The sequence below is a fragment of the Catenulispora sp. MAP12-49 genome, assembly GCF_041262705.1.
Lineage (GTDB): Bacteria > Actinomycetota > Actinomycetes > Streptomycetales > Catenulisporaceae > Catenulispora.
The window spans coordinates 57,672-109,158 of record NZ_JBGCCP010000033.1 but is presented as its reverse complement, the minus strand read 5'-3'; the positions used below and the strand labels follow the sequence as shown (position 1 = coordinate 109,158).

Below are 51,487 nucleotides of genomic sequence, written 5' to 3'. Positions count from 1 at the left end.
TGTCGAGGTCGGTATTCACACACAGACAACGACACCCTTCGCCATGCCGTCACGCAGGCCCACGACCAGCCCAGCCTTCGGACTCAATCATCTAGCGCAGCTCGACCAGTCTCCGGCGAAGCGCGTCCGCATTGCGATCGTGGAAGGGCTCGAGCAACGTCAGGGCCTCGTCGCTAGCTCTGGCAGCCTCCGGAGGACTGGATAGCTCCGCGTAGGCCTCGCTCAAAAAGCACAGAGTCTTCGCCAGCTCGTAGGGGTCGCCATCACGGCGGCGCATCACTTCCGCATCCCGGTGAAAGGCAAGGCCTTCGGAGCCGTTTCCAAGAAGGCGGAGCACCTGTCCCATGCCGTCGAAGCAATCGGCCTCGCCTCGCACGCGTTCGACGGACTGTATCGCCAGACAGGACTCGTATTGGGCCAGCGCCTCTTCCAAACGCCCCTGCCGCAGCCGCAGCCCGGCATGGGCCAAGAGCGTTTGGTGGCGCATGTTGCCGCTCAGATTGCGATAGGCCCCGAGCCACTGCTCGGCTTGGTCATACAGCCCGAGTTCAGTGCACGTTCTGATCAGCCGAACCGAGTTCGCCACGGCTGGGTGCGAATCATCGGCCGGCCCTGGAGGCGCCGCCGGCGGCAGACTCTCGGCAATCCGCAAGGCCTCCTCGGGCGCACCCATGTCCAGGTGACACTCGGCGAGGTTGCCAACAATGAACTGCCGCATCGTAGGTGTTCCGTCCGGCCCAAGAGCGTCCAGCGCATGATGAAGGCTCGCCAGGGCTTCCGGGAACTCGCGAAGTAGCAGGTGAGCCACCGCCGCCCGGTTGGCCGCCAGGGTGGTCCCCTGCCGATCGCCGATGGCCTCGAACAGCGCAAAGGCCGCGGAGTGTTGTTCGAGAGCGTGCCGGTAGTCTCGAATGCCCTTCAGGGCCGCCCCTAACGTGTTACGCACCGCTGCCTCGGCGGCTGGGTCCGCCAAACGCGCCACCGCGATCAGGCCGAGTTCGGCGGCTTCCAACCAGTATTCGTAGTCCCGTTCAGCATCGAACAGCGGCTCTGCGGAAACAGGCAATCGCCAAGAGACTTCGTCGAAGCCTTGTGCCGAGGCGATCCTGACGATCGCCATGACGGTGTCCTTCTCCATCTCGTACCAGGCGATCGCTTGCTGCCTCTTGGACCCGATCCGCGAAGCCGCGCTTGCCACTGCATCCACATAGAAATCGGCGAGCCGGCGCAGAGCCGCCTGCCTGGCTTCCGCCGTCTCTTGCTGTTCCGCGGCGTGAACGGCGAAGGCGCGAAGCAGATCGTGGAACTGGAAACGCCCCGACGCGGTCCGCTCGATCAGATGCGACCCGGTCAGCACGTCCAGATACTCGCCCGCCTGAAGTGGTGACGCGTCCGCCAGCACTGCCGCCGAGTCCTGGTCGAAATCAACACCCGGATGCAGCCCGAAGAAGCGGAAGGCGCGCGCGGCCGAGTCTGGCAGGTGTCGGTACGACCAAGCGAAGACCGACTCAGCAGGCTGCTGCGCGCCCGAGGTTTCCGGCATGTCTGTCACCTCGTCCGTCGTAAGGAGTAGCGCCTGATGACGCAGACCGTCGATCACGGCTCGCAGCGGCGTGGAAGGCCGGTCGATGGCCCGCTCGGCCGCGATGCGCAGTGCCAGCGGCAAGCCGGCACACAAGGCCACGAGTTCGGCGATCGCCGAACCGTCGGCATCCCTCTGGTCGCGCATCGCACAACTCAACAAGGCAGCCGACTCATCTGCGTCGAACAGACCGAGATCGATACGGGTACCGCCGATGAACCTGGACAGCGACGGAAGCCTGCCGCGGCTCGTGATGAGCACCAACGATTCACCGCTGCCAGGCAGCAGGACCCGGGCCTGGCCGGCAGTCCCCACGTTATCGAGGACGATGAGCAAAGCGCGGTCAGCAGCCAGCGAGCGGAAGAGCTCAGCTCGTTCTTCCAAGTCATGCGGGATGTCGTTCGCCGGTATTCCCAATGCACGGATGAAGCGGTTCAAGGCCGTGGTCGGCGGCATCGGGTCCGCAGGTGAATATCCGCGGAGATCGATGAAGAGTTGACCGTCTGGATAGCGGGCGCGGACTTCGTGGGCGAAACGAAGTGCCAACGAGGTCTTCCCCGCACCGCCCGCACCAACGATGAGCGCCATCTGCGGCCCGCCACTCGGCTTTGCCCGATCACCGGCCACCAAGGCTCGTAACCGTTCAAGCTCGGGCTCGCGTCCAACGAACAGTGGCATAGTGCCCGGGAGCTGGCGCGGGGGTGTATGCGACGTTGCGCGAGGGATATCCAAACTGGTCTGGTAGTGGAAGTGGACTCCCCCACGGACATCGCGAGCCTGAACGACGTCGTGCGCCGTGCCGGACATCGTTGAAGACGAACGGAACGAGCCGTCGGGGGCGTCAGGGCCGCCGAACGGAGTTGTCGTCATCGTGGCCACCTCGCAAGAGACTTCCCCCGGATACGGGGCATTTCAGCACGCGGTGGCGCGGCCCGCCCACGACGAGCCGCGCCACGCTGAATTCGGACTTCAGATGGGCATCTCGAATTCGCCGTTGAACGCGCCGAGCAGGAACGCTTCCCACTCACCCCGGTTGAACACCAACACCGGCCCCTGCCGATCGTGGCTGTTGCGAACGTGCGCGCTGCCACCGCCGAACCAGACCTCCACGCAATCCTTGTCATTGGCGCAGAAGCTGCTCTTGGACCACTGCCCGCATCCGTTTGAGCCCATGGCTCCTCCTCCCCGAAAAGTTCGGCGTCAGGGGTCAGCGACCGTTCCCGACGCCGCCTACTCGTGAGGGATTCCATCGCGGCACTTCAGACTTCTTGCCGTCGGCTTGACGAAATGCTTGCATCCACGGATTCGCGGGTCTGGCAACGCTGAACGCTTCATCGGCGTCACCGGATCAGCGTGGTCGCCGACGCGGCCCGGTGCAGGCCGAGCTGCAAGTACAAGGCTTTGGCCCGCGCCATATGCTGGTGGCTGGCGATGGGGTCCTCCGGTGCCAGCAACTCGCCGATGGCCCGTAGAGCATGAGCCTGCTCCAACGGGGCCTGCGCCGACTCGGCCTCTGCGAGCGCCGTCGTGTAGGAGTCCAGGGCGGCCGTTCGGTCACCACCGCGCTGGTGCAGGATCCCGGCGGCCAGATGCCACGTGGGCGCTCTGCAACGGATCCTCACTTTCCTCTGCCAGGTGAAGAGCCCGGCTCAATTGGCGTGACGCGATGGCGCGGTTGCCGAGATCGGCATGGGTTACGACTGCCTCGACCAGGGTCTCGGCTTCGTTCCGGGGGTCTGCGCCCAAACGCGACAAGGCCAGAGCCTCCCGGAACGAAGCCAGGGCCAGGTCGGCTTGACCACGACGGCGATGGACCACGCCGATGTTGGTGGCCAGCACGGCCAGGCACTGGGGATCGCCGGACTCGGCGGCCAAGGGCTGAGCCTGATGGAAGTAGGCCATCGCGACATCGCACTCGTCGGCGATCAGGTGCATCTTCCCGAGATTGATGAGGACGTCGCAGCGCAGTTCCGCATCGCCGAGCGCGCTCGCGGCGCCGAGTACCCGCTGCATACATCCGAAGGCAGCTTCCAGTTGCCCCAGTTCGAACAGGAGGATGCCGAGATGGCTCTCCGCGGTCGCACGCCGCTCCGTAGCGCCCAGACCACCGAACATTTCAGCGGCAACGCGAAAGTCCTCTACCGCTTCAGTACGGCGACCGGCCAGCCAGTGGATGCGCCCAGAGTGCAGTGTCGCCTCGGCCTGGCCATACGGGTGTTTGTTCACGGTCCAGACGGTGACGGCGGCGGTGGCGTGGGTCAGGGCCTCTTCGAGTTCTCCGGCGCGGGCATAGAACGCCGCGAGATCCGTGTGTATCCGCGCGGCTGTCGCGAAGTCCTCGCACGAGTCGGTGCTCGCCGATTTCAGGCCGGGAACATCGGTCGCGGCTCTGCGCAGTAGCTCGATCGCCTCACGCCAGTGACCGCGCCTATCGAGGTGGCCGGCAAGGATGTGCAACAGCGGAGTCGTCGGCCCACGCCAGCCATGCGCCGCAGCGAAGTCAAGCATCGCTGTCAGGTTCTCCGATTCCAGGTCCAACCATGCACGAACGGTTTTACGACTTTCCACGTCGATGGTGGCCGCCGCAGGATCCGCGGGTTCTGCGATCGGCTGTGCTGGAGAAGTATTGTGCCTGGTCGGTTCGGAGGGGTAGAGCGTCCGGCTGGCACGCTCGGCGGTGTGCAGGTAGAACGAGAACGCTCGGCGGACAGCATCCTCGACATCGTCAAGGGTCTGCTCATGCCAGGCACGATCGAGGGCGAACTCTCGCATCAAATCGTGCAGACGGTAGCGATGCCGTGTGGTCTCCTCGATCAGATGGTGCTCCACCAGAGCATCCAGCGCCAGGTCAGTACCGGTGGCGTCGGATTTGGCAAGCGCCGCAGCAGCGGCCAGGCCGATGTCGGGGCCCGGGTGCCCGGCCAAACGACACAGCAGGGTTCGCAGCTGAGTCGAAAGAGAGTAGAACGACAAGGCAATGGCGGTATCCACCGGTCCAGTGATCTGGTCGTCGGCCGACCGGTGCCCCGGGGCGTCCAGGCGCGCGACAAGATCACCCAGCTCCCATTTGGGACGCTTGCGCAGGTGTGCCGCAGACACAGCAATCGCCAGTGGAAGGCCGCCGCAGCGTGCTGTGAAGCGTCTGAGTGCTTCGGTGTCGGCCTCCGCGTCAAAGGTGCGTTCGGTGATATCAGCGAGCAGGAGCTGCGCAGCATCGTCGGGCAGCGTACTCAAGGAGCGCTGCCGCAGCCCTGACAAAGTGCCCAGTTGTCGACGCGAGGTCAGCAGGACCGCAGCGCCGGGCGCGGTGGGCAGCAGACACTCGACCTGTTCCAGGCTCTGTACGTCATCAAGAAGCAGGAGCAGACGCTTGCCGGAGATGCGACGGCGCCAGAGAGCGGAGAGAGCATCGACCGACTCCGCGCGACGGACGTCCTGGACCGGAGCCCCGATTTCATCGAGAAGCTGACGCAACGCCTCTAGCGGGCCTATCGGGCTTTGGTGCGGATGATGACTGCGGAAGTTGATCTGGATTCGGCCGTCAGGGCAGTCGTCGCGGAGAAGGCGCGCCACACGCACAGCAAATGACGTCTTGCCGATTCCCGGCATACCATCGATGGCGTAGATCGCAGGTCCGCTCGATCCGGGTCCGAGATCGGCGCGGACCGCAGCCAGCACGTCGGCCAGCTCGTTTTCGCGGCCGACAAGGTAGCGAGGACCGCGATCGAGATTGTCGGGCGGCTTTTCCACCTGGTCTGCAGGGGTGCCGGAGCCGGCCTGCGATTCCCCCGCGGGACCGTTCGTGCCACTGCGGCGCGCCGGCCGCGAAGCTATCTCACCTTTCAAAATCCTTTGATGAAGGAACTGCAGCTCAGGGCTCGGCTCGGCACCGAGCTCCCTCCGCAATCGCTTCCGGGCTTCGCGGAACGTCGACAGAGCATCAGCCAAACGCCCCGCCTGTGCGAGCGCACGCATCAGCATGCCGACCGCGGACTGGTCGACTCCCCCGATCGCGGTGAGCGCCGCCAGCTCGCTGACAAGTTCATCGGGGTCGCTGCCGAGCGTCAACTCAAGATCGATGCGGGTCAGGACGGCGGAGCGCCGGCGCTCCCAAAGAGCACGCCTGGTCCCGTCCGCCCACTGGCCGACGAGCCCGGCCAAGGGCTCTCCTCCCCACAGAGCCTCCGCCTGACGGAACAAGGAAACCGCCGCCCCGGGATCCGAGACGGCGGTAGACCGGGCACGGGTGACCGCTTGATCGAAGCGTCGCGCGTCGACGAGCTCGGCAGGGACGTCGAGCAGATAGCCGCCGGAACGGTTGGCACGGATCAATCCCACAGTGTCGCCCGCCTCCCGCAATTTTGTGCGAAGACGCGAGATGTACACCTGGAGGGTTTCGCGTTCCTTGATCGGCGGACTGCCGTCCCACAAGCGGTCGGCGATACTGACTGCCGAGACCGCCAGGCCGGAAGCAAGCAGGAGGATGGCTAACACGTGTTGGGCTTTTGAGGCACCGACAGGGATGCAGCGATCTTCATCCCAGATCTCGACAGGGCCTAGCACGCGGAAATACACCTCTGTTCCCCCTAACACTACGCGGAGTATGTATTTCGCCCCTTTTACTCATACACCGCCACAGAGGAAGTCTCCAGATCCTATGAGGGATTCAGTGCACGAAGCTGGACGACACAGTCGAGTTCGCGAGTCCGCCGAAGAAGAGCCAGCAGACGCGGGTGTCGGTGGCCGAGCTCCCACCGCAGGACGGTCGCATCGGCGACCGCGAGGCTTTCAACGAGCTCAAGCCGAGCCATCGACAACCTATTGCGAATCTCGGCGAGTGCCCTGAACAGACGTCGCGCCTGCCTCACTTCCCGTACCTGATCATCTCGGTCACGGATTAGGTCAGCGAGTGGTAATCGCCCTCCGCGTTGCAGATCGCGGTGCGGAGGTTGAACACGCCGCCCACCGGCTGGCCTGTGGCACGCTAAAGTCAGAGCATAGACAAGATCGACGCGGTCGGGTCCGCCGCTTTACCCGAGTACACGCCGCAGTCGCCACCCCGTTTGAATGCCCCAGTTTCGTACGCCCAAGGAAGCGTACAGTCGCTCAATCATGAGTTAGTCAAAGTCCGAGCGCATACCGGTCAGACGTCGCTACTGTTGGCACGTTCAAACCCGCAAGCGATTCGAGAGGCCTGACTTGCTCTACCACGCTATAGGCGCCGCCTGCGCCGCCTGGCTGCCGTTCTGGGTCTGGCACCCGTAGACGGACCGGGGCGGCTGCGTGTTCGACGACAGTGCGCCCCGACCAGCACCGCCGACGACCGCAGAAGGTGGTACGCGTGGAAATCAGTGCACCCGGTGGGATTCGAACCCACATGCCCGTGAAGGGCGCCGGCTTCTCAGACCGGGCTGTCAACCAGTTGCAGCACGGGTGCTCGGTGCTTCCGGTGGGAGTCGAACCCACACTGACGACGCGCTGAACGCCGTGCCTCTGCCTGTTGGGCTACGGAAGCTTGGTTGGTCGGTGGTGCTTGGTGCTTCCGGGCCGGGGGCGTGAGAAGGGCCGCCCGCCCGGAGGTTTCCCTTCCGGCGGGCGGCCCTGGGACCGTCACCTGGTGACGGTCAGGCCGAGATCTCCTCCGGAAGGCTTGCAAGGTACAGGGACCGGAGGACGCACAGACGGGTCGCTTCGACGGTCATGTCCTTGCTCCTTCCTTTCCGATCTCGGCTTCGGAACCGCTTGGTGGGCAATAGTTTGCCGGGTTCGCAGGGGGCCGACAACCGATTTATCGAAAGTGGGTTCGGTGGGTTCGGTGGGGTTCAGGGGCGGGTGCGGCCGGTGCGCTTGACCGAGGCGAGGATCGGGGTCACCTCGAGGCTGCGGAGGTCGTCGAGGGCGCCGACGGTCGTGGTCAGGAAGGTGTAGAGGGCGTCGAGGTTCTCGGCGGCGACGGCGACCAGGAGGTTGGCGCTGCCGGTGGTCGCGGCGGTGAAGCGGACCTGCGGGTGGCGGCTGAGGGTGGTGCCCGCTTGTTCCAGGGCGGCGGGGCCGGTGGCGATCCACAGCAGGGCCTCGGTGGCGATGCCGAGTTGGGCCAGGTCCACCTCGCACGCCAGGCGCAGCATATGGGCCGCCAGCAGGGTCTCCAGGCGGCGGCGCACGGTGGATGCCGACGTGTCCAGCGCCGCGGCCAACTCGCTGTAGCCCGCGCGCGCGTCGGCGGCGAGGTGGTCGATGAGGGCTTCGTCGAAGGGCTGGATCGTCGGCGCGGCAATGGGATCGTGCGTGAAGGTGGCCAGCGTCTCGAACTCCTGCGTGCTCAGCAGTCCCCCGCTCCAGGCGAAGCCCGCGGGGAACACCTTCATCAGGTCGTAGGCCTCCCACGACAGCACGTCAGCGGTGGCCGGCAAGTCGCGCAGCAGCAATGTGTTGCGCGCCTCGGCGCCGTCGAGAAACAGGACACTGCTGATCTCGGTGCCGCCGCCAAGGATGTCGACCCAGACCGTGTCCGGCCGCCGGGCCAGTCCCGCGGCGATCGCCTTGATGCGCTTCGGGCGACACCGGATGCGCAGCACCATCGGGACGATCCGGGGGAAGCGCGCGGGGTTCCGCACCGCCGTGGGCCGCAGCGTGCCGTCATGCAGCAGCGGGGCCGCACGGCGCACGATCGTGCGCTCGGACAGGTCCAGCACCTCGGCGACGGTCCGCCACGAAGCACGCGGCGAGGCCATCAGCACGGCGGCGATCCGCCGGTCGGTCTCGTTCAACAACGGGAGGTACCTCCGAGCGTGTCTCTGATCCGCCAGATCGGGCTGGGTGATGTCCTATATCTAGCAGAGTGGAGCGATGATTCGTCTGTTTCCGTCGGTCGGCGATACACCAAGGGTGTCCATTCAGCGCAAGGAAGCATTCAGCGCAAGGAAGCAAGGAAGGTGACATCGATGACCACGATGAACCGCCCCGTCGTCCCGACCGAGTCGGGCGCCGTCCAGGGCATCGTCGAGGACGGAGTCGCGGCGTTCCGCGGCATCCCCTACGCGGCCTCCCCGGTCGGAGATCAGCGCTTCGCCGCCCCGCAGCGGCACCCGCAGTGGGACGGCACCCGCGACGCGTCCCGCTCCGGCCCGTCGGTGCCGCAGAGCGCGTCCCGCCTGGAAGCCGTGATGGGAGCACGCACTCCCGACTGGAACGAGGACGGCTGCCTGAATCTCAATGTATGGACTCCGCAGTTGGACGAAGTGCGAAAGAACGAGCGCTTGTCGCCGGTCCTGCTCTGGTTCCACGGCGGCGGCTTCACCAGCGGATCCGGCGGCTGGGACTGGTACGACGGCCGCGACCTGGCCGCCGCCGGCGACATCGTCGTGGTCACCGCCAACTACCGACTCGGCCCGCTGGGATACCTGTACCTGCCCGAACTCGGCGTGGAGAACCTGGGCGTTCAGGACCAGATCGCGGCGCTGGAGTGGATCGAGCGCAACATCGCCTCCTTCGGCGGGGATCCCGCGCGGATCACGGTCGGCGGGCAGTCGGCCGGCGCCTTCTCCAGCTTCTACCTCGCCGCCTCCCCGGTCACCGGTCCGCGGATCCAGCGCGTCATCATGCAGTCCAGCCCGTTCGGCCTGCCGCCGCAGGACCCTGATGTGGCGGCCGAGCACGCGCGGCAGTTCGTCGACATCCTCGGCCTGACCGGCGGCCTGGATCTGCTCGAAGCGCTCCGACGAGTTCCGGCGGAGAAAATGCTGAGCGCATATGGGCAACTCGCCGGGGAGTTGGCTCGGCCCGGAAATGTCTCCCCGCCGATGTATCCCGTGCTCGGCGCCCCCGGCATCCCGGCGGCGTGGCAGCAGGCGCTCGCCGCCGGACGTCTGGACGGCAACCAGGTGCTGACCGGCACCACCAAGGACGAGATGACCGCGTTCCTCGCCTTCAACCCGGCCGGCGTCGCACCGAGCGCCGAGCTCATCGAGACCGAAACAGAGCTCGTATTCCGCGACGGGACGCTCGCCGTCGCCGACCACCAAGCCGCCGCGGGCTATGCCACCTACGTCTACCAGTTCGACTACGCCCCTGCCGACGACCCGGCGCACCTCGGCGCCACGCACTGCGCCGAACTCCCCTTCTTCTTCACCACGATCGACGCTTACCCCGGCTCCCCCATGCTCGGCGAGCCGACCGCCGCGGCACGCGATCTGGCCGGCACGTTCTCCCACGCGGCCGCGTCCTTCGTCGCCGGCGGCCGGCCGGACGCGGACGGCTGGGAGCCGTACCGGTCCGGCGACTCGGAGAGCATCCGCCACTTCGGCTGACCGAGTTAACCGAGTTAACCGAGTTAACCGAGTTCATTGACGCGCCCGGTCTCCCGCGCAACACTGACCCGGCAGGTTTCATAAACCTGGCATCAGTTCATGTATGTGAAAATCCTCCATCACATGGAACGGGAGCCTTTGGTGAAACGCAGCCCTTCGATGAAACGCAGCCGCACCATCGCAGCCCTCATACTCGTCGCGGGCCTGCTGACGCCGTCCGCCGCAGCCGCGGTGCACCCGGCCGATCAGGCCCCCGCGAACCGCTCGTTCCACGTCCCGGCGACCGTGGTCCTGGACGGCTACCGCCTGGCGCTCACCCGCGAACTCGTGCGCGCCGGCGTGCCGTCCTTGCGCGCGCCGCTGGCGGAACTGCGTACGCAGGCCGACGCCGACCTCACCGCCGGACCCTGGTCGGTGATGGACAAGCCGGAGCTGCCGCCGAGCAACGACAAGCACGACTACCTGAGTCAGGCCCCTTACTGGTGGCCCACGCAGCCGGCCACCGCCGCCAACCCGTGGGGCTGCCCGTACATGCAGAAGGACGGGGTGCGCAACCCCGCGATCGACGACATCACCGACCACGCCGAGCGCGGCGAGATGTTCAACGCCGTGTACGACCTCACCCTGGCCTGGTACTACACCGGCGACGCCGCCTACGCGCAGCGTGCGGCGCTGGACCTGCGCACCTGGTTCGTCGCCCCGGCCACGCGCATGAACCCGAGCCTGGACTACACCCAGTTCATCCCGTGCCTGGTCAGCGGCCGGGGCATCGGCATCATCGACTTCTCCCAGCAGTTCACTGACATCCTCGACGCCGTCGCGCTGCTGAACACCGGCGCGCCGGGCTGGTCGGCGTCCGACGACGCCGGCATGACCAGCTGGAACAAGCAGTTCCTGGCCTGGCTGCAGACCAGCAAGAACGCCTCCGACGAGGCCGCGGCGACCAACAACCACGGCTCGTTCTTCGACATGCAGGAGGCCGCGCTGGCGCTGGCCACCGGGCAGCCGGCGCTGGCCCGCTCGATCGTCGTCACCGCGGAGACCAAGCGGCTGGACGACCAGATCGGCGCCGACGGCGGGCTGCCGCAGGAGCTCTCCCGCACCCGCAGCTACCACTACTCGACCTTCGACCTGGTGGCGCTGACCCGGCTGGCGATGATCGGCCGGCACGTCGGCGTCGACTTGTGGCACTACACCACGCCCAGCGGCGGAACCCTGTTCAAGGCGGTGGACTTCGTCGTCCCGGCCGCGACCGGCCAGGCGGCCTGGACGTATCCGGAACTCCAGTTCCAGGCCTTCGCCGCCGACGACGACATCCACGCCGCGGCCGATGCCGGGGACCGGACGGCGCGCGCCGCCGTCGGGCACCTGCAGACGCCGCCGGGTGGCGACCTGTGGCTGCTGCGTCCGGCTCCTGAGCAGTTGGATCCGATCAGCGGGTCGTGACGGGAAGTCATCGCGGGAAGTTCAGTCCAGGAAATCGGTGAGCGCGCCCAGCAGGGCCCCGGGCTGGTCCAGCGGAATGATGTGTCCGCACTCTGCGATGGTGTGTCCGGTCACGTCGTCGGCGACCTGCTTCAGCTGGTGGTACAGCGCCGGGCCGACCGGCTGTGCGCCGATCGCGAGCACCGGCGTGGTCAGTCGGCCGCCGGTGGTCGCGGCCTGGATCTGGCGCGCCGTCTCGGGCATCGCGCGGTAGTGCTCGAAGGCACAGCGCAGTGACTCGGTGCCGGTGTACGCGGCGACGAACGCGTCGCGTACACCGGCCGGGACGCCGCGTCCCCGGGTCCCGGCCGCGAGGAACCAGTCCACGTACTCGCGCTCGTGGCCGGACAGGACCGTCTCGGCCAGGCCCGGAACAGCGTGGAAGCCGAACCACCACGGGGCGCCGGCGGACAGGAAGTCCTCGGCTCCGGGCAGGCGGCCGAGGATCGCCTCCATCAGCACCGTCCGGTGCACCAGGTCCGGTCGGCGCAGGGCAAGCAGGAAGGCCGGGGCGGCGCTGGCGTCGATGCCGACGACCGCGGCGGAGTCCACGTTCAGGGCGGCCAGGAGTTGTTCGGCGTCGCGGGCGAGGTTCTCGGCGTCGTAGCCGTCGGCGGCGCGGGTGCTGTCTCCCAGGCCGCGCAGGTCCGGGGCGATGACGCGGTGGTGTTCGGACAGCGGGCCGATGACCTGGCTCCACAGGCGCCAGGTGTGCGGGAAGCCGTGCAGCATCAGCAGGGCGGGGCCGGTTCCGCGGACGGCTGCGTTCACCTCGATCCCGTTGACCGGTATGCGGAGCAGCTGCGGTTCCTCGGACGGGGATGGGGACGCGGTCGGTGACATGGTTCCTCCCAGGTGGTTACCATTGGATACCTGGTAACCGTATGAGAGCGGCGGAGGCGGGCCAAGACGGCACTTCTCCGTCAGGTGGTGAGGTGGAAGTGACCGCCCTGGCCGAGGACGCGCGCGGCGACTTGTTCGATCCGGCGTGCCCGACCCGCGAGCTGTTGGACCGGCTCGGCTCGAAGTGGACGTCGATGGCGGTGAAGGTGCTCGCCGAGGCCTCGCCGGGCGAGGTGCGGTTCGCCGAGCTGCGGCGCCGGATGCCCGGCGTGTCGCAGAAGATGCTGTCCACGACGCTTCAGGGGCTGGTCCGGGACGCGCTCGTGCGCCGGCGCGTCGAGCCGACCGTGCCGCCGAAGGTGCACTACAGCCTGACCGGGCTCGGTCTGTCGCTGGAGGAGCCGCTGGCCGCGCTGCGGGCGTGGGCCGAGGCCCATATGGCGGAAATCGACCGGGCCAACCGCGCCGCGGCAGCCGAACAGGTGACAAACGCCGGGGATTCCGCTGATCTGTAGCGGGTCGTAGTCCGCGGCCATAGCCTGGACGGTGTGGAGTCCCCAGCGAACCCGCAGCCGGGGGCTATGGCCCCGGACGTCGGCGTCATCGGCACCCGCGAGCTGACGAAGGTCTACCGGGACACGGATTTCGCCGCCGTCGACCGCCTGGACCTGGACGTGCGGCCGGGTGAGATCTTCGGCCTGCTCGGCCCGAACGGCGCCGGCAAGACGACGACGGTCGGCATGCTGACCACGCGGGTCGTGCCGACCTCGGGCCGGGCGTTCGTCGGCGAGGTGGACGTGGTGGCCCGGCCGGCGCTGGCCAAGCAGCTGATCGGCGTGGTCTCGCAGCAGAACACGCTGGACCGGCAGCTGACCGTCTGGGAGAACCTGTACGTGCACGGGCTGCTGTTCGGCATCCCGCGCGCCGAGTCGCGCCGTACCGCCGACCGGCTGCTGGAGCAGTTCCACCTGGCCAAGTGGGCCAAGGCCTCGGTGTTCGCACTGTCCGGCGGCATGGCGCAGCGCCTGATGGTGGCCCGCGCGATCTTCCACCGGCCGGCGGTGCTGTTCCTGGACGAGCCGACCGCCGGTCTGGATCCGCAGAGCCGGCTGGCGCTGTGGGAGATCCTCGGCGAGCTGAACGCCGACGGCCAGACCATCTTGCTGACCACGCACTACATGGAAGAGGCCGACCGGCTGTGCGAGCGGGTGGCCATCATGGACCACGGCCGGATCCTGGCCCTGGGCACGCCGGCCGAGCTCAAACACGGCGTGGACGCGGACACCGTCGTGACGGTCAAGGCGCGGGGGGATCTCGACGTTCTCGGCAACGTGCTGCAGAAGGAGGTCGCCGGGGTCACGCGGGTGCGGGCGTCCGGCGACAGCCTGGAACTCCACCTGCGCGGCGCCGACGGCGCGCTGGCGCGGATCATCACGGCCGCCGAGGACGCCGGCTACGACGTGGCCGACCTGTCGGTGGCCGAGCCGAGCCTGGAGAACGTGTTCATCGGGCTGACCGGTAAGGAGCTGAGGGACTGATGACCGCGCGAACCGACGCCCCGCGCGGTACGGGGCAGCAGATCGGCTCCCGTCCGACGCGTTCGGCGGCCGCCGCGGCGCGGACGGCGCTGGGCGCGCTGATCCTGCGGGACCTGATGGTGCTGAAGAAGAACTTCGGCGAGTTCGTGGCGCGGACGCTGGTGCAGCCGTTCCTGCTGGTGTTCGTGTTCTTATACGTTTTCCCGACGATCGGCCAGGGCATCGGCGGCGGAGGCGGGACGCACAGCGAGTCGGAGTTCGCCACGGTGCTCGTGCCGGGCGTGGTCGGCATCTCCATCATGTTCCAGGGCATCCAGGCGGTGGCGCTGCAACTGGCCTCGGAGTTCGGCTACACGCGCGAGATCGAGGACCGGGTGCAGGCACCGTGCCCGATCTGGCTGGTGGCGCAGGCCAAGGTGTTCTCCGGCGCGGTGCAGGGCATGATCTCGGCCCTACTGGTGTTCCCGATCGCCGCGGTGGTGCACGCCAAGGGGGTGCAGGCCGACCTGTCGTTCCACTGGTGGATCCTGCTGACGATCATCCCGTTGGCCTGTGTGGCCATGACCTCGCTCGGGCTGCTGCTGGGGACGACGTTCGAGGCGCGCAACATCGGACTGATGTTCGGCTTCGTGGTGCTGCCGCTGACGTTCCTGGGCGGGACGTACTACGAGTGGACGCGGCTGGCGCCGGTGAAGGTCGGCGGCTTCCCGTGGCTGCAGACGCTGGTGCTCGTCAACCCTCTGATCTACATCAACGAGGGGATGCGCGCGGCGCTGACCGACGCGCCGCACATGCATCTGTATGTGGTGTATCCGGTGCTGATCGGGTTCTTGCTGTTGTTCCTGGGGCTGGGGCAGCGGAACTTCCGGCGGCGGGTGTTGTCCTAGCCTGCCGAGGCCGGTTCGGACGCGGCCGGCGTCACAGGGACGTGCTCGGGTCGCGTCCGCAGCGCACCGGCCAGCAGGGCCAGCGCCGCGGCCGCCACGGTGATCAGTGCGAAGGCCGCCGGGTAGCCCGCGGCGCCGGCGGTCCAGCCGATGGCGGCCGGGGCGATGAGGCCGGACATGTAGGTGATGGTGGCGACGCCGGCGACGCTCTCGCCGAGCGAGGTGCCCTTGCGGCCCGCGGCACTGAAGACCAGGGGGACGTTCATCGCGATGCCGGTGCCTATCAGCGCCAGGCCGAGCATGCAGGGCAGCGGGGAGCGGAACGCCACGACCAGGATGCCGCCGCACGCGGCCACGATGCCGCCGATGCGGACCACCGTCACCGGGCCGAGGCGGCGGACCACGGTGTCGCCGAACAGGCGGGTGGCGGTCATGCTCAGCATGAACAGCGTGTAGGCGGCGGCCGCGACGGTGGGGCCCGCGCCCACGGCCTTGGTGACGTAGACGCCTGACCAGCTCGTCGTCGCGCCCTCGGCGAAGGTGCCGCAGAAGCCCGCGATGCCGATGCCGAGGATGGCGCGGGTGGGGAGGGCGAAGCGGCGCGGCGCGGGTTCGGCGGCGCCGGTGGTGGGGGCGTCCGTGCCGAGACCGCGTCCGGCGTATGCGGCCAGGACGAGCAGTACGGCGGCGGTGGCGAGCAGACGCACGCGCGGGTCCAGGTGCGCTTGGGCGGCGACGATCCCGACGCCGCCTGCGATGAGGCTGCCGAGGCACCACATCCCGTGCAGGCCGGACATGACCGGTCGGCCCGAACTCCGCTCCAGCGCCACGCCCTGCGCGTTCATCATCACGTCGCTGCTGCCGGCGGCCATGCCGAGCAGCAGATAAGCCGGGAACAGCAGGGCCGAGCCGCCGGCCAGGACCGGGGCCGGCAGCAGCGCGCACCACAGGAGGATCAGCAGCCGGGTGGCGCGGCGGGCGCCGATGCGGTGCGCGACGCGGTTGGCGGTCGGCATCGCGACGAAGGAGCCGATCGGGGCACAGAACAGGACCAGGCCCAGGGCGGTGGGGCTGAGGCGGTCGTGCGACTGGATCCAGGGCAGGGAGGTGGCCAGGGTGCCGGCGACGGTGCCGTGGATCAGGAAGATCAGGGTGATGGCGCGGTGGCGGGTGCGGTGGTCGGAGTGGTGATCCGGGCGGTGATCGGGCTGGGCGTCCAGGCTGGGCGATGTCAGAAGCTGGGTCACGGCAGAGAAACTATCAGGGACCCTTCCTGATGGAAAGTGAATTAATCAGGGTCCCTGCCTGATTACGATGGGCGCATGAAAACCGCGACCCCGGCCACCGCCCGCGCGATCAACGACCGGCTGGCGCTCGACCTGCTGATCGAGCACGGCCCGCTGACCGCGCCGCGGCTGCGGGAGCTGACCGGGCTGTCCCGTCCCACCGTCGCCGACCTGGTGGAACGGCTCACCGCGGCCGGGCTGGTGGAGTTCGTCGGCGAGGCCGAGCAGACCCGGCGCGGGCCGAACGCGCGGCTCTACCGGCTGGTCGCCGAGCGGGCCCACGTGGTCGGGGTGGACCTGCGGCGCACCGGGTTCACGGCGGCCGTGGCCGATCTGTCGGGGCAGACCACCGGCACCGCGACCCGGCGCTTCGACCCGGCCGACGGCGAGCCGGACCTGGTCGCGATGCTCACCGAGGCGATCCGGCAGGCCGCCGACGGCCGCGTCCCGCACATCGTGGTGATCGGCGCGCCCGGCCTGGTCCGGCCGTACTCGGGCGAGCCGGCCGGCCGGAACGAAGTACCCGGCTGGCGGCCGGACCTGCCGGGCGAGCTGGCGCGGGTACTGGGCGTCAGGGTCCTGCTGGAGAACGAGGTGAACCTCGCCGCCGTCGCCGAACACCGGCTCGGCGCGGCGTCGGGCCGCCCGGACTTCGTGCTGCTGTGGCTGGACGAGGGCGTCGGCGGCGCGGTCGTCCTGGACGGCCGACTGCGCCGCGGCTCCTCGGGCGGCGCGGGCGAACTCGGCTGGCTGGAGGTCGACGGCGTCGGCTTCTGCGACACGGTCAGCCCCGAGGTCCGCGCCACGATCGCCCCGGAGGAACTCGCCGAGCGGATCGCGAAGGGCGCCTTCGCCGCCGTCTCCGTCCTCGACCCCGGACTCCTGGTACTCGGCGGCAGCGCCGGCCGCGCCGCCGGGGAGCCGCTGGCGACGCTGGTCGAGGAACGCCTCGCGGCCAAGTCGCCGATCGAGACCGAGGTGCGGGCCAGCACGGTCCAGGGCGACGCGGTCCTGCACGGGGCCGTGCTGACCGGGCTCGATCTCACGCGGGATGAGGTGTTCGGGGGCTGAGTCACCTACCCACCCAGGGCTGTGCTCTTTCGTCGCCTCAGCCGCGATCGGGCGATCTCCGAGCTGGCACACTACATCGGTGGCGACCGAAGCGCCCCAGTGCCCTTCCGATCTCGACGCGGCGTACCCGAAGACCTCAGGTCCTGTGCAAGCGGGCGCGGGCAAGTCGCTTGTGCCCGGACATCCCGCTGTCGGCGCCTACTGCGACTATGTGTCCACGGTGACAGGGCCCATGAAATCGTCGACCTCCCTGGCTGCCCGCCAAGCCTGACCGGCGAGCACCTGATCTTGGTGTTCCGTTACGCGTCCGGCCCTGATGTGACCGTCTCTTTGGAGCTCCGCGGATGCCCGGGGGTGAGCAATGGCGCCGTGAGCGGCATGTTCGCTCCGGCCGGCCAGACGCCGTCGGCGTTGGCGGCATTGGGCGTCGACCCAGGGGTCACGGGCTAAGCCCAGGCCCCGATCAGCGCCAGAATCCGCTCCCGGTTCCGCAGCCCCTCCGGCGTCGCCGACTCCGGATCCACGAGCATCCAGCCGTGGCCGTCCGCGACGAAGGGCTCGAAGTCGAAGAGCTGCTGCCGGTAGCGCCTCTCGCCGTCCGGCAGGTCGCGGAGGTGGGCCAGCGGCTCCCACGACAGCGGTTCGCCGGCCAGGCGCCAGCATGCGGCGTGCAGGGCCATGCGGTCGTCGCCCTCGCCGTCCATCAGGTCCGCGCTGAACAGCGGACTGGCCGGGTTCTCCAGGTCGCCGTCGTGGACCAGGCCCGCGACGGTCGGGGTGATGAGGGCGTCGGGGTCGGTGCGCAGGCCCAGGGCGTCGCGGAGCCAGGTGTGTTCGGGGCCGAAGGCGATGATGGGGGCGCAGGCGTCGGCGCCGTCGCCGCGCCAGATGTGGAACATGTTCGCGGTCTCGGCCGGGACGTAGTGGTCCTGCTGGACCGGTAGGCCGCAGATCTGGCAGTACGTTGCGAAGACAGCCATCTTTCACCCCCACGGAGCGGCCGCGCCGCGCAGCCTAGTGGGCAGGAGGGTATCGGACGCCGAACCACTGCTCGGCGCCGTACTCCTCGAAGCGGTCCACCTCGGCGAAGCCGAGCTTCGTGGCCAGGCGGCGGGAGGGGATGTTCGCTTCCTGCGTGCACAGGACCACCGGCTCGCCGGGACGGACGCGCGCGACCCAGTCCAGGACCGCCGTGCACGCCTCGGCGGCGTAGCCCTGGCCCCAGACGTGCGGCAGGAACATGTAGCCCAGTTCGGTCTCGTTCGCCTCGGGGCGGACGTGGCCGGGGTGCACGGCGGCGCGGCGGTCGAGGGTGATCAGGCCGATCATCGTGCCGTCGCGCTCGATGACGAAGAAGCCGAAGCGCCGGCCGGGGATCTCCGGTGCGGTGCGTTCCAGGTCCTCGCGCGATTGGGCGCCTCCGACGTAGGTCCCGACTTCCGGCGAGGCGAACAGGTCGATGATCGTCGCGCGGTCGCGGGCCTCGGTCTGGCGCAGGACGAGCCGCTCGGTCCTGATCGGGCTGGGCGGCCAGGGGTTCGGAGCGGGGTCGGTCATGAAGGGCCAATTTATCGCATAAGACGCGCTGAATCAGCTCGCGGATCCGAACGCCCCCGACCGCCCCGCCCCGGCCCACCCCTCAGGCGTGCGCCATCTCCTCGCGCACCGCCGCGGCGAACGCGTCGATGTCGGCCTCGGTGGTGTCGAACGAGCACATCCAGCGCACCTCGCCGGTGTGCTCGTTCCAGGTGTAGAAGCGGAAGCGCTTCTGCAGGCGCTCGGTGACCTCGCGCGGCAGGATCGCGAACACCGCGTTCGCCTGCACCTGCTGGGTGATCTCCACGCCCGGCACGTCGCGTACGGCGTCGGCCAGGCGCTGGGCCATCGCGTTGGCGTGCGAGGCGTTGCGGTGCCACAGGTCGCCGGAGAGCAGGGCGTCGAACTGGGCCGAGATGAAGCGCATCTTGGAGGCCAGCTGCATCGACATCTTGCGCAGGTACATCACGCCGTGGGCGGCGTCGGGGTTCAGGACCACGACGCACTCCCCCGCCAGCAGGCCGTTCTTGGTGCCGCCGAAGCTCAGCACGTCCACGCCGGCGTCGGTGGTGAACTCGCGGAAGGGGCGGCCCAGGGTGGCGGCGGCGTTGCCCAGGCGGGAGCCGTCCAGGAACACCTTCATGCCGTGCTGGTGCGCGTGGTCGCAGATCGCCTTGATCTCCTCGGGGGTGTAGCAGGTCCCGAGTTCGGTGGACTGGGTGATCGCGACGACCAGCGGCTGCGCGCGGTGCTGGTCGCCCCAGCCCCAGGCGTGGGTGTCGATGAGCTCCGCGGTGAGCTTGCCGTCGGGGGTGGCGACGGTCAGCAGCTTCAGGCCGCCGATCTTCTCCGGGGCGCCGCACTCGTCGACGTTGATGTGCGCGGTGGCCGCGGCGATCACCGAGCCCCAGCGCTCGATCATCGCGTCCATCGCCACCACGTTGGCGCCGGTGCCGTTGAACACCGGGAACGCCTCGGCGCGCGGCCCGAAGTGGCCCTTGAAGACCTCCTGCAGGTGCTCGGTGTAGGCGTCCTCGCCGTAGGAGATCTGGTGGCCGCCGTTGGCCACGGCGATCGCCTCCAGGATCTCGGGGTGGATCCCGGCGTAGTTGTCGCTGGCGAAGCCCCGGTACTCGGGGTCGTGGCGGCGGGTGATGGTCACGGTGTTCCTTCGGGACTTCGTGGACGGATCAGGCTTCGTGGACGGATCGGGGTCGGGACGGCTCAGGGCGCCAGGCGCACGCGGGTCCCGTTCACCTCGGCGGCCGGGAGCCCGAACAGCTTCACGATCTCGGCGGCCAGGTCGTCCACGTGCGTGTAGCCGGGGAACTTGCCCTCCGGCTTGGCCTCCTTCATGGCGTCGGTCAGCAGCGCCTTGACGACCAGCACGACCGCGGCGGCGTTGTCGCCGTCCTTCTTGAAGCCGTCGGCCAGGGCCAGCGTCCAGGCCTCGGCGGCGGCCTTGGCCGCGCCGTAGGCGGCGTTGCCCGCGGTCGGTGCGGAGGCGGCGGTCGCCGAGATCAGCACGAAGCGGCCGTCGCCGGAGGCGTCCAGGGCCTGGTGGAAGGCCAGCGAGGTGTTCTGCGTGGTCTGGATCAGCAGCTTGTGCAGCAGCGCCCAGTCCTCCAGCTTTGTTTCGCCGAAGGTCTTCGAACCGCGCCAGCCGCCGACCAGGTGGATCACGCCGTCCACCCGGCCGTGCTCCTTCAGCAGGTCCTCGGCGAAGGCCTTGGTGGCGTCCGCGTCGAGCAGGTCCACCGCGGCGGCCACGGCCCGGCCCGGCTCGACGGCCAGGGCGGCGCCGCGCTCGGCGTTCTCGGTGGTGGTGTCGACGCCGATCACGGTCGCGCCGGACGCGGTCAGCGCGCGGATGACCGCCCCGCCGGCCCCGCCGCCGGCGCCGGCCACCACGACCACGGACTCGGTGTTCAGGCTCATTGCTGGAAGTCTCCTCATCGATATCGACGGTGCGGCGATACGCGGGTCAGGATATTGCGGCCCGGCCGCCTCAGCCGGTGACGCCCCGAGTCGCCTCGATGACCGGCTTCAGCTTCTTGTTCAGGGCCTCGTAGAACATCGACAGCGGGAACTCGTCCGGCAGCACCGCGTCCACCAGGCCCTTGGGCGGGCCGTCCAGCGGCAGCGCGGACGGGCCCTTGGCCCAGACCGAGTTCGGGTTCGGCGCGACGTAGCCGGCGACCAGCTGGTAGGCGGCCATCCAGTGCGCGGGCTTGGGCCGGTCGATGCCGTCCCGGTACAGCGTCTCCACCTCGGTGGCCAGCTCGATCACCGCGTCGGCGATGCGGGACCAGTCCACGGCCAGCCGGTTGTCGGTCCAGTTGATCAGACCGTGCCGGTGCAGGTACGCGAACAGCAGCTGGCCGCCCAGGCCGTCGTAGTTGCGGACCCGGCCGCCGGTGATCGGGAAGCGGAACAGGCGGTCGAACAGGATCGTGTACTGGACCAGGCGCGCGTGCGAGGCGCCGGCGCCGCCCTCGCGCTCCATGCCCACCGCGGCCCGGAAGGTGGTCAGGTCGCAGCGCAGCTCTTCCAGCGAGTACAGGAAGTAGGGCATCCGCTGCTTGATCATGAAGGGGTCGAACGGCAGGTCGCCGTGGCTGTGCGTGCGGTCGTGGACCAGGTCCCAGAGCACGAACACCTCCTGCGTCAGCCGCTGGTCCTCCAGCAGCCGCGCGGCGTCCGGCGGCAGCGACATCTTCAGGGTCGCCGCGGCGGCCGAGGTGACCATGCGGAAGCGCGCGGCCTCCCGGTCCTGCATGATCGCGCCCCAGGTGAACACCGGCGTCTCGCGGACGGCGACGGTCTCGGGGAACAGCACCGCGCTGTTGGTGTCGTAGCCGGCGGTGAAGGCGTCGGCGGCGACGAACTCGATCGGCACGAACTGCGGGTTCGGGTACTTGTCCCGCTCCAGCTCGGCGATCCAGTCCGGCCACACGGTGCGGATGATCAGCGCCTCGAAGTTGCGGTCCAGGTTGCCGTTCTGGGTGTACATCGGGAACACCACGAGGTGCTCGCGGCCGTCCTCGCGCTGGGCAGCGGGGTGGAAGGCGTTCAGCGAGTCCAGGAAGTCCGGCACCCCGAAGCCGTCCTCGGCCCAGCGGCGCAGGTCCTTGCCGAACGCGTCGAGGTAGTCGACGTCGTGCGGGAAGTCCGGCGCCAGGGCCTGCACGGCGGCGCCGATGCGCTCGGCCAGGGCTTCGGCCTTCGGGCGGTCGTTGCCCTCGGTCTCGAAGTCGATCGAGCCGTCCTTGGACTGCAGCGGCCGCAGCTCCTCGATGGCCGCCAACAGATCGCCGAACGCGGCCGAGGAGGCGACCGGGTGCGGCTCGGCGTCCGCGCCCGCGTGCTTGGGCCGGCGCGAGGCCCAGGTGACGGCGTTGATCCAGAGCGCGCGGTGGTCGTAGTCGGCGATCGAGTCGTCGCCGAACATGTCGGAGTCGGCGAACACCGCGACCCGGCCCTTGCCGAAGCGCACGCCCACGGCCAGCGGCCGGTCGGCCGGGTCGGCGGTGGGCGAGGAGTTCAGCAGCGGGATGATGTCCGCGCCCTCGGCGGTGAACAGGGTCCCGGAGCGGTAGAAGCAGGCCTCGGCGACGCCGGCCAGCACGTCCTCGGGCTCCAGGCGGCTCTCTGGCAGCGCGGCGCGCTCGGCCAGCACCCAGCGGGCGTTGCCCTGGTGGCGGCGGGTGGCGTCCTGCACGGTGAAGTGGTCCATGCCCACGCCGAAGCGGCCCAGCAGCGCGGCCAGGTTGGAGCCGTTGTCCTGCTCGGAGTCGGCCAGCAGCACCAGACCGCCGCCGGCGGCCACGTAGGCCTGGAGCACGTCCAGCTCGGCCGGGGTGAGGACCGGGGTCCCGACGCCCGTGGTGCGCTCGCGCGCCGGATCGGCCGGGTGCGCGATCACCAGCACGTCGGAGCCGGACAGCGACTCGGGGGTGAACGCCCCGTCCAGGTGCGCGGCGACGCTGTAGCCGCGCACGCGCAGCAGGTCGGCGGCATGCGTGTAGCCGGCGTCGGCCGGGTTCACCGGGTTCATGGCCAGGGCTCGGGCCGGATCGATGGTCCAGGCCTCGCTATGAGCCTCGTCGAACAGGACTCGCAGGATTCCCGTGTGCTGCCGCATGTGTCACCTCGCCGGGGTCGGGATGACGGAACGCATGATCCGATCATCAGACGTGTTGTGGAAGAACTTACGTACGGCCAGTCTAACGAAGAAAATCCTTCGGACTCAATCCTTGATCGCAGGAGTTACTTGCGCGTGATCTGGGTAAAGGGGTGCACCGATGCTCGGGGCGCGTCTGCCGGCCGCTGGTCATCGGCGATGTGCGAAGGGGTTCGCGCACACCAGCGCGCCCCGGGTCTCTCGGGGGAGACCCGGGGCGCGCGCATGTGAGCTGTGAGCAGGCGATCAGCCCTCGATCAGTCCTCCACGACGGTCAGCACGATCTTGCCGGAGGCCCGGTTCGTCTCCCCCAGCTCGTGCGCCTTGGCCGCCTCGGCCATCGGCAGCTCCGCCTCGATCACCGGACGCAGCCGGCCCTCGGCCACCAGCGCGGCGATCGCGGTCATGCCGCCGAGGTCCGGCTCGACCAGCATGAAGTCGGCCACGATGTCGCGCTCGGCGGCGCGCGCCTTCATCTCGGCGTTGACGTCGTAGCTCAGGGCCACGAACGTGCCGCCGGGGTTCATGGTGCGCAGGGAGCGGTCGTAGTAGTCCCCGCCGATGGCGTCGATGACGACGTCGACGCCGGTGACGGTCTCGGCGAAGTCCACCTCGCGGTAGTCGATCACCTCGTCGGCGCCGAGCCCGCGCAGGAAGTCGTGCTTGGCGGCGCTGGCGGTGCCGACGACCTGGGCGCCCAGGGCCTTGGCGATCTGCACCGCGAGGTGGCCGACGCCGCCGGCCGCGGCGTGGATCAGGACCTTCTGGCCGGGGCGGACCTTCGCGAAGTCGTGCAGGGCCTGGTAGGCGGTGAGCGAGGCCAGCGGGAGGGCGGCGGCCTGGACGTGGGTCAGGCCCGCGGGCTTGGCGGCGAACTGGCGGGACGGCGCGGCGACGTACTCGCTGTAGCCGCCGGGGAAGCCCGGGAACAGGGGCATGCCGAAGACCTCGTCGCCGGGCTGGAACCGGGTCACGCCGCGGCCGACCGACTCCACCACGCCGGAGACGTCCCAACCCAGGATCGGGCCCTGGTCGGTGACGTCGCTCCGGCCGGCCCAGCCGCCGCCGGCACGGGTCTTCCAGTCGGCCGGGTTGATGGCCGCGGCGTGCACCCGGACCAGGATCTCGGTGCCTCCGGGCTGGGGCTTGGGGACCCGGGTCTCCTTCAGGACGCTCGCCGGGCCGGGCTCGGTGGCGACGATCGCTCGCATAGTCGTGTCTTCGTTCATGACTCCACGGTCGCGGACCGGACCGGGTGCTCGACAGTGGCCCGATGGCCAACATGTGAAAGAATCGGGCCATGGCTCAGCTCACCGGTCCCTGCCGCACCGACCGCACGACACCGCTCGACGCCGACCCGGAGCGTCCCGAGCGTCCCGAGCGTCCGCGGCACCGCGTCGTGGTCCTGGCGCTCGACGGCGTGATCCCCTTCGACCTGGGCATCCCGGCACGGCTGTTCGGCGCGGCGCCGGGGCCGGACCTGGAGCCCCTGTACGAGGTCGTGACCTGCGGGATCACCGCCGGCCCGGTCACCACCACCGAGGACTACTCGCTGTACGTCGAGCACGGCGCCGAGGCGCTGGCCACCGCGGACACGGTGATCGTGCCGCCGGCCTACCCGATCGTGGAGGAGCTCGCCGACGGCGCTCCCCCGGCGCCGGAACTGGCCGAGGCGCTGGCCCGGATCCGACCCGGCGCCCGCAAGGTGGCGCTGTGCACCGGCGCGTATGTCTTCGCCGCCGCCGGCATGCTCGAGGGCCGCAAGGTCACCACGCACTGGCACCAGGCCGACCGGATGGAGGAGCTGTTCCCCACGCTGTCCGTGGACCCGAACGTGCTGTTCATCGACGACGGCGACATCCTCACCTCCGCGGGCGTGGCCGCCGCCATCGACCTGTGCCTGCACATCATCCGCACCGACCACGGCAGCTCGGTGGCCAACGCCGCGGCGCGCGCCTGCGTGGTCCCGCCCTCGCGCGACGGCGGGCAGGCGCAGTACATCGAGCGCCCGGTCCCCGCGCCGGCGGCCACCGGGACCGGTCCGGCGCGCGCCTGGGCGTTGGAGCGGCTGCACGAGCCGTTGACGCTGCAGGACATGGCGGGTCAAGCGCGGATGAGTATCAGGACGTTCACTCGGCAGTTCCGGACCGAGACCGGGCAGAGCCCCGGGCAGTGGCTCACGTCGCAGCGGGTGGATCTGGCGCGGCACCTGCTGGAGGCCACGGACCTGCCGATCGACCGGGTCGCGGAGAAGGCGGGGTTCGGGACGGCGACGTCGATGCGGCAGCATCTGCGGGCCTCAGTGGGCGTGTCGCCGCAGGCGTATCGGCGGACGTTCGCGCGGGCCTGAAAGGCGGCCTGAAAACCCGCTCGCGCCCCGGCGATCTTCGCGGCAGGCTTCGGGCATGGTGACTGCCGAATTCGTGCCCGGCCTGGAGTTGTCGCGGCGGTTCTACGTCGAGGCGGTGCTGCCGATCCTGGAAGCCGAACTGCCCGGTCTGCCCCATGCGGCGGCCCGCCTGGGCCCCGGGTCGGAGGTGCTGGGGTTCGACACGGCGCGCTCGACGGATCACGATTGGGGGCCGCGGCTGCAGCTGTTCCTGGCGGCCGATGACGTGGCGCGGCATCGCGAGCGGCTGGCGTCAGCCTTCGAATATCAGCTTCCGAGGATGTTTCTCGGCTACCCGACGCACTTGCTCGACGTCGTGGGCGTCGACGACTGGCTCACCGGGGCGCTGGGGTTCACTCCGTCCAGTGGAGTCACGACCACCGACTGGCTGGCCACGCCGACGCAGCGGCTGCTGGAGGTCACGGCGGGGGCGGTGTTCCATGACGGGCTCGGGCAGCTGACGGCCGATCGCGAGCGGCTGGCGTGGTATCCGCGCGATGTGTGGCTGTACGTATTGGCGTGCCAGTGGAAGCGCATCTCGCAGGAGGAGGCTTTCGTCGGGCGCTGCGGGGAGGTCGGGGACGAGCTCGGGTCGGCGGTGGTGTGCGCACGGCTGGTCCGGGACGTGATGCGGCTGGTGATGGTGATGGAGCGGCGGTATCCGCCGTACAGCAAGTGGCTGGGGTCGGCGTTCGCGCGGTGCGATGCGGCCGAGGCACTCACGCCGCACATGACCGCCGCGCTGGCTGCCACGGACTGGAAGGCGCGCGAGCGGCATCTGGGGCAGGTCTATGAGCTTGTCGCCGAGCAGCACAACCGGCTTGGGCTCACCGAGCGACTCGATCCGGGTACGCGGTTGTTCTTCGAGCGGCCCTTCCAGGTCATCGGGGCGGACCGGTTTGTGCGTGCACTGATGGAGCAGGTCGCCGACAGGAATGTTCGAGCCCTGCCACCGACCGGGGCGATCGATCAGTTCGTCGACAGTACCGACTTCCTCGGCAATGGCGCGCGGGCTTTAGCTGTTGCCGTCGAAGTCGGGGTTCATGAAGGTGCCTAAGATGTTCCCCTGCACGGTGAAACTCGGGATGACGCCGCCAACCACCTTCTCGTCGGTCCATACGTCGATCGTGACCGGCATTCCGTCGGCCAGGGCGGCGTCGAAGGACAGGAAATGCGAGCCTGCGACCTCCGCGCGCTCACGCCAGCCGACCTCGGACGCGTGCTGACGGTAGGCCGCCAGCAGGGCGGTCTCGGTGATCGGGCCGTCGAACTGCGCTTCCTGTTCGCCGGGGTTCGCCTCGCCGAATTCGCAGGTTCCCGGTCCCGAGTCGGTCGTTTTCGAGGTCACGGGCGCGGAGACGAGGTTGTAGAGGTCTGTGGCGGCCTTCGCCTGAGCGGGCGAACATTTCGCGCCGGCGGTCGCGTTGATCCACACGAATCCGACCACCGGACCCGCGAACAACACAGCGAGCACCGCGGCGAGTACTCCCCCGCGCATCTCGCCCGGGCGTCTCCCGGTCTGCACCGGCTGTAGCGGCTGTACCGGCCCCGATGTCATGAGATCGAGTGTGGCGCGCGTCTGACACGGGTTGGGAACGCTATGGAGTCGAAGGACTCACGAAATTCCCAGGCCCCTGACTCGGGCCTTGCTCCGCCGCACCGCGTCCGTGCCATGAATCCCAGAGCCCTGCGTAAGCTCCGCCGGTCGCCACCAGATCCTCGTGGCTCCCGAGCTCGGCGATCACGCCGTCCTCGACCACCGCGACGCGATCGGCATCATGCGCCGTGTGCAGCCGGTGCGCGATCGCGATGACCGTGCGGCCTTCGAGCACCGCGGCCAGTGAACGCTCCAGGTGCCGGGCCGCGCGCGGGTCGATCAGCGAGGTCGCCTCGTCAAGCACCAGGGTGTGCGGATCGGCCAGGACCAGGCGGGCCAGTGCCAGCTGCTGCGCCTGGGCCGGGGACAGCGTGTGGCCCTCGGCGCCGATCGCCGTCCGCATCCCCTGGGGCAGGGCTTCGACCCAGCTCAGCGCGTCGACGGCGGACAGGGCGTCGCGGACCTGCTCCTCGGAGGCCTGCGGACGCGGCAGGACCACGTTCTCGCGCACCGTTCCGTTGAAGACGTGGTGTTCCTGGTTCACCAGGGCCACCTGGCCGCGCAGGTCGCCCAGCGGGAGCTCCACCAGCGGGACGCCGCCGACCGCGACCGAGCCGACGGTGGGGCCGTGGATGCCGGCCAGGAGGCGGCCCAGGGTGGACTTGCCGGCGCCGGAGGGGCCGACCATGGCCAGGCGTTCGCCGGCGCGCAGGGACAGGTCCACGCCGTGCAGGACCTCGCGGCCGGGGATGTAGGAGTAGCGGACGTCGGTGGCGCGCAGGTCCTCGCCGTCGGGCTGTTCGCCGGAGGCCCGGCGGTCGGCCGGGACGCCGGCCACGCCGAGCAGGCGGGCCAGCGAGGCGCCGCCGACCTGGAGCTGGTCGGCCCAGGCGAGCATGTCGTCGATCGGGCCCATGATCTGCTGCATGTAGAGGGTGGCCGCCGTCACCTGGCCGAGGGTGAACCAGCCGTGCACGTAGCCCAGGCCGCCGAACAGCAGGGTCAGGGCGACCGGGACGATGTAGCAGGACTCTGTGGTCGGCCAGAACACGCAGCGCAGCCGCAGGGTGTAGCGCTCGGCGGCGAACTGGCGGCTGATGTCCTCGTCGGTGCGGCGGATCCGGTGCCGTTGCAGGCCCAGGGCCTCGACGGTGCGCGCGCCGTCGACGGTCTCGGCCAGGCCGTCGGTGAGGTCGGCGTAGCGGGCGCTCTCGGCCAGGTAGCCCTCCGGCGCGCGCTTCATGTACCAGCGGAACACCACCGCGATCGGGGGCACGATGACCAGCAGCGGCAGCACCGCCCACGGGCTCACCAGGGCCAGGGCGCCCATGGTGAGCAGGACCGTGACGATGGCGACCAGGGTGGTGGGCACGGCGTAGCGCGCGGCCATGCTCAGCATGTCCACGTCGCGCGAGGAGCGGGAGAGCAGGTCGCCGCTGCCGGCCCGTTCCACCACCGACAGCGGCAGCTCCAGGACCCGGGCGACGAAGTTCTCGCGCAGTTCGGCCAGCACACCCTCGCCGAACTTGCCGGCGGCGAGCTTGGCGTAGCGGGTCAGCACGGTCTGCACGACCAGGAACAGCGCGATCAGGCCGACGATGGTGTCGACGTGGCCGGCGGTGGTGCCGTGCTGGACGTCGTCGATCAGCGCGCCGAGCAGCCGCGGGCCGAACAGGCCGGCGACCGCCGCCAGCGCGAACAGCCCGACGGTCAGGACCAGGTCGCGGCCGCGGCTGCGGGCGATCTGCGCGGCGTACTGGCGGACCTCGGGATAGGTCGCGACCGGCAGGGCCTCGCGGCCGGAGGCAGAGTCGGCCGGCGGACTCGGCGGATTGGGCGGCGTCGCGGCCATCTCAGTCCTCTTCCCTGGTCACGGTGGCCCGGTAGGCGGGCACGGTCGCCAGCAGCTCGCGGTGCCGGCCCTCGGCGGCGGCGCGGCCGCCGGCCAGGAACACCACGCGCTCGGCCCGGTCGAGCATCAGCGGGCTGGTGGTGAACACCACGGTGGTGCGGCCGGTGCGGGCCCGGGCCAGCCGGTCGGCGATGCGGGCCTCGGTGTGCGCGTCCACGGCGCTGGTGGGCTCGACGAGCAGCAGCACTTCGGGGTCCGCGAGCAGGGCTCTGGCCAGACGGAGCCGTTGCTGCTGGCCGCCGGAGAAGGAGCGGCCGCGTTCGGTGACCGCGGTGTCCAGGCCGGCGGGCAAGGCCTCGATGATGTCCTCGGCGGCGGCGGTGTGCAGGGCGGAGGTGATTTCCCCGCCATCACCGTGCGCGCCGGGCCCGGCCAGCCCGTCGGCCAGCCGCCCGGCGAACAGCCGCGCGTCGTTGTCGGCGACCAGCACCCGCTCGCGCAGCCGGGGCAGCGGCAGCGCCTCCAGCGGCACGCCGTCCAGCGTGACCCCCTCGGCGGCGGAGTAGCGGCCCAGCCGGTCGGCGAGCTCTATCGCCTCGGCCGGGTCCGCGGCGGCCACCGCCGTGAACGAACCGGGCTTGAGCTGCAAGCCGGAGTGCTCGTCGACGATCGCACCGGTGCCCTCGATGTCCGCGACCGCGCCGGTGTCCGTGGTGTCCGCGGCGGCACCGGCGGGGTCGGCCAGCGGATGGCTCAGCGCCAGCACCCTGACCACCTTGGTCGCCGCCACGTGCGCCCGCAGCAGCTTGCCCCAGGCCTCGGTGATGGTACGCAGCGGCAGCACCAGGAACGCCGCGTAGCCGTAGAACGCGACCAGCTGCCCGGTGGTGATCTCGTGCGACACCGCCAGCCGCGCCGCAAGCCAGGTCACGCCGACCACGAACAGACCCGGCAGCAGCACCTGCGCCGATTCCAGCACCGATTCCACGCGCGCCACGCGCACTCCGGCGAACCGCAGCCGCTGGGACTGCTCGCGGTAGCGCTCGGCGAACTCCGGCTCCCCGCCGATGCCGCGCAGCACCCGAAGACCGGCGACGATGTCGTTGGCGCGTCCGGTCAACTGGCCCTGCAGGGCGCGCACCTCGCTCTGGCGGCGGTGCATCGGCTTGAGCAGCGGCCCGACCAGGGCCATGATCAGCGGCACGCCGATCAGCACGGTCAGCCCGATGCGCACCTCGGTACTCAGCAGCAGCACCGAGACCAGCACGATGGACACCACCGCGCCGGCGAAGCGGGCGCTGACGTCCATCGTGCCGCCGATGCTGGACGTGTCGGCGGTACCGATGGCCACCACGTCGCCGGTGGCGATGCGGCCGGGAAGGGTGGCGCCGAGCTCAGTGGCCTGGCGCGCGGTGAGCTGCACGGTGCGGTAGGCGGCGGTGAGCCAGTTCGTGACCGCGCACCGGTGCCGAAGGATCCCGGCGATCCCGGTCAGACAGCCCAATCCGAACACCACCGCGGACCATCGCCAAAGCTCGGCGGTGTCCCTGGCGGTGACGCCGGCGTCGATGGTCTTGCCGATCGCGGCGGGCATCAACGCCTGGCTCACCATCCATACGACGCCCCAGAAAGCACCCAGCGTCATCGACGTCCACTGCATCCGTACAAGCCAGATCAAGTACCGGGACGCCGATCGCGTGTCGGGTATGCCGGGGTCCGGCTCGGGGAGGTGGCGCATGATCGCAACGGTAATCGGCGACCCCGTGACCAGCCAGTGAATTTACCCTCACGACCACCTAAGGGAACCGTCCACGCTATTCGAGGCTTGACTCAGGTCCCCAGGTCCCGGTTGGATGAGGCCCACCTTCCCTGGCATCACCTGCACCACACGGCTTTCACACAGTCCGTCCACTCTCTGTCAGCCTTCTCTGTCAGCCTTGTCGCGAGGGGCCGTTTTGAGGATCACGCGCAGGCTCGGCGTCCTGGTCGCCGTCCCGCTCGCCGCGGTGTCCGGCTTCGGCGCCGTGGCGCTGACCGCGTCCGCCGGCGAGGCCTGGCGCAGCGACCGGCTGTGGTCCCTGATGCACACCTCGGACGCCGCCGGGAAGCTGCTGGGTCGGTTACAGGACGAGCGCACCACGATGGCGTTGCTGCTCACCACCAGGCCCACCGGGATCACTCCGGACGTGGAGAACCGGATAGCGCAGACCGACGCCGCGCTGGCCGCCTACCGGCAGCAGGTCAAGTCGATGCTGCGGATCTCGCCGGACACCCGCGTCCTGCTCTCGCGCATCGATCAGGACCTGGAACAGCTGGACACGCTGCGCTCGCAGATCAAGGCTCAGTCGGCCCCGGCGCTGTCCACGGTGACCTTCCAGTACCGCATCGCCATCGCCGACCTGGCCCAGCTGCGCGACACGGTGATCGGCGCGGGCAGCGCGCCGCAGCAGATCGCGGCCCGGATCCAGGCCGCCGGCCTGCTGTATCAGGCCTCTGAGGCGACCGGCCAGGAGGAGTCGGACGTGCTGCGCTCGGCGACCGGGCTGGCGCTGACCCCGGCCGCGGTCTCGGCGATCGCGCACGACCGGCAGTCCTACGACGACGCGATGGAGGCCTTCGACACCCAGGCCCCCTCCGGCTGGAGCGAGCGCCCGGACCAGGCGATGACCAGCACGGACATCCTGACCGCGCAGCAGTACGAGGACCAGATATCCCGCCTGGGGCCCGGCGATGTCCTGGCGCTGGACCGGAACCTGTGGGTCGAGACGATGAGCGCCCGGCGCGCCGCGCTGGACGGGGTCCGCGAGGACATGGACATGGCCACCATGTCCGCCGTGGCCCAGCTGCGCGACCGGGCCGAGCTCGTCGCCGAGATCGAGGCCGCCGCGGTGGCCGGCACCGCGCTGCTGGTGGTGATGATCAGCCTGCGGCTGGGCCGGCCGATGATCAGGGGCCTGCGACAGCTGCGGGACGCCGCGCACGCCGTGGCCTCCGAGCACCTGCCCGCCGCGGTCGAGCAGCTGCGCGCCACCGAATCGCTGACCGGCCTCACCCCCGAGGAGTTCGCCGACCAGGCCGGCGAAGCGCTGCCGCTGGGCTCCGGCCGCGGCGACGCGCTGAACGCCGCGGATCCCAAGGACGAGCTGGCCGCGGTGGCCCGGGCCTTCAACTCGGTGCACCGCGAGGCCCTGCGCACCGCCGCCGAGCAGGTGCTGCTGCGCGCCGGCGTGGGCGCCACCTTCGTGGCGCTGGCCCGCCGCGGCGAGCGCCTGACCGGCGCGCTGACCAGCGAGCTGGACCGCGCCGAGCGCTCCGAGCAGGACCCGGACCGGCTGGCCCGGCTGTTCGTGCTGGACCACCTGGCCGCGCGCATGGCGCGCAACAACGAGAGCCTGCTGGTGCTCGGCGGCGAGGGCTCGGCGCGGGTGCGCGAGCGCGCGGTGACGCTGCTGGACGTGGTCCGCGCGGCGCTGGGGCGCGTCGAGCGCTACACGCGCGTGGACCTGGAGAGCATCGACACCACGATCCTGGTCGCGCCGCACGCCGTGGACCACCTGGTGCACCTGTGCGCCGAGCTTTTGGACAACGCGACCTCCTTCTCCGCGCCGGACAGCCGGGTGGGCGTCGAGGGCCACCGGATGACCGACCGGGTGATCATCCAGATCGCCGACCGGGGCCTGGGCATGACCCCGGCCCGGCGTGCCGAGCTGAACACCCAGCTGGCCGCGCCGCGCCAGGTGGACAGCGAGACGGTGCGGGCGATGGGCCTGACCGTGGTCGCGCACCTGGCCGCCTGGTACGGCATCGAGGTGCAGCTGCGGGCCCGGCCCGGCGGCGGCACGGTCGCCGAGATCGGGCTGCCGCTGGCGGTGATCGCGGCGGAGGCGGGTCAGGGTACTGCGAACGGGAGCGCGCACGCCGCGTCGAGCATGCTCACCCGGATCAACGGCATGGCCGGCAAGGCCGCGGGCGGTATGCCGGCCGCACAGCCCGCCGAGTCCGATGAGGCCGACGCGGCCGACTGGCCCGAGCTGCCCTTCCCCGAGGAGGCCGAGCAGCCGGCCGGGGTCGGCGTGAACGGCATGAACGGCATGAACGGTATGGTTGGCGGCGTCACGGAATCGCAGGGTGCTGTTCCGGCTGCCGCCGTCGCCGCGACCACGACGCTCAACGGGCTGCCCGTCCGCCGACCGAAAGCACAGCTGCCGGCCAAGGCGCGACGCAACCCGGCGCCGGCGAAGCCGGCGACCGCGGACGCTCCAGAAACCCCAGGAACCGCACCACCCGGCGAGCCCGGCTGCCACCCCGAGCCCGCCGTCAAGAAGGCCCGTATCGACCGGGACCCCGAGCACGTCGCGGCCACCATGGCCGCCTACGCGCGCGGGCTCTCCGGCCGCACCGGGCCGAAACAGAAGTGACGCAGTACCCTCACCCCGTCCTCTAGCCCCACGGGAAACGCCCCATGAACGAACCTGCACCCGCACCTGATCTGCACGGCAGCCTCGACTGGCTGCTCAACGACTTCGCCCACGGCACGCCCGGGGTCCGGCACGCGCTGGCGGTCTCGGCCGACGGCATCGTGGTGGCCACGTCCCGGGATCTGGGCGAGGAGCAGGGCGAGCAGCTCGCGGCGGTGGCCGCGGGCCTGGTCAGCCTGCTGGCCGGGGCCGCGCTGCTGCTGGACTCCGAGCCGGTGCGCAGCAACCTGACCGAGCTCGGCAACGGGTTCCTGTTCTCCATGGCCGTCAGCGACGGCGCCTCGCTGCTGGTCTACGCCGAGCGCGAGTGCGACATCGGGCAGGTCACCTACGCCATGGCCGAGCTGATCAACCAGGTCGGGGATTCCCTGACGCCCACCGCGCGGGCCCGGATGCTCTCGCACGGCAACCTCCCGGGGGCCCGCGGATGACGGCTCCCACGATCGCCGCGAAGATCGTCGTGGCCGGCGGCTTCGGCGTCGGGAAGACCACGCTGGTCGGCGCGGTCTCCGAGATCCAGCCGCTGACCACCGAGGCCGAGATGACCCAGGCGGGCCTGGGCGTGGACGACGTGCACCTGATCCCGGCCAAGAGCAGCACCACGGTGGCCATGGACTTCGGCCGCATCACCATCGCCGAGGACCTGATCCTGTACCTGTTCGGCACGCCGGGCCAGGAGCGCTTCTGGTTCTTCTGGGAGGAGCTCTCCCGCGGCGCGCTCGGCGCGGTGGTGCTGGCCGACGTGCGGCGCCTGGGCGACGCCTTCGCGGTCATCGACTTCTTCGAGGACCGCCGGATCCCGCACGTGATCGCGGTGAACCAGTTCGACGGCGCGCAGGTGTACGGGCACGAGGAACTGCGCCAGGCGCTGGCCCTGGAGGACCACACGCCGCTGCTGATCTGCGACGCCCGGCGGCGCGACTCCGCCAAGGGGGTCCTGGTGACGCTGCTGGAGCACGCGATCACCCAGCAGCGGATGCGGGACGACCTGCCGCCCGACGACCGGATGAACTGATGGCGCTGCCAGCCGGTGCCGGGGTTGGGGACGGGAGCGGAGCCGGAGCCGGAGCCGGAGCCGCTGCCGGAGCCGAGACGGGAGCCGCGGCCGAGACCGGGGCCGTCTCCTCGGGAACCGGCGTAACCGGCGGAGCTGGCGGAACCAACCGGCCCCGCCGCCGCACACCGCACCACCGGCGGGCCTCCGCCGCGCTGCTGCTGGCCGCGGCCACGGCCGCCGCGTCGGGCTGCGCATTCGGCGGCGACTACGGCGGCGGCCTGGCCTACGGCGACCCCGGGGAGCGGGCGGCCAGCGCGACACCGATCCCGATCGGGCTGCTGCTGGACACCTCCGGCACCGACGGCACGGCCGGCACCGACGCCCGCGACGGGTTCCAGCTCTACGTCAGCCAGCACGGCGGCCGGCTCGGCGGACGCCCGGCGGGGCTGACGATCTCCAACGAGGGCCCGACCCCCTCGGCCACCGCGACGACGATGCAGACGATGCTGGCGCACGGCGTGCAGGCGGTCGTCGGCCCGATCGACTACGCGGGCTATGAGAGCGTGGCGCCGCTGGCCGACGCGGCGCACGTGCCGCTGGTCGGCGTCGTTGCCCGGCCGGACCTGACGGACATCAGCTACGTGTGGAACGTGGCGTTCCTGTCCACCGAACCCGGCGCGGCTATCGCACCTTTCATATACAACCACGTCAAATCCCCGGTCTTCGCGATCGGCGGCAACTACCCCGGCGACTGGGAGCAGGTCCGCGGCTTCACCGACTCCTACTCCGCGCTCGGCGGGAAGCTGGCCAACACCGGGGGCCAGGCGACGTTCACCCCGGCCACGTCGTTCTCACCGTCCGGCGAGACCACCGACTTCTCGCCGTATCTGCAGGCGATCAAGGAGTCCGGCGCCAAGGCCGTGTACTGCGCGTTCACCGGCGACGAGGCGGTGCGCTTCGTCCAGCAGTACGCGCGCTCGGCGGTGAAGGACATCCCGCTGTACGCGGTCGGCCTGGTCACCGACGGACCGCTGCTGAAGCTGGAGGGCGCGGCGGCCACCGACATCACCTCGGTCCTGGACTACTCCCCCGACGTCGACACCGCCGCCAACCGCACCTTCGTCTCGGCGTGGGCGGCCGGCCACGACGGCCAGGAACCCAGCGTGTACGCCCTGACCGGCTACGACGCGGCGGCACTGCTCGACCAGGCGATCGGCCAGGCCGGACCGAAGGCTGGCGCCGAGGCGATCAACGCCGCGATCGGCGCGCTGGGGCGGATCGACAGCCCGCGCGGGGCATGGCAGCTGGCTTCCACGACGCACGCGCCGATCCAGAAGTGGTACCTGCGGCGGGTGCAGGTGGACGGCACCGCTTTGGCGAACGTGGAGATCGAGGAGTTGGCGACTCTGCCGGACTGAGGCCGGACTAAGGTTGGTGTGGGCGGCCAACAGGGTTCTGCTACGCGTTCTGCCGACGCGGTTGTGCTAACGGGGGTTCTGCGATGGTGGGCACGGTAGGTGCTGTCCGCGTCGGCGTCGTCGGCGGGAGCATCGCCGGGTGCGCGGGGGCGCTGGCCGCGGCGCGGGCGGCGCCGGAGGCGACGGTCGTCGTGTTCGAGCGTTCGGGCGGCGAGTTGCGGGACCGCGGGGCCGGGATCGGGATTCAGCACGAGCGGTTCGCGGAGCTGGTCGAGGCCGGGTTCCTGGACGCTTCGTTGCCGGCCACGCCGGGGCATTCGCGGGACTGGTTCACGCGCGATGGCGTCTCCGCCGACGGGGGCGGGGATTCGGGGCTCGGGAAGCGGATCTGGCGGCAGCCGTTTCCGTTCAACGCGTACAACTGGGGGCATCTGTACCGGTCGCTGCGTGGGCGGCTGCCGGGGCGGGTGGAGTTCCGGGGTGATGCGCGGGTGGTGTCGGTCGCCGCGTGTGAGTCCGGGGCCGGTGCCGGGGCTTCAGTCACGGTGGCGGATGGGAGTGTCGAGCACTTCGATCTGCTTCTGGGCGCCGACGGCTACCGCTCGGTGGTGCGCGAGGCGATGTTCCCGGGCGTGGTGCCGGACTACGCGGGCTACCTGTGCTGGCGCGGGCTGTCGGACTTCGGCGAACTCAAGGGGCTGCCACAGGACTCATTCTTCACGGTCGGCTTCAACCACGGGCACCTGGTCGCGTATCCGATCCCCGCGGACGACGGCCGCCGGCACTTCAACTGGGTGCTGTACTCGGCGGTCCCGCCGGAGCTGACCGGGAATCTGAACACGGCCACGAGCATCCCGCCCGGCGCGGTCTCGCATGCCGTACTGGACTTCATGGACAGCCTGCTGACCCGCGAACTGCCCGCGGCGTGGGCAGCGGCGATCCGCAAGACGGCACGCGAGAACGTGTTCATCCAGCCGATCTACGACTTCGCAGCACCCGCCTTCGCCAAAAGCCGCATGCTGCTCCTCGGCGACGCCGGCGCGGTCAGCCGCCCGCACGCCGCGGCCGGAACGGTGAAGGCCATGCAGGACGCCGCGAGCCTGCTGGACCTGTGGCGCACTACCACCGACCTCGACGAGCTCGCCGCCCGCTACGACGCGGCGCGGGCGCCCGCGGGTGCCGCCGTGACCGCACTGGCCCGGCGCATCGGCGCGGCGCAGGTGCTGGAGACGCCGGATTGGGCGGCGTTCGGCGAGGCCGAGTTCGCGACGTGGCTCGGCGCGCAGATGCAGTTGCCGGACGGGACGGAGATGGGCGGGCGGCGGTTGTGAGGCCTCGCGGCTTCGCGGCCGTGAGCCAGATCAGTACCCTTCCTCGTCCTCGACGAACGCACCAGCTGGCAGTTCCAGCCCACCCACTGATCACCCTTGAAGAAGTCGCGAAGACTCCCTACGGGCAAACCACCACCTGTCCCGCGTAAGACAGGTTCCCCCCGAACCCGAACAGCAGCACCGGCGCCCCCGCCGGGATCTCCCGCCGCTCGACCAGCTTCGCCAGGGCGATCGGGATCGAGGCGGCGGAGGTGTTGCCGGATTCGATCACGTCCTTGGCCACCACCGCGTTCACCGCGCCCATCTTGGCCGCCAGGGGCTCGATGATGCGCAGGTTCGCCTGGTGGAAGACCACGCCGGCCAGGTCCTCGGGGCCGATGCCGGCGCGGTCGCAGACCTGGCGGGCGATGGCCGGGAGTTCGGTGGTGGTCCAGCGGAAGACGGTCTGGCCTTCCTGGGTGAAGCGGTTGGGGGTGCCCTCGATCACCACCGCGCGGCTGCGTTCGGGGACCGAGCCCCACAGCACCGGGCTGATGCCGGGTTCGTCGGCGGCCACCACGACCGCCGCGCCGGCGCCGTCGCCGACCAGGACGCAGGTGGTGCGGTCGGTCCAGTCGGTGACGGCGCTCATGAAGTCCGCGCCGATGACCACGGCGGTGCGGGCCTGGCCGCAGCGGATGGCCTGGTCGGCCAGGGCCAGGGCGTGGGTGAAGCCGGAGCAGACCACGTTCACGTCGATGGTCGCCGGGCTGCGCATGCCCAGGCGGGCCGCCACGCGGGCGGCGGTGTTGGGGCTGGCCGCGCCGGCCGTGCTGGTGGCGACCAGGACCAGGTCCACGTCGCCGACCTCGGTCCCGGCCCCGGCCAGGGCCTTGGCGGCGGCCGCGGCCGCGAACTCGTCGAGCGTCTGCCCGGGTTCGGCGATGCGGCGGGTACGCACGCCGACCCGGGTGGTGATCCATTCGTCGCTGGTGTCGACCATCTCCGCCAGGTCGGCGTTGGTCAGGACACGATCGGGCTGGCTGTGGCCGAGGGCGGCGATCCGGGCACCGGGCACGCGACGGCTCCTTGTCTGCATTGGCTGCCCGCGAGCGGGCTGTTCCCTATTGATCCTCGCGTGCTGGGATCGGCCACCCTGGTCACGGAAGCACCAAAGCCCTTCGTGTCGGCTCTGGAGGGTTCCGCTATAGGCCATACGCGGGGGCAGAGCGGAAATCGCAGACTTTGGCTGGCTGGGCGCCCCGTTAGGCGAACTCGGGCGTCATCGCCACTGCCATCCGCAGATGCGTCTTGGCCTCATCGGCGAGTCCCTGGCGCTCCAACGTCCGGCCGAGCATCAGCCGCGCGTAGGAGTCCGCGGGATGGTCGGCGAGCATCGCCTCCAACACCTGCCGGGCGCGGCCAAGCTGCGCCGAGGCAAAGTACGCCGAGGCGGCGACTCGACGGACGTTCGGGTCCTGGGCGTGCTCGGCCAGCAGCGGGTCCAGCAGCACCAGGGCCCCGAGCGGGTCGGACAGAGCGATCAGCTCCTCGGCCCAGCGCAGACGCTCGACCTCCTCCGGCAGCGTGCGCGCGGCGTCGGGCTCGTCGGCAGCGGTGAGGAACTCGCCGATCGTCGCCGGCGACATCGCGAACTCCAGCAGCGCTTCGCCGACGGCCACGGTCGGCGAAATGGTGATGCCGCGCGCCTTGCCGATCAGGAGCAGCTCGCGCAGGCGGGCATGGCCTGCGGTCTCGGACGACAGCAGGTTGGCGCCGTTCACGAACCCGGCGCGCTCAGCGACGGCGGCCAGCTCCGCACGGTCGCGAACGTCATGCGACGCCAGCAGCTCGGCGGCCACCCGCCCCTGCAACTCGACGCCGCCGTGCTCCTCGGCGAGCAGCAGCAGACGCAGGGCGTCGCGCGGGGCCTCGGGATCGGCGGGGTCGGTCAGCAGGGGACGCCAGACGACCTCGGCGGCGAGGTCGGCGTCGGCACCAGCACCAGCACCAGCACCAGCACCAGCACCAGCGGTGGCCAGCGCCGTGCGCAGCCGCTCGGCCGCGACATAAGTCCAGGGGTTGGCGACGTCGGCCCACATCTCGATTCGCATGACGAACTAAACGCGGGAGGGAGAACGAACATTCCCCCTGGCGATGTGGCACCCCAGAAGGCGCTCCTACAACCCAGCCGGCTGCGTCGCCGAGAACCGCGCCTCCACCGCCGCGTACACGTTCTGCCGCGTCGGCTCCAGGTCCAGCGCCGGAAGCCCATCGTCGACCGCGCCGCCGGGTGCGGAGGCCATCGCGTACATGGCACGCCCATGCGGAGCCGGCGCGCCGCCGGTCGACAGTCCGGTGTCGGCCAGCTCCAGCAGCGCGGTGAGCTGCGAGCCGAGGGCGTCGGCGTACTCGCGCGCCCTGCGGACCGCCTCGCCGACCGCCTCCGCGCGCGCCTTGCGGTAGACCTCAGACTCCCGGCGCAGGCTCCAGTAGGGGCCGTCGATCGAGCGGCCCTCGGCGTCGGCGATCCTGGTGACCATCTCGCCCAGGACCGTGAAGTCCTTCACCACGATGCGGACGCGCACCGAGCCCTGATACGGGCCGACCTTGTCGGAACGCTTGTTGCGAAATTCCGGGTACACCGAGAAGCGGCCGGTCTCCAGCTTCTCCAGCGCCTCGCCGTACTCGGCCCTGAGCTGGTCCAGGAGGTCCTTGTTGCGCTGGGTCAGCTGCTCCAGGGCGGTGCGGCGGTCCTTGTCGCGGGCGGTGACCGTGACCGCGAACTCGCACAGTTCGGGGTCCGCCTCGACGTTCGCCTCCCCGCGGACGCTGACGACGATGGGGGTGCCGGCGGCCTGATCCGTCATGACCGCCAGTCTGCCGCAGAGACGGGGTGGTGCGCCCGATGAACGGCCGCGAACGCGGAGCACGCCGCGAACCGCTAAGACCGCACCAGCCGCGCGATCGCCTCGTTCGCCTCCTTGACCTTGGCGTCGGCCTCCGGCCCGCCGGTCGCCAGGGCGTCGGCCACGCAGTGCGCGACGTGCTCCTCCAGCAGCCCCAGCGCCACCGACTGCAGAGCCTTGGTGACCGCGGAGATCTGCGTGAGGATGTCTATGCAGTACTTGTCCTCGTCGACCATCCGCTGCAGGCCGCGGACCTGGCCCTCGATGCGGCGCAGCCGCTTGTTGTAGTCGTCCTTGCGGTCGGTGTAGCCGTGCATGGCCCGCTCCCCATTCCTCGTCGTCGCGCCGGTCCAGTATACCCCCGAGGGGTAGCCGACCCGTAAGATTAACGCCATGAGCCAGACCGATTCCGGCACCGCCCGGCCCATCACGATCGTCGGCAACCCGGTGCTGCACCAGCCGTGTGCCCCGGTCGAGGAGTTCGACGACCAGCTCGCCGCGCTCGTGGACGACATGTTCGCCTCGATGTACGCCGCCGAGGGCGTGGGCCTGGCCGCCAACCAGATCGGCGTGCCGCTGCGGGTGTTCGTCTACGACTGCGCCGACGACGACGGCGTCCAGCACGTCGGCCACATGGTGAACCCGGTGCTGGCCGAGCTGCCCGCCGACCGGCGCCAGCTCGACGACTCCGCCGAGGGCTGCCTGTCGGTCCCCGGGCCGCACCACGAGCTGGCCCGCCCGGACTACGCCCGGGTGACCGGCGTGGACCTCAAGGGCGAGCCGATCACCGTGGAGGGCACCGGCTACTTCGCCCGCTGCCTGCAGCACGAGTTCGACCACCTGGAGGGCCGGCTCTACATCGACCGGCTCAGCAAGCGCCAGCGCAAGAACGTGCTGGCCGAGATGGAGCAGATGCAGGCCGAGAAGGCGGCCGAGGCGGAGAAGGCGACCTCCGCGGCGAACTGAACCGCGCGCCGCACACAGAACGACGGACAACACCGAAGGGCCCGCAGAAGCGGGCCCTTCGTCACGTGCGCGCCGGCAGCCTCAGCCCCCGGTGGTCGTATGCGGCGGCGGCGACGGCTTGGTCGGCCGGCTGTGCGTCGACGACGGCGGCTGCTGCGAACTGCTCGTCGTACTCGTCCCGTTCCCCGGCCCCGACGTCGTCCCGCCCCCGCCACTGCTCGACGTCGTCGACGTCGGCGTGTTCGGCGGCTGGTAGGTGTTGGTCGGCGACGGCGGCGAGGGCTGGTTGGTCTGGGACTGGCTCGTGGTCGCGCCGGTGCCGCCCTGGGTCGGCCCCGACGTCGGGCTCACCGGGTTCATGGGCGCCGCCTGGTTGTTCTGCGCGGTGAAGGTGAACGACTGCGCCTGCGAGCCGGCGACCGCCTGGTTCATGTACGCGGCCCACAGCGGCGCGGCCACCGCGCCGCCGCCGACGGTGTTCTTGCCGGCCATGCCGTTGATCGGGGTCAGCGCCCCGCCGTCGGTCTGCCCCCAGATCGCGACCGCGGTCGACAGCGTCGGGGTGTAGCCGACGAACCAGACCGAGCCCAGCTTGGTCCCGTCGCCCGGCAGGTCGGTGGTGCCGGTCTTGCCGGCCACGTCGCGGCCGTCGGCCAGCTGCGCGCCGCCGCCGGAGCCGTTGGTCACCACGTTCTGCAGGGCCCTGGTCACCTGGTCGGCCACGGCCGGGGTGAAGGCCTGCTTGGCCAGGCTCTGGTGGGCGTAGATGGTCTTGCCGCCCTGCTGGACGCTGGCCACCGTATACGGGTCGACCTGCTGGCCGTGCGCGGCGAAGGTGCCGTAGGCGCCGGCCATCTGCTCGGGGTTGGTCGACACCACGCCCAGCGGCAGCGCCGGCAGCGCCTGCTGCTGCGCGGTGACCGGGACGCCCGCCGCGCGCGCGGCGTCGGCCACCTTGTTCATCCCGATCTGCTGGCCCATCTCGATGAACACGGTGTTGATCGACTGGTTCAGCGCGTACTGCACCGAGACCTGGCCGTAGCTGGTCCCGCCCTCGTTCGGGATCACCTGGTCGGACTTGGGGATGTGGTAGGGCGAGGTGCCGTCGAAGGTGTCGTTGACCGTGCCGCCGTTCTGCAGGTAGGCGGCCAGGGCGAAGGTCTTGAACGAGGAGCCCGGGGACAGCGTGCCCTGCCAGGAGGCGTTGAAGGCCTGTTTGGAGTAGTCGTCGCCGCCGTACAGGACGCGGACCGCGCCGTCTCCGGGGACGACGGTGGAGATCGCGGTGTGCACGTCGGCGTCGACGGCCCGCTTGCTCGGATTGAGCTGGCTGGTGATCTGTGCTGCCACAGCGGCCGCCGCTGCGTCCTGCATCTTGGCGTCGAAGGTGGTGTAGATCGTGTAGCCGCCGGTCTCCAGCTGCTCGCGGCTCAGGCCGGTCTTCTGCTCGGCCTCGCCGATGGCCTCCTCGACCAGGTACTCGTCCTGGTTGTCGGTCTGGCTGCTGGGCCGGGGCCAGGGCGCCAGCGCCGGGAACTGCTGCGCGGCGCGGTCGGCGGGGCTGAGCTTGCCCATGGTCACCAGGCCGTCGAGCACGTAGTTCCAGCGCGCCTGGAGCTTGGCCATGATCGAGGGGTCCTTGGGCGCCAGCTCGTAGTACGACGGGGCGTTGACCAGCGCGGCCATCACCGCGCCCTCGGCGACGCTGAGCTGGTTGACGTCCTTGCTGAACCAGGCGCGGGCGCCCATCTGGATCCCGGAGGCGCCGCGGCCGAAGTACACGGTGTTCAGGTAGCCCTGCAGGATCTCGGACTTGGGCTGCTTCTCCGAGATCTTCAGCGCGATGACCGCTTCCTTGACCTTGCGGGACAGGGAGCGCTCGTCGGTGAGGTAGGCGTTCTTCACGTACTGCTGGGTGATCGTGGAGCCACCCTGCGTGGAGCCGCCGCCGAGGTCGTTGACCAGGGCGCGGGCCGTGCCGGTGACCGAGATGGCGCCGTCGGACCAGAAGTTGCGGTCCTCGGCGGACAGGAAGGAGTTCTGCACCGGGACCGGGACCTGGGACAGCGGGACGTCCTGGCGGATCTCCGGGCCGCGCCGGCCGAGCACCACGCCCTTGTCGTCGACCACGGTCAGGTGCTGCTGGGTCACCGACTCGTTCATCGGCGGGACCGAGACCGACGCGTAGACCGCCCACGCCCCGGCGGTCACCAGCAGGACGAACGCGATCAGCGTGCTGGCGACCAGCCGCCAGGACGGCAGCCAGTGCCGCAGTCCGGCCTTCCCGCGGCGCGGGTAGTCGATCACACGCAGGGCCATGGGGAACGGCTCCTTGTCCGGGCCCCTGCCGACTCGGCAGACCCCTTGCAGTCATTGTCTTCGGGCGTCAACACATCAGACCATCGTGATCTGAAAAAAATCGGAACATCCGGAGAAACCGGTCGTGATCCACCTCTCATCACGGTACGCGTCCCTCCGTGGACTCAACGCCTAGTTGCGAACTCTTCGCAACTGCAAAATAATCGCGTCTGGGGCGGGCCGGTGTCCTCCCCGGCCGCCGGCCCCGGCGGCCGACCCGAACCGATGAGCTCAGGGGGCGTCCAGCGCCATGACCGCGACCACAGCAGGCGGCACCGACAGCACCGGCACCGCGCCCGCGACCGGCCGATCCCGGCTCGCCCGGATCCGGGCGAGCCTGACGCCGGCGGAGTGGGGACGCGTCGGCGGCATGTTCGGCTTCATCGCGCTGCTGCACGTCATCGGCTGGGGCATCCTGGCCGCGCTGGTCGTGCCGGGCCACTACCAGTTGCAGGGCGGCCTGTTCGGCTTCGGCACCGGCCTGACCGCCTACACCCTGGGCATGCGGCACGCCTTCGACGCCGACCACATCGCGGCCATCGACAACACCACCCGCAAGCTGATGGCCGAGGGCAAGCGCCCGCTGTCGGTCGGCTTCTGGTTCTCCCTGGGCCACTCCTCGATCGTCGTGGTCCTCACGCTCCTGCTGGGCCTGGGCCTGAAGGGCCTGGGCGTGGAGCTGACGAACGACAAGTCGAGCCTGCACAGCTTCGGCGGCCTGATCGGGACCACGGTCTCCGGCTCGTTCCTGTACCTGATCGCGATCATCAACCTGGTGGTGCTGGTCGGGATCCTGAAGGTGTTCCGGCAGATGCGCCGCGGGGAGTTCGACGAGGCCACGCTCGAGGAGCACCTGAACAACCGCGGCCTGATGAACCGCTTCCTGGGCCGGGCGATGCGCGCGGTGAACAAGCCGTGGCAGATCTACCCGGTCGGCCTGCTGTTCGGCCTGGGCTTCGACACCGTGACCGAGGTCGGGCTGCTGGTGCTGGCCGGCACCTCGGTGGCCTCGGGCCTGCCGTGGTACGCGGTGATGTGCCTGCCGATCCTGTTCGCCGCCGGCATGTCCCTGCTGGACACCATCGACGGCTCGTTCATGAACTTCGCCTACGGCTGGGCCTTCTCCAAGCCGGTGCGCAAGGTCTTCTACAACCTCACGATCACCGGGCTGTCGGTCGCCGTGGCGCTGATCATCGGCACCATCGAGCTGCTGAGCATCCTGCAGGACAAGCTGAACCTGACCGGCGGCTTCTGGAACTGGATCGCCACCGTCGACCTGAACAGCATCGGCTTCGCCATCGTGGGCATGTTCCTGCTGGTCTGGCTGGCCGCCGTGGCGGTGTGGAAGTTCGGCCGGATCGAGCAGAAGTGGACCGCGTCGCTGCCGGTGGCCGAGGAAGTTACCGACCAGTAGGATCATGGCATGACCGCAGCAGAGACCGCAGCAGAACAAGAGCCGTTCGACGTCGGCGCCTTCCTGACCGCCGCCGTCCCGATGGTCGGCACGCTGGCCCTGGAGTACGTCGAGGTCGCGCCGGAGCGCGCCGTGCTGAAGTTCCGCGACCAGGGGCCGTACCGGAACCACATCGGCGGACCCCACGCCGGCGCGATGTTCACGCTGGCGGAATCCGCCTCCGGCGCGATCGTCGCCGCCGCCTTCGGCCACCTCATGGCTGAAGCCACCCCCCTGCCCACCACCGCCACCATCGACTTCAAGAAGGTCGCCAAGGGCGACATCACGGCCACCGCCACGCTCGGCCGCCCCGTGGACGACATCCTGGCCGAGCTCAAGGGCGGCACCCGCCCCGAGTTCCCGATCCACGTGGCCATCCAGCGCGACAACGACGACGCCGTCACCGGCGAGATGACCATCATCTGGACCCTGCGGCCCAACAGCTGACGCCTCAGCGAAGCAACCCCCACCCGGTATTAGAACGCTTTAAACCTGGGAAAGGTTGCTTCTTTTCGGAAAGTGGGCCCGCCGGACGATCTTCCGTCCGGCGAGCCCACGTCCGGTCAGGGAACTGATCCATCGTCAGGACAAACCGGTTTCCCTGTCAGGACACACAGAGCACTGTCCCCTGAGCGATCGCGCTGAGCACCCGTGCGCCGCCCTCCGCCACGGCGTACAGGTCGCATCGGCACACCGCTTGGCGTCTTCCGGTGTAGGTGACCTCAGCCTCGGCCTGAAGCGTCACCCCGGACGCCGGCCGGATGTAGCTGATCGTGACCCCGCTGGTGAGCACTTCCGGACCGAGCGTGGAGCCGGCCGCGAAGGTGATCGCGTTGTCCGCGGCGTACGCCAGCACGCCGCCATGAAGGAACCCGTTCTGTTGCTTGAGGTTCTCGCGGACCGGGACCGCGATCGTCGCGCGCCCCTTCTCGAAGACCTCTATCCGGGCCCCGAGCAATACGCTGAACGGCTGCGCGGCAAGAACCATGCGCGCCGTTTCGATGTCGAGGGTGACCATGGAGGACCATTGAGCGGTTCTCAGGGCCCGGCGTCAAATCGGAAACCGGGGACCGGGCCCCGCGGCCGCACCCCTGGCGAACGCACAGCAGCCGCGCGTGACGTAGATTCCTGCCGTGGATCCCGACACCCTGCCCGCGCCGTTGCCCCGCGGCAACCACGGACTGAGCCGCGAAGAGGTCGCCGCGGCCCAACGCGGACGGTTGCTGACCGGGATGCTGGAGGTCGTGGCCGAGAAGGGGTACGCGGCGGCCACGGTCGGGGCGGTCCTGTCCCGGGCCCGCATCTCCCGCCAGACGTTCTACGAGCACTTCACGGACAAGCAGGACTGCTTCCTGGCCGCCTTCGACCGCTCGGCCGACCACTTCGCGCTGCTCATCGAGCGCTCCCTGGGCTCCCCCCGCGACCCGGTCCTGGAGCGCCTGGACCGGATCTTCGAGGCGTACCTGGGCGCCCTGGCCGGGAGCCCGACGACGGCCCGCATCTTCATGATCGAGATCTACGCGGCCGGCTACCCGGCGCTCTCCCGCCGCCTGGAGCGCGCCGAGACCTTCGCGATGAACCTGGCCCAGGCCATCACCATCGGCCGCACCTGGCGCGGCGGCCTGGACCCGCTGTTCGTGGCCCGCGCGCTGACCGGTGCGGTCAGCGGGCTGGTGACCGAGCGGATCCACGCCGGGCAGGTCGAGGCGCTGCCGGGGCTGCGGCCGCAGATCGTGGCGCTGGCGGCGGCTTTGTTGGAGGACGAGGGCAGCGGCGCCACGTGACCGCGCGGCGGTCAGCCGTGGTGGTGGCCGCCGCCGCCGAAGTCGCCCGAGCCCGAGTGATGGCCGTGATGGCCTGACGTCGAGATGTCGGTCGACGTGCCATGGTGACTACCGCCGCTGTGGTGGTGGGAGCTGTACATCTCGAGCCGGTACTCCTGCCGCAACACGATCGTCAATTCCCTGGTCATCCTCGCCAGGCCACTGGACAGCGCCTCGGCGATGGCGTTCGCCATCTCGGCGTCGGCGGCGGTCACCGTGGAGCGCATGCTTTCGGTGACGCCGTCCGGGACGCTGAACTTGCCCAGCCGCCTGCGCGCCACGATGCGATGCGGTCCCCGACAGAGCTGCCGGCTCAGACCGGCGGCGTGCACGATGCCGGCCAACGCCCGGTCCTCGGCCGTGGCCGACGCCTCCCCGTGCGCCACGCGATCGATCCGGGCGCGTGCTTCGGCCAGCCGTTCCTGATCGCGCACCGTGATCACCGTGGACCTGGCCAGGCCCTGTCCGCGATGCTCGATCCGCATCACCTGCTTACGTCCCAGCAGTGCCAGGTACTGGCCCAGGATTCCGGCCTCGGCCTTGTCGCCCCGCAGCCACATCTCGACCTTCGCCGGCGCCGCCTCGGCGCTCAGCGAGCTCAGGGTGTGATCCAGCAAGCGGTGACCGATCGGCAACGGATCCTTGACCGTGATCCGGCCCTCCTCCAGGCTGAGCCGCCCCGCCAGGCTCAGCTCGATCAGTTCCAGGGCCCGCAGTGCGGGCGCCATGCGTTCGACATTCCGGACTCTGCCGTTGCGCGGGTGGATGGCAAGCAGCAGGAGGTCCTCCCCCAGTGTCATGGTTCTGAGATTAGGCGCGTGCGCCGGTCTAAGCCATGGCGATGCTGATGGCGCCGGCGGGGGGGGGGGGGCCCCCCCCCCCCCCCCCCCCCCGCCGGTATCCCTTTATCCATAAGGCCTTAAGGCTTTCGCCGGTCCGGCTCAGCGCCGCAGCAGCAGGTTCACGTCCCCGAACTCGTGCCACAGATACCGCCCCGCCAGCGCCGCGTCGTAGCCGGCCCGGATCAAGCGCGGCCCGGCGATCGCCGTCAGCATCAGCAGGTGCGACGCCTCCGGCTCGTGGAACCCGGTCAGCAGTCCGTCGACGGCGCGGACCCCGCGCTCGGGCGTGATGATCAGCTCGGTCCACCCCTGGCCGGGGTGGACCGTCCCCTCCTCGTCAGCCGCCGACTCCAGGGCGCGGACCGCCGTCGTGCCGATGGCGATCACGCGGCCGCCGCGGGCGCGGACGTGGTTGACCAGCTCCGCGGTCGCCGCGGGGACCGAGTACCACTCCGCGTAGGGCTTCTCGTGGGCCTCGGGTGAGGCGACGCCGGTGTGCAGGGTGATCGGCGCGATGTACACGCCCTTGGCGACCAGGCGGGCCACCACCTCCGCCGAGAACGGCCGGGCCGCGCTGGGCATCTCGGCACTGCCGGGGATCGCGGCGAAGACCGTCTGGTACGCCGTGATCGGCCAGTCGCGGTCGACGTAGTCGTACCGGATCGCGCGGCCGTGGCGGGTCAGGTAGTCCGCGACCGACATCCCCAGGTCCAGGCGCGCCACCCACAGCCGCGGCGTGTACGGCCGCAGCAGCGTGACCGTCGCGCCGCCGGTCACGCGCAGGCGCAGGCCGGGGCGCGCCGGGCTGTCCGGATCCTCCGAGTCCGGCGAATCCGGCGAATCCGGGCCCAGCGCGAAGGGCTTGGTCGAACCATCGCCCATCGGCCGCCGCAGCTCGACGATCCACGCGTCCGGGTCCTGCGGCGTGCCGGTCGAGACGTGCAGCACCAGCCGGGTGCCCGACTCCGGGTCCACCGCGTCCAGAGCGGCCGGCAGGGTCCCGGAGTTGTTCACCACCAGCAGGTCGCCGGGCTCCAGGACGTCCGGCAGGTCCGTGAACACGTAGTGCTCGACCTCCGGGTCGTCTGCCCCGCGGCCCCGCGCGACCAGCAGCCGCACCCCGTCGCGGTCCAGGCCGCGGGCCTCGGCGGGCTTGCGGGCCAGCAGATCGGAGGAGACGCGGAACCCGGCGCCCAGCGGGCCGGCCGGCGCGGTCTCGGCCGACCCGCGCGAGCAGGAGGCGTTCACGGCAGTGGGCTCGTGCAGCAGCACCGACATCTCAGGCCACCTCCGCATCGGCCGCCACGGTCCGGGGCAGCAGGTCGCCGGCCTGGTAGCGGCCCGAGGGCCGGCGCTCGTCGATCAGCCGCAGGAAGCCCGGGACCACGGTCCCCGGCAGCGGCAGATCGCTGATGTCCTCGCCGGGGAAGGCGTCCTGGTGCATCTGCGTCTGCAGGTCGCCGGGGTCCACGGCCCAGATGCGAACCTGCGGCTCCTCCAGCCCGAAGATCGCCGAGGCGTGGTCCAGCGCGGCCTTCGACGCCCCGTACCCGCCCCAGCCCTCATACGGCTCGACGGCGGCGTCGGAGGAGATGTTGACGACCTCGCCGCCGTGCTGGCGCAGCTGCGGGAGCAGGAGTTGGGTCAGGGCCAGCGGCGCCAGGACGTTCACCGCGAACGTTTGCTCCAGCGCCTCCAGCGGGAAGTCCGCGAGCGCCGGCATCGGCGATCCGCCGAGGCTGGAGGCGTTGTTCACCAGCAGGCTGGCGCCGCCGAGTTCGGAGGCCGCCTCGGCCAGGTCGGCGCGGTGCGTGTCGTCGGTGACGTCGCCGGCCAGCGCGACGACGGTGGTCAGCGCCAGCAGCTCCTCCTGGGCGGCGGCCAGCCGGTCGGCGCCGCGGGCGTCGATCACCAGGGACCAGCCGCGCTCGGCCAGGCCGCGAGCCAGCGCCAGACCCAGGCCCTGGGAGGCGCCGGTGATGACGGCCACCGGGTTGCCGTCCCAGGCGCCGGCCGGAACCCGCCCGGCCGTCGGGACCGTCTGAGCCCCCTGGGTCTGCTCGGTCTGCTTCGTAGTCGTGTTCATGCCCCAAACCCTGCTCCGCGGCCCGGCCGCGGGGATCGGGCGCGGGACCGGGATCGCCCAGGGTCGTTAGTCCTAGGACCAGGGGCCTAGGCCCGACCGGTCCCCGGCCCGATGGGGTCCGGCGATCATCGGCGATACCTTGTCGATATGGCAGCGAAGACCAGCCCCAGCCCCCCGAACGCGCTGGACACCATGCGCCGGCTGTCCGCGGCCGTCCTGGCGGTCAGCCGCCACCTGGCCACCGACGAGGTGCTGCAGACGATCGTGGCCACCGCCCGCGAGCTGATCGGCGCCGAGTACGCCGCCCTGGGCGTCCCGGACGGCGCGGGGAGCTTCGCGCAGTTCCTGGTGGACGGCGTCACCGACGAGCAGTGGGCCGCGATCGGGCCGCTCCCGCGCCAGCACGGCATGCTCGCGGTCATGCTCCAGGACCCGGCGCCGCAGCGGCTGGCGGACGTGCGCAAGGACCCGCGCTTCCGCTGGTGGCCCAAGGCCCATCCGGAGATGGACGCGTTCCTGGGCCGGCAGATCCGCGACGGCGATGAGATCCTCGGCGCGCTGTTCCTGGCCAACAAGGCCGGCGGCTTCACCAAGGACGACGAGGAGTTGCTCGGGGTCCTGGCCGGCCACGCCGCCATAGCCCTGCGCCACGCCCGGCTCTACGAGCGCGAGCGCGAGCTGGCGATCACCCGCGAGCGCAACCGCCTGGCCCGCGAGCTGCACGACGCCGTCGCCCAGAAGCTGTTCGCCCTGCGCCTGACCTCCCAGGCCGCCGCCGACGTCCTGGACTCCGACCCGGCCCGGGCCCGCGCCTCGCTGGAGCAGGTCGCGGCGCTGGCCAAGGAGGCCGCCGAGGAGCTGCGCTCGGTGGTGGTCGAGCTGCGGCCGGCCGAGCTGGAGGAGGACGGCCTGGCGGTGACGCTGCGCAAGCACGCCGAGGTCCTGGACCGGGTGAACCAGACCGCCGGCGGGCCCCGGGTGACCTTCGAGGGCAGCGACGTCAGGGCCCTGTCGCCGGCCGCCGAGGAGGTGCTGCTGCGCGTGGCCCAGGAGGCCCTGCACAACGCCCTGCGCCACGCCGGGGCCAAGACCATCAGCGTCCGCCTGCGCGAGCACTGCCCCGCCGGCGCGATCTCCGGCGCCAGCCCCTGCGGCGGAGCCCTGTTGGAAGTGGTCGACGACGGCGTCGGCTTCGACCCGGCCGCGGTCCGCCGCGCCGGCCGCAGCCTGGGCCTGGTGTCGATGCGGGACCGCGCCAAATCGGTGCGCGGGCGCCTGGAGGTCGCATCGAGCCCCGGCGCGGGAACGACGATCCGTCTGGAGGTGGACCGTGGGCGCGCGGCCTGAGGTCATCAGGGTCCTGATCGCGGACGACCACAGCATGGTCCGCCAGGGCCTGCGCACGTTCCTGGAGCTGCAGGACGGCATCGAGGTCGCCGGCGAGGCATCCGACGGCGCGGAGTGCGCCGAGAAGGCCGCCGAGCTGAAGCCGGACGTCATCCTGCTGGACCTGGTGATGCCCGGCGTCGACGGCGTCGGCGCGATGGAGCTGCTGCGCGAGGCCGGCTCCACGGCCCGGGTGCTGGTGGTGACCAGCTTCACCGACCGCCGGATGATCATCCCGGCGATCCGCGCGGGCGCCTGGGGCTACGTCTACAAGGACGTCGACCCCGCGGCACTGGCGGCGGCGGTCCGCTCGGTCCACGCCGGCCACGTGCTGCTGGAACCGGAGGTGGCCACCGCGCTGCTGGACTCCGGCAGCGGCAGCGGCGCCGAGCCGGGCCCGCAGGCGCCGCCGCTGACGGCGCGCGAGCGCGAGGTGCTGGTGCTGATCGCCCAGGGGCGGTCGAACCGGGAGATCGCGCGGGCGTTGGTGCTGGCCGAGAAGACGGTGAAGACGCACGTGTCCAACATCCTGATGAAGCTCGGCGTCGCCGATCGGACGCAGGCCGCGCTGTGGGCGGTGCGGCATGGGGTCACGCCGAACGATGAGCGGACCCTGAGGTAGGCATCCGACCGCGCCATGCGAGACTTTCTCCGTGCCGCGCACCATGCAGACGCAGAGAACCCGCCTGACGGCAGCCATATCCTCGGCCGCCGCCCTGGCCCTGGCCCTTACTGCCTGCGGCGGCTCCGGGCCGAAGAACAAAGAAGGCTACGGAGGCGTCGCCTCCATAGCCGTCGGCCATCGCAAGCCGCTCCCCACACTCTCCGGCACCACGCTGGACGGCACCAAGCTCGACCTGGCCTCGTTCAAGGGCAAGGTGGTCGTGCTGAACATCTGGGGGT

At 70.5% G+C, this 51,487-nt stretch carries 45 protein-coding genes and 2 tRNA genes (1 of these 47 running past the window's edge); 20 read left to right on the top strand and 27 right to left on the bottom strand.

Annotated elements, in window-relative coordinates:
• Positions 1 to 91 precede the first annotated feature (91 nt).
• The 7 genes from ABIA35_RS39085 to ABIA35_RS39055 form a co-directional block, all read right to left on the bottom strand.
• Positions 92 to 2,452, bottom strand: a complete 2,361-nt coding sequence (locus tag ABIA35_RS39085; RefSeq protein WP_370361282.1) for an AAA family ATPase — start codon at positions 2,450 to 2,452, stop codon at positions 92 to 94.
• A 99-nt stretch (positions 2,453 to 2,551) separates the two neighbouring features.
• On the bottom strand, positions 2,552 to 2,755 hold the full coding sequence (locus ABIA35_RS39080; protein WP_370345164.1) for a DUF397 domain-containing protein: 204 nt from the start codon (positions 2,753 to 2,755) through the stop codon (positions 2,552 to 2,554).
• A 167-nt stretch (positions 2,756 to 2,922) separates the two neighbouring features.
• Entirely contained in the window at positions 2,923 to 3,204 is a 282-nt protein-coding gene (locus tag ABIA35_RS39075; RefSeq protein ID WP_370361281.1) for a hypothetical protein, read from the bottom strand.
• Entirely contained in the window at positions 3,137 to 6,157 is a 3,021-nt protein-coding gene (locus ABIA35_RS39070) for a BTAD domain-containing putative transcriptional regulator (RefSeq protein WP_370361280.1), read from the bottom strand. Before ABIA35_RS39070 ends, ABIA35_RS39075 begins: the two co-directional genes overlap by 68 nt.
• Positions 6,158 to 6,934: 777 nt before the next feature.
• Positions 6,935 to 7,019, bottom strand: a tRNA-Leu gene (locus ABIA35_RS39065).
• A gap of 4 nt (positions 7,020 to 7,023) precedes the next feature.
• Positions 7,024 to 7,097 (bottom strand) — tRNA-Leu (locus tag ABIA35_RS39060).
• A gap of 307 nt (positions 7,098 to 7,404) precedes the next feature.
• Positions 7,405 to 8,355, bottom strand: a complete 951-nt coding sequence (locus ABIA35_RS39055; RefSeq protein ID WP_370361279.1) for an Lrp/AsnC family transcriptional regulator — start codon at positions 8,353 to 8,355, stop codon at positions 7,405 to 7,407.
• Between the two features lie 171 nt (positions 8,356 to 8,526).
• On the opposite strand from ABIA35_RS39055, the gene ABIA35_RS39050 reads away from it, so the two are divergent.
• Positions 8,527 to 9,891: a carboxylesterase/lipase family protein gene (locus ABIA35_RS39050; protein WP_370361278.1), complete on the top strand. Its 1,365-nt coding sequence runs from the start codon at positions 8,527 to 8,529 to the stop codon at positions 9,889 to 9,891.
• A 159-nt stretch (positions 9,892 to 10,050) separates the two neighbouring features.
• Positions 10,051 to 11,337, top strand: coding sequence for an alginate lyase family protein (locus ABIA35_RS39045; RefSeq protein WP_370361285.1), 1,287 nt, complete (start codon positions 10,051 to 10,053; stop codon positions 11,335 to 11,337).
• A gap of 21 nt (positions 11,338 to 11,358) precedes the next feature.
• Here ABIA35_RS39045 and ABIA35_RS39040 read toward each other — a convergent pair whose 3' ends face one another.
• Entirely contained in the window at positions 11,359 to 12,219 is an 861-nt protein-coding gene (locus tag ABIA35_RS39040; RefSeq protein ID WP_370361277.1) for an alpha/beta fold hydrolase, read from the bottom strand.
• Positions 12,220 to 12,311: 92 nt separating this feature from the next.
• Between ABIA35_RS39040 and ABIA35_RS39035 the strand changes: the two genes are divergently transcribed.
• Genes ABIA35_RS39035 through ABIA35_RS39025 form a run of 3 tightly spaced genes read left to right on the top strand, consistent with a single transcriptional unit; the run spans position 12,312 to position 14,644 of the window.
• Entirely contained in the window at positions 12,312 to 12,734 is a 423-nt protein-coding gene (locus tag ABIA35_RS39035) for a winged helix-turn-helix transcriptional regulator (protein ID WP_370345158.1), read from the top strand.
• Positions 12,735 to 12,767: 33 nt separating this feature from the next.
• Positions 12,768 to 13,757: an ATP-binding cassette domain-containing protein gene (locus ABIA35_RS39030; RefSeq protein ID WP_370345157.1), complete on the top strand. Its 990-nt coding sequence runs from the start codon at positions 12,768 to 12,770 to the stop codon at positions 13,755 to 13,757.
• Complete coding sequence (locus tag ABIA35_RS39025; RefSeq protein WP_370345156.1) at positions 13,757 to 14,644, top strand: ABC transporter permease; 888 nt, start codon at positions 13,757 to 13,759, stop codon at positions 14,642 to 14,644. The genes ABIA35_RS39030 and ABIA35_RS39025 overlap by 1 nt, the downstream gene beginning before the upstream one ends.
• Here ABIA35_RS39025 and ABIA35_RS39020 read toward each other — a convergent pair.
• The gene (locus ABIA35_RS39020) at positions 14,641 to 15,891 is read right to left on the bottom strand and encodes an MFS transporter (protein WP_370361276.1); all 1,251 of its coding nucleotides are present in this window, start codon (positions 15,889 to 15,891) and stop codon (positions 14,641 to 14,643) included. The two genes, ABIA35_RS39025 and ABIA35_RS39020, sit on opposite strands and share 4 nt — an antisense overlap.
• 75 nt (positions 15,892 to 15,966) lie before the next feature.
• Here ABIA35_RS39020 and ABIA35_RS39015 point away from each other — a divergent pair, with 75 nt between their 5' ends.
• A complete protein-coding gene (locus ABIA35_RS39015) occupies positions 15,967 to 17,001 on the top strand; it encodes an ROK family transcriptional regulator (protein WP_370361275.1) in 1,035 nt (344 codons plus the stop codon).
• A 446-nt stretch (positions 17,002 to 17,447) separates the two neighbouring features.
• On the opposite strand, the gene ABIA35_RS39010 is transcribed toward ABIA35_RS39015, so the two are convergent.
• The 6 genes from ABIA35_RS39010 to ABIA35_RS38985 form a co-directional block, all read right to left on the bottom strand.
• On the bottom strand, positions 17,448 to 17,981 hold the full coding sequence (locus ABIA35_RS39010) for a hypothetical protein (protein WP_370361274.1): 534 nt from the start codon (positions 17,979 to 17,981) through the stop codon (positions 17,448 to 17,450).
• A gap of 34 nt (positions 17,982 to 18,015) precedes the next feature.
• Positions 18,016 to 18,558, bottom strand: coding sequence for a GNAT family N-acetyltransferase (locus ABIA35_RS39005; RefSeq protein WP_370345152.1), 543 nt, complete (start codon positions 18,556 to 18,558; stop codon positions 18,016 to 18,018).
• Between the two features lie 82 nt (positions 18,559 to 18,640).
• Positions 18,641 to 19,699: a low specificity L-threonine aldolase gene (locus ABIA35_RS39000; RefSeq protein ID WP_370361273.1), complete on the bottom strand. Its 1,059-nt coding sequence runs from the start codon at positions 19,697 to 19,699 to the stop codon at positions 18,641 to 18,643.
• 62 nt (positions 19,700 to 19,761) lie between these two features.
• The gene (locus tag ABIA35_RS38995) at positions 19,762 to 20,475 is read right to left on the bottom strand and encodes an SDR family NAD(P)-dependent oxidoreductase (protein ID WP_370345150.1); all 714 of its coding nucleotides are present in this window, start codon (positions 20,473 to 20,475) and stop codon (positions 19,762 to 19,764) included.
• A 70-nt stretch (positions 20,476 to 20,545) separates the two neighbouring features.
• Positions 20,546 to 22,681, bottom strand: a complete 2,136-nt coding sequence (locus tag ABIA35_RS38990; protein ID WP_370361272.1) for a DUF6421 family protein — start codon at positions 22,679 to 22,681, stop codon at positions 20,546 to 20,548.
• A gap of 296 nt (positions 22,682 to 22,977) precedes the next feature.
• Entirely contained in the window at positions 22,978 to 23,949 is a 972-nt protein-coding gene (locus ABIA35_RS38985; RefSeq protein ID WP_370361271.1) for an NADP-dependent oxidoreductase, read from the bottom strand.
• A 71-nt stretch (positions 23,950 to 24,020) separates the two neighbouring features.
• Between ABIA35_RS38985 and ABIA35_RS38980 the strand changes: the two genes are divergently transcribed.
• Together ABIA35_RS38980 and ABIA35_RS38975 are read left to right on the top strand one after the other, a co-directional pair.
• Positions 24,021 to 25,070: a GlxA family transcriptional regulator gene (locus tag ABIA35_RS38980; protein ID WP_370361270.1), complete on the top strand. Its 1,050-nt coding sequence runs from the start codon at positions 24,021 to 24,023 to the stop codon at positions 25,068 to 25,070.
• 55 nt (positions 25,071 to 25,125) lie between these two features.
• Complete coding sequence (locus ABIA35_RS38975; RefSeq protein ID WP_370345146.1) at positions 25,126 to 26,166, top strand: DUF4037 domain-containing protein; 1,041 nt, start codon at positions 25,126 to 25,128, stop codon at positions 26,164 to 26,166.
• Here the strand turns inward: ABIA35_RS38975 and ABIA35_RS38970 are convergent.
• From ABIA35_RS38970 to ABIA35_RS38960, 3 genes are all read right to left on the bottom strand, one after another.
• Positions 26,125 to 26,544 (bottom strand): hypothetical protein, encoded by a 420-nt coding sequence (locus tag ABIA35_RS38970; RefSeq protein ID WP_370361269.1) that lies wholly within the window; start codon positions 26,542 to 26,544, stop codon positions 26,125 to 26,127. The genes ABIA35_RS38975 and ABIA35_RS38970 overlap by 42 nt on opposite strands.
• A 163-nt stretch (positions 26,545 to 26,707) precedes the next feature.
• Complete coding sequence (locus ABIA35_RS38965; protein WP_370361268.1) at positions 26,708 to 28,558, bottom strand: ABC transporter ATP-binding protein; 1,851 nt, start codon at positions 28,556 to 28,558, stop codon at positions 26,708 to 26,710.
• A 1-nt stretch (position 28,559) separates the two neighbouring features.
• The gene (locus ABIA35_RS38960; RefSeq protein WP_370361267.1) at positions 28,560 to 30,296 is read right to left on the bottom strand and encodes an ABC transporter transmembrane domain-containing protein; all 1,737 of its coding nucleotides are present in this window, start codon (positions 30,294 to 30,296) and stop codon (positions 28,560 to 28,562) included.
• Between the two features lie 217 nt (positions 30,297 to 30,513).
• Between ABIA35_RS38960 and ABIA35_RS38955 the strand changes: the two genes are divergently transcribed.
• From ABIA35_RS38955 to ABIA35_RS38935, 5 genes are all read left to right on the top strand, one after another.
• Positions 30,514 to 32,976: a nitrate- and nitrite sensing domain-containing protein gene (locus ABIA35_RS38955; protein ID WP_370361266.1), complete on the top strand. Its 2,463-nt coding sequence runs from the start codon at positions 30,514 to 30,516 to the stop codon at positions 32,974 to 32,976.
• Between the two features lie 44 nt (positions 32,977 to 33,020).
• Positions 33,021 to 33,467 (top strand): roadblock/LC7 domain-containing protein, encoded by a 447-nt coding sequence (locus ABIA35_RS38950; RefSeq protein WP_370345141.1) that lies wholly within the window; start codon positions 33,021 to 33,023, stop codon positions 33,465 to 33,467.
• A complete protein-coding gene (locus ABIA35_RS38945; RefSeq protein ID WP_370345140.1) occupies positions 33,464 to 34,051 on the top strand; it encodes an ATP/GTP-binding protein in 588 nt (195 codons plus the stop codon). Before ABIA35_RS38950 ends, ABIA35_RS38945 begins: the two co-directional genes overlap by 4 nt.
• Positions 34,051 to 35,451: an ABC transporter substrate-binding protein gene (locus ABIA35_RS38940; RefSeq protein WP_370361265.1), complete on the top strand. Its 1,401-nt coding sequence runs from the start codon at positions 34,051 to 34,053 to the stop codon at positions 35,449 to 35,451. The genes ABIA35_RS38945 and ABIA35_RS38940 overlap by 1 nt, the downstream gene beginning before the upstream one ends.
• Before the next feature lie 83 nt (positions 35,452 to 35,534).
• Entirely contained in the window at positions 35,535 to 36,782 is a 1,248-nt protein-coding gene (locus ABIA35_RS38935) for a monooxygenase (RefSeq protein ID WP_370361264.1), read from the top strand.
• Between the two features lie 118 nt (positions 36,783 to 36,900).
• On the opposite strand, the gene ABIA35_RS38930 is transcribed toward ABIA35_RS38935, so the two are convergent.
• The 4 genes from ABIA35_RS38930 to ABIA35_RS38915 form a co-directional block, all read right to left on the bottom strand.
• A complete protein-coding gene (locus tag ABIA35_RS38930) occupies positions 36,901 to 37,839 on the bottom strand; it encodes a beta-ketoacyl-ACP synthase 3 (RefSeq protein WP_370361263.1) in 939 nt (312 codons plus the stop codon).
• 187 nt (positions 37,840 to 38,026) lie between these two features.
• Positions 38,027 to 38,875, bottom strand: coding sequence for a tetratricopeptide repeat protein (locus tag ABIA35_RS38925; RefSeq protein WP_370361262.1), 849 nt, complete (start codon positions 38,873 to 38,875; stop codon positions 38,027 to 38,029).
• 66 nt (positions 38,876 to 38,941) lie between these two features.
• Positions 38,942 to 39,631 carry an SIMPL domain-containing protein gene (locus ABIA35_RS38920; RefSeq protein ID WP_370345135.1) on the bottom strand — a complete coding sequence of 230 codons (690 nt, stop codon included), beginning with the start codon at positions 39,629 to 39,631 and terminating at the stop codon, positions 38,942 to 38,944.
• A 74-nt stretch (positions 39,632 to 39,705) separates the two neighbouring features.
• Positions 39,706 to 39,987, bottom strand: coding sequence for a metal-sensitive transcriptional regulator (locus ABIA35_RS38915; RefSeq protein ID WP_370345134.1), 282 nt, complete (start codon positions 39,985 to 39,987; stop codon positions 39,706 to 39,708).
• A 76-nt stretch (positions 39,988 to 40,063) separates the two neighbouring features.
• Between ABIA35_RS38915 and def the strand changes: the two genes are divergently transcribed.
• The gene (gene def / locus ABIA35_RS38910) at positions 40,064 to 40,636 is read left to right on the top strand and encodes a peptide deformylase (protein WP_370345133.1); all 573 of its coding nucleotides are present in this window, start codon (positions 40,064 to 40,066) and stop codon (positions 40,634 to 40,636) included.
• 81 nt (positions 40,637 to 40,717) lie between these two features.
• Here the strand turns inward: def and ABIA35_RS38905 are convergent, their stop codons facing one another.
• Positions 40,718 to 42,955 carry a transglycosylase domain-containing protein gene (locus ABIA35_RS38905; protein WP_370361261.1) on the bottom strand — a complete coding sequence of 746 codons (2,238 nt, stop codon included), beginning with the start codon at positions 42,953 to 42,955 and terminating at the stop codon, positions 40,718 to 40,720.
• Between the two features lie 289 nt (positions 42,956 to 43,244).
• Here ABIA35_RS38905 and ABIA35_RS38900 point away from each other — a divergent pair, with 289 nt between their 5' ends.
• On the top strand, positions 43,245 to 44,408 hold the full coding sequence (locus ABIA35_RS38900) for a HoxN/HupN/NixA family nickel/cobalt transporter (RefSeq protein ID WP_370345131.1): 1,164 nt from the start codon (positions 43,245 to 43,247) through the stop codon (positions 44,406 to 44,408).
• A gap of 9 nt (positions 44,409 to 44,417) precedes the next feature.
• Positions 44,418 to 44,894, top strand: coding sequence for a DUF4442 domain-containing protein (locus ABIA35_RS38895; RefSeq protein WP_370345130.1), 477 nt, complete (start codon positions 44,418 to 44,420; stop codon positions 44,892 to 44,894).
• Between the two features lie 157 nt (positions 44,895 to 45,051).
• Here the strand turns inward: ABIA35_RS38895 and ABIA35_RS38890 are convergent, their stop codons facing one another.
• Positions 45,052 to 45,465 (bottom strand): PaaI family thioesterase, encoded by a 414-nt coding sequence (locus tag ABIA35_RS38890; protein WP_370345129.1) that lies wholly within the window; start codon positions 45,463 to 45,465, stop codon positions 45,052 to 45,054.
• Between the two features lie 115 nt (positions 45,466 to 45,580).
• Between ABIA35_RS38890 and ABIA35_RS38885 the strand changes: the two genes are divergently transcribed.
• The gene (locus ABIA35_RS38885; protein ID WP_370345128.1) at positions 45,581 to 46,231 is read left to right on the top strand and encodes a TetR/AcrR family transcriptional regulator; all 651 of its coding nucleotides are present in this window, start codon (positions 45,581 to 45,583) and stop codon (positions 46,229 to 46,231) included.
• Between the two features lie 11 nt (positions 46,232 to 46,242).
• On the opposite strand, the gene ABIA35_RS38880 is transcribed toward ABIA35_RS38885, so the two are convergent.
• From ABIA35_RS38880 to ABIA35_RS38870, 3 genes are all read right to left on the bottom strand, one after another.
• Positions 46,243 to 47,070, bottom strand: coding sequence for a GPP34 family phosphoprotein (locus ABIA35_RS38880; RefSeq protein WP_370361260.1), 828 nt, complete (start codon positions 47,068 to 47,070; stop codon positions 46,243 to 46,245).
• A gap of 141 nt (positions 47,071 to 47,211) precedes the next feature.
• Positions 47,212 to 48,390, bottom strand: coding sequence for an S-adenosylmethionine:tRNA ribosyltransferase-isomerase (locus ABIA35_RS38875; protein WP_370361259.1), 1,179 nt, complete (start codon positions 48,388 to 48,390; stop codon positions 47,212 to 47,214).
• Position 48,391: 1 nt separating this feature from the next.
• Complete coding sequence (locus ABIA35_RS38870) at positions 48,392 to 49,198, bottom strand: SDR family NAD(P)-dependent oxidoreductase (RefSeq protein WP_370361258.1); 807 nt, start codon at positions 49,196 to 49,198, stop codon at positions 48,392 to 48,394.
• Between the two features lie 147 nt (positions 49,199 to 49,345).
• Here ABIA35_RS38870 and ABIA35_RS38865 point away from each other — a divergent pair, with 147 nt between their 5' ends.
• The 3 genes in view from ABIA35_RS38865 to ABIA35_RS38855 are tightly spaced (at most 34 nt apart) and all read left to right on the top strand, a layout consistent with a single transcriptional unit that may run on beyond the window.
• The gene (locus tag ABIA35_RS38865) at positions 49,346 to 50,545 is read left to right on the top strand and encodes a GAF domain-containing sensor histidine kinase (RefSeq protein WP_370361257.1); all 1,200 of its coding nucleotides are present in this window, start codon (positions 49,346 to 49,348) and stop codon (positions 50,543 to 50,545) included.
• A 34-nt stretch (positions 50,546 to 50,579) separates the two neighbouring features.
• Complete coding sequence (locus ABIA35_RS38860; RefSeq protein ID WP_370361284.1) at positions 50,580 to 51,206, top strand: response regulator; 627 nt, start codon at positions 50,580 to 50,582, stop codon at positions 51,204 to 51,206.
• 31 nt (positions 51,207 to 51,237) lie between these two features.
• On the top strand, positions 51,238 to 51,487 hold the 5' portion of the coding sequence (locus tag ABIA35_RS38855; RefSeq protein WP_370361256.1) for a TlpA family protein disulfide reductase. The gene runs 329 nt beyond the window's last position; 250 of the gene's 579 nt are visible here — the first part of the coding sequence; the start codon lies at positions 51,238 to 51,240; its stop codon lies beyond the right edge, outside the window.

Excerpts from the sequence above, each read along its gene's own strand:
- ABIA35_RS39085 (WP_370361282.1), bottom strand. The coding sequence starts at position 2,452 with ATGACGACAACTCCGTTCGGCGGCCCTGACGCCCCCGACGGCTCGTTC.
- ABIA35_RS39080 (WP_370345164.1), bottom strand. The coding sequence starts at position 2,755 with ATGGGCTCAAACGGATGCGGGCAGTGGTCCAAGAGCAGCTTCTGCGCC.
- ABIA35_RS39050 (WP_370361278.1), top strand. The coding sequence starts at position 8,527 with ATGACCACGATGAACCGCCCCGTCGTCCCGACCGAGTCGGGCGCCGTC.
- ABIA35_RS39045 (WP_370361285.1), top strand. The coding sequence starts at position 10,051 with ATGAAACGCAGCCGCACCATCGCAGCCCTCATACTCGTCGCGGGCCTG.
- ABIA35_RS39040 (WP_370361277.1), bottom strand. The coding sequence starts at position 12,219 with ATGTCACCGACCGCGTCCCCATCCCCGTCCGAGGAACCGCAGCTGCTC.
- ABIA35_RS39025 (WP_370345156.1), top strand. The coding sequence starts at position 13,757 with ATGACCGCGCGAACCGACGCCCCGCGCGGTACGGGGCAGCAGATCGGC.
- ABIA35_RS39015 (WP_370361275.1), top strand. The coding sequence starts at position 15,967 with ATGAAAACCGCGACCCCGGCCACCGCCCGCGCGATCAACGACCGGCTG.
- ABIA35_RS39010 (WP_370361274.1), bottom strand. The coding sequence starts at position 17,981 with ATGGCTGTCTTCGCAACGTACTGCCAGATCTGCGGCCTACCGGTCCAG.
- ABIA35_RS39005 (WP_370345152.1), bottom strand. The coding sequence starts at position 18,558 with ATGACCGACCCCGCTCCGAACCCCTGGCCGCCCAGCCCGATCAGGACC.
- ABIA35_RS38995 (WP_370345150.1), bottom strand. The coding sequence starts at position 20,475 with ATGAGCCTGAACACCGAGTCCGTGGTCGTGGTGGCCGGCGCCGGCGGC.
- ABIA35_RS38990 (WP_370361272.1), bottom strand. The coding sequence starts at position 22,681 with ATGCGGCAGCACACGGGAATCCTGCGAGTCCTGTTCGACGAGGCTCAT.
- ABIA35_RS38985 (WP_370361271.1), bottom strand. The coding sequence starts at position 23,949 with ATGAACGAAGACACGACTATGCGAGCGATCGTCGCCACCGAGCCCGGC.
- ABIA35_RS38980 (WP_370361270.1), top strand. The coding sequence starts at position 24,021 with ATGGCTCAGCTCACCGGTCCCTGCCGCACCGACCGCACGACACCGCTC.
- ABIA35_RS38975 (WP_370345146.1), top strand. The coding sequence starts at position 25,126 with ATGGTGACTGCCGAATTCGTGCCCGGCCTGGAGTTGTCGCGGCGGTTC.
- ABIA35_RS38965 (WP_370361268.1), bottom strand. The coding sequence starts at position 28,558 with ATGGCCGCGACGCCGCCCAATCCGCCGAGTCCGCCGGCCGACTCTGCC.
- ABIA35_RS38960 (WP_370361267.1), bottom strand. The coding sequence starts at position 30,296 with ATGCGCCACCTCCCCGAGCCGGACCCCGGCATACCCGACACGCGATCG.
- ABIA35_RS38950 (WP_370345141.1), top strand. The coding sequence starts at position 33,021 with ATGAACGAACCTGCACCCGCACCTGATCTGCACGGCAGCCTCGACTGG.
- ABIA35_RS38945 (WP_370345140.1), top strand. The coding sequence starts at position 33,464 with ATGACGGCTCCCACGATCGCCGCGAAGATCGTCGTGGCCGGCGGCTTC.
- ABIA35_RS38940 (WP_370361265.1), top strand. The coding sequence starts at position 34,051 with ATGGCGCTGCCAGCCGGTGCCGGGGTTGGGGACGGGAGCGGAGCCGGA.
- ABIA35_RS38935 (WP_370361264.1), top strand. The coding sequence starts at position 35,535 with ATGGTGGGCACGGTAGGTGCTGTCCGCGTCGGCGTCGTCGGCGGGAGC.
- ABIA35_RS38925 (WP_370361262.1), bottom strand. The coding sequence starts at position 38,875 with ATGCGAATCGAGATGTGGGCCGACGTCGCCAACCCCTGGACTTATGTC.
- ABIA35_RS38920 (WP_370345135.1), bottom strand. The coding sequence starts at position 39,631 with ATGACGGATCAGGCCGCCGGCACCCCCATCGTCGTCAGCGTCCGCGGG.
- ABIA35_RS38915 (WP_370345134.1), bottom strand. The coding sequence starts at position 39,987 with ATGCACGGCTACACCGACCGCAAGGACGACTACAACAAGCGGCTGCGC.
- def (WP_370345133.1), top strand. The coding sequence starts at position 40,064 with ATGAGCCAGACCGATTCCGGCACCGCCCGGCCCATCACGATCGTCGGC.
- ABIA35_RS38905 (WP_370361261.1), bottom strand. The coding sequence starts at position 42,955 with ATGGCCCTGCGTGTGATCGACTACCCGCGCCGCGGGAAGGCCGGACTG.
- ABIA35_RS38900 (WP_370345131.1), top strand. The coding sequence starts at position 43,245 with ATGACCGCGACCACAGCAGGCGGCACCGACAGCACCGGCACCGCGCCC.
- ABIA35_RS38895 (WP_370345130.1), top strand. The coding sequence starts at position 44,418 with ATGACCGCAGCAGAGACCGCAGCAGAACAAGAGCCGTTCGACGTCGGC.
- ABIA35_RS38890 (WP_370345129.1), bottom strand. The coding sequence starts at position 45,465 with ATGGTCACCCTCGACATCGAAACGGCGCGCATGGTTCTTGCCGCGCAG.
- ABIA35_RS38880 (WP_370361260.1), bottom strand. The coding sequence starts at position 47,070 with ATGACACTGGGGGAGGACCTCCTGCTGCTTGCCATCCACCCGCGCAAC.
- ABIA35_RS38875 (WP_370361259.1), bottom strand. The coding sequence starts at position 48,390 with ATGTCGGTGCTGCTGCACGAGCCCACTGCCGTGAACGCCTCCTGCTCG.
- ABIA35_RS38870 (WP_370361258.1), bottom strand. The coding sequence starts at position 49,198 with ATGAACACGACTACGAAGCAGACCGAGCAGACCCAGGGGGCTCAGACG.
- ABIA35_RS38865 (WP_370361257.1), top strand. The coding sequence starts at position 49,346 with ATGGCAGCGAAGACCAGCCCCAGCCCCCCGAACGCGCTGGACACCATG.
- ABIA35_RS38860 (WP_370361284.1), top strand. The coding sequence starts at position 50,580 with ATGGTCCGCCAGGGCCTGCGCACGTTCCTGGAGCTGCAGGACGGCATC.